The following is a 54,933-nucleotide window of genomic DNA, read 5'->3' as shown; positions in this document are numbered from 1 at the left end:
CCTTGACTAAGGGTAGAAAAAAGACTCTTCTAATTATTCATGAAATTAGAAAAGTCTGATGAATAGCCTTTAATTGAGAACTTATGATAAGTTTTCAAATTACGGTTGGCTAATTTAACGATGATGGAATTGGTGATGGTGTGTTGCTTGGAACGGATGGTTGGTTTTACTTTGTAGATTAAACCATACTCTGATTGTTTCTTCATTTTATAGACGTGGATCGAAACATTTTGATAATTGTTCCAGTTGAAAGGACCATCTTTTTTATCGATTGCTAGGCGAGCCATTTTGACGAATTGCTTTTTCTGATAGTCATTTAATTTATGTGTATCTTTGTTTTCCAAAGTTATTTGCATGCCAGATGAATTGCAGTAGGGTGCAGCGTGGTAGTTGCGATACATTTGAGGAATGGCGAAGATTCCCAATAAGATTAAAATGCAGACAATCCAGATAGCTCGGGTCGTGTGCTTTTTTACTTTTTCCTCAGACATATTTTTCCCCCATAGTTAATAATGTACATTTAATTATTATACTAAGTTTTTTGAGTTAATAAAAATTTTATTAGAAAAATATGAGCTATATAGAACTTTTAACGTAATCTTTTGGTACAAGGCAGTTAATTGATATATTTTAACTGTTCCAAACAGATTTTATGGTTAGAAAGATATTTTTTTGCTAATATAAAGACAAAAATAAGTATTACTACAAGGCAGGTAGAGAAATGGCAAATAAATTACGTTTTCTATCAATTAATATTGAAGGGTATCCTTTATTTGAGCAGAATCTAAATTTTTCGTTATTGACAGACAGTAGAGTTTCACAGGATTATACAGAATCTTTGATGCATCTTTTTGGTTCTAATTACACGAATAACGTCACTGCTATCGTTGGAAAAAATGCGACGGGTAAGACTATGATTTTGAAACTGACGATTGGAATTTTATCGTTGATACTTAATGATAAGTCGATCTCGGAAACATGGTTGAAAAATGCGTTCTTTGATGAATCAGACGTTGCTTTTACCACCTATTTGTACAGTGAAGATGGTTTTATTTATAAAGATGAATTAGTAATTGCCAATAATAATGAAACAAATGGACTAATAATCAAGGAAGAAAAGATTTATCGTAAGAAAGCTTTGACCAGTGACAGTAAGAAGAGATTATTGGACTTTTCAAAATCCAAGTTAATTATGGATCGAAATAATTTAAAACCTGACGTTGCTGCTATTTTGGCACCCGATGATTCGATTTTTAGGACGATAATTAAAATGAATAATTATCTTGTGCCTCAGATTACCGATAATACGGTTTTTACAAATATAAATCTTTTTATTTCCAATTTAGGAGACGTACCAAGTGAGATTTTACATTATTTAGATCCTAGTATTGAATATTTGCGAATCGAACGTGCGGATACTAAGGGTAGGCAAACGTTCTACAGATTGAAATTTAAAAATGACGACAAGGAAATTACTGATCAAAATTTTGCGACCATTGAATATTATTTATCTTCGGGTACTGCAAAGGGAATTTCACTGTACACCCAAATTTTGAGTGTATTAAAAAATGGCGGAATCATTTTTGTTGATGAAATTGAAAATCATTTTAACCATGCAATAGCACGTACATTTATTAATTATTTTAAGGACCCATCAATTAATCTCAATAATGCCAAGCTAGTTTTTACAAGTCATTACTCAGAATTCTTGGATGATTTGGATAGAAACGATCAAATATATATCGCTCGAAGGTTAGATAAGATTTCACTGACAAGATATTCTAGCACCAAGATGAGAACCGATATTATGAGATCCGACGTTTTTATGTCCGATAGCATTCATGGAACCGCACCTGAATATAGTGCTTACTTAGCGCTAAAAAAAGCAACAATAAAAAAGATTTCCGATTCCAATAAACGAGAGGGATAGTCTAGTGGTTGAGTATATTGCTGTAATTATTGAGGGCGGTGCGGAAAAAGCAATTATAAGAGTACTGTTGGATAAGGATTTATTGAAATTCCAAAGGTCTAACATGCTTGAGGAAGATGTGATTCAAGATAGAAGCGGAAAATCATTTGCCCATGAGCATTTATCGTACGGATTTGAAGATAATCAAATTTCAATTTTAAGAATTCACGATTCTCGAAGGGAAAAGTTTATTTTGCCTCGAGCATATACTCGAATGATTTCGAAAATTACTGATATATACACAACACCTGAAATAGAAATACTTTTTATTATAAATAATGCCGATTTTGATAAGTTTAAAAATCGCAAACCAAATAAAAATGTTAAAAAAATGTCGGCTCATGAATGGTGTCGATATTATTACAAAATGGATAATGTTAAATCACCGAAATTTGTCTATGATTTTTGGATAAACCAATCTGAAAGGCTAGTAGAAGTGATTAAAATATATTCTAGTAAATCGAAGGATCCATTTGAAAACACTTTAGCTAGTATATTAAGTAATGATTAAACTAGATTATTCAAAAAAAGACTAGGATATCTTAGCCAGTTACTTGGTATGAGACATTCTAGTCTTTTTCATTACACTCATTGAGAGTTAAACAAATACAAGCAGACTTTCTAAAAATTATTAAGTATTATACTAAGTCCTAGTAAGCGATTAAAATACATTTGAAAAATATGGAGCCTAATGAGAAATGAAAAATAAATTTGATAATATTGAAATTCGTCAATGGCTATTACCAATCGGATTTTTATTGATTGCTTGTGTGCTCGTCATGGGTTCATCGCCACTCTACGTCACTAACCCCTGGGTTGATAGTAATGCTATGTTCACCATGGGACGGGCATTTTTGCATGGATATGTGCCCTTTAAAGATATTATTGATCAACGAGGGCCAATGCTATATCTGCTTTTTTCGGTAGGAGCAATCATTCGAGAAAATAATTTTTTCGGAATTTTTCTAATTCAAGTTGTAAATATGCTGGTGGTTTACGTTTTAACTTGGAAATTAGCTAATACTTTTAAAATGAAAATTATTGATACTAAATGGTTGGCATTATTAGGACCGACAGTTTTACTAGCTACCAATGCTTACAGTATGGGAGGTTCGCCCGAAGAATTCGCCTTTACGTCTATTTTGTATCTATTATTAGTTATCAATCGTGCCAAGCAAAATGTGGATAATATTCCATTGAAAGAGTTTTTCTTATTAGGGTTAAATTTAAGTTGGCTGTTTTGGGTCAAATATTCGACGGCGGGAGCTTTTGTGACTTTCTTTATTGTGGTGGCCTTGTATCTGCTGTTCAAAAGACAGTTTCGAAAATTACTCCGAGTTATAGGGATGTCATTATTAGGATTCTCGATTATTACTATCTTAGTTTTGATTTATTTTAGTCTTAATCATGCGGTTAACGATTTATTCAACATCTATTTCGTTCAAAATATAACGGCTTATGGTCAAACCAACCAAACGGTAATAGTAAAATTGATGAGTTTATTATTCCTAATGGGTCAAGAAATTGGCGCATATCGAATTGTCGCTTTGTTAATAGTCGGCGGTTGGATCAAAGCCTTATATGATAAAGAAAATATCACGTTGGAATTAATTATTTTCCTTGGAACAATTCTGTTTGTAGCAATGCAGCATCGACTTATCCAATACTACAATTTAGTTTGGATTACTTTTTTAGTGGTGGCATTGTTGAGATTGATCAATATTAAATTAGCCAATTTTGAAAATCAACAACCAATTAAACTACTGATTGTGTCGGCTTTGATGTTATTGCCGTTCGTTAATAATCAAGATTTGTATCATCTCGTAATTAGAGGAGCAGGGGTGTCAGTTGGCGAATATCGGTATAATGCGCAACCTAGTTTTGCCAAGATTATGCATCAGAAAGAAAAGAATCCATCACTGCTGTTGATTAATGATTTGGATAACGGATTCTACCTATCGTCTCAAACTTTACCAACGACTAAATATTGGCAAAAGCTGAATATGAATTATCAACAATTGCCACAAATGTATGAAGCTTTTAATACTTATATGCGTCATAAACAAGTCGATTTCGTGATTATCAAGGTCGATGTGCCATTGGCTCCAGATAGACAGGGACAGTATCGTCAAATTCCCGATTTCATTGATAGCCATTTGAGCTATGAACTATTAAAGAATTATCGTATTGAATCAGCAGTCAGCAATAAGGCTGATGATAATTATATTTTGATGTATAAAAAATAATAATAGAAAAAGACGTCCAATTACTGAAAAGGTTCAGTAACAGGGCGTCTTTCTACTATATTAATTAATTTATAATTATCTAATCTTTGCATCAGAAGGTTGGATTGTATCACGACCATCAGCACGAGCATTCTTAATTGCACGGATGATATCATTGTCACTCCAAGCCCCAACTGTCTTAACCCCTTGGTCAGTCAATTGTTGTCTGGCTTTAGCAATATCAGCGTCAGTGATTTCTTTACCTTGACCTTTACGTGATTCGATATCGAAGTCACCCTTAGCAGCAGGATTGTTGCTTTGGTCATCTGAATTGGCATCTGTCTTGTTGTCTGATGAATTATCAGTCGTGTCAGTATCAGTCTTAGTTTCATCAGTTGCGTTCACTGCTGCAGCAGGTAATGTGTCTAACAAAGTCTTAGCTTGTGTATAAAGGTCTGAGTAGTACTTGCCTTTAACACCCTTGAAGTTAGTAACTTGTTCGAGCAATGAGCGAGCTTGGTCATTTGAACCAGCCTTGATCATTGCTTTAGCGTTTTTGATATCAAGTTTAAAGTTATTGCGATTCTTTTGGATCTTGGCAACTTGTGTCAACATTGACTTAGCTTTAGAAGTCATCTTCTTGTTACCATTTTCTTGTTCTTTAGCAGTAGTTAAAGCATCTTTAGCATCAGAAAATTGACGTTGGTTCATCAACTTCTTAGCTTTAACCAAATTACGAGCTTGTTTTTCGGAAGCAGACGCTTTGTCTGTTTTCTTAGCTTTCACAGCTGACTCAAAGTGACCCTCAGCTTTTGAGTAATTTTCGTCATTAACGGCGTCATTTCCCTTAGTCATTTCTGTCTTGTATGCAGAACTGTTGTCGCTAGACTTGCTTGATGATGCAGAATTGCTGCAGCCGGCTAGGATAAGTGCCAAACCTGTTGTTGCGAGTAATAATGCTTTTTTCATTTTTAAATTCCTCCATTGAATACTGCCAAGATTATAACATGTTAGAGAAACTATGAAAATTGTCATGTGAAATGCCNTGCCAAGATTATAACATGTTAGAGAAACTATGAAAATTGTCATGTGAAATGCCGCCGGAGATTGCCAGCAACTAAGCCTGCTGTGCGGACCGAGCCGAGCCAGGGTCTCGTCTCTCGGTTTGAAGCCTCGCAAAAAACGCGAGTCTCCAAACACGCCCGGTGGTGTAAGAGCTAAAGCTCTAACGCCACTTTCACTGCAGGCTTAGTTGCTGGCAATCTCCGGCTAGAGTATTAGTTCTTAGGAATATGCCTTTATATATGGACGTTGAAGTTTTTATAGTTGTTGGTTAAGTTAATCGAAATTAATATAATAGGATTTCACCAACTTGATACCTAATTCCTCTATATAGGAGGGTATTTGTTTTGAATTGATCTGACTAAACAATATAACTGCATATATTAATACCAATCATCTTCTACCTATAATGAAGAACGGGAATGCTTTAAATCTTTAAATCAACTAGCCTCCGGGTTCGTGAAATGAAGTCAGCAGTGCAGGTGGAGTTAGAGCTTTAGCTCTTACTCCACGGAACGAGTTTTGAGACTTGCGTGGTTTATGCAAGGCTCAAAATCGAGGCGCGAGACCTTGGCTCGCACCGGTTCCCACAGCGACTTCATTTCACGAATCCGGAGGCGGCAAATATATTTAAAATTTTTTCAAAAAGCTTTTCCGTTTTGAAGACCCCCAAACGTTACTATCTATGTAAGTTACTTAACGGCCGTTAGTTCTTACAAAATAATAAGAAAAAAGAAGGTCAGGAAAATGAGCTGGAAGAAAACTGCTATCAACATCACCATGGGAAACGACAGATATCCAAAGGGAATTAAAGTTATCCGCTTCAACAACATCGTGGAAGATCCAACTGCGGAACAAATTCAAACATTTGCTGAAGGATTAGTCCTTTTATCAGATGGTGATTCTTATCTTGGTTCCGAAATCGTTAAACACACCCAACAAAGTGCAAAGTAGAGGAGAATAACTGATGAAAAAATTACAATTGCGTTTTAAGACTGCTGAAGGTCACAAGAAGAATTTGGTTCTGAATTATGTCAAAGCTGATCTCACACCCGAGGAAGTTAAAGCGGGGATGGCAAAAATCAGTACCAGTAACATTTTTGAACAAAATACTGTCCAACTTTATAAAGAAGTACTTGGTGCCAGCTATATTGAACGCATTGAAACCAAAGCTTTATAAAATAATGCAGTATTTAGATAAAATTATTAAAATATTTAAGGTATAAACCTTGAGCCTACGACTTATTTCGACTAGAATAAGAGTAGGCTCTTTTGGATGAACTAGAAGTTCTAAGCAAAGCGTTGGAATAACGGCTGTAATAAATTTGTAATTTTAAGGTTGACTTTGGTCAAAAAAGAGCAAATTCATCATAGTTTTCTGCATAAACATTACAGAATTGTGATATTTAATACAGAAATGTTACAAAAACGTGGAGATTTGAATTTAGAGTTGATTCATAAGCCAGAGTTTCATATAATGGTTGTCAGTGGGATAGCCCCACGACAATTAAAATAATAAATTCTTGTAGTCCAGGGGAGGATTAACATTGAAAAAATCTATTAAATACGCAGGAATCGCTGCTGCAACACTTCTAGCTGTTGCCCCAGTTGCTGCTCCTGTACTTTCTACTACTGCACAAGCTGCCGTAAACGATGATGTTAACACACCATCTAGTGAATTCACAACTGCTAAAAACAAATTTGCCGGTCAATTTACTGCTAAAGACGCTGACAAAACTGCTGATTATAGCACATTGACACTTGGTCAAAACAATGCCGTTGCTACATCAACATTTAATACAACAAATGCTGCTGTTATCGGTAGTCCATTGAGTACAGCTGATGCTACAAAGTATCTTGCAACATTAGACGGTAAGAACGTTACTGCCTATATGACTGCTACTGATGCAAAGGGTAATGTTTACGATGGTACTACAAACCATACTGCTAAACAATTGGATGCTGCAATTAAGGCTGACGATTCAATGTTACCTGTAACATTTACTGTTTATACTAAGGATACTGATATTAACGGTAACGGTACTGACTTCAAACAAGTTGCTCAATTCAAGTTGAACAAATCTGATGAAGGTACAGAACTTAAGTCAATTAATGCTAAGTTCACAACACCTATCACAGTTGCTAAGAAATCAAAGACTGCTTTAACACAATTGGTTTCATCAACTAACGTTGCATTGACAGATCAAGATGGTGAAGCTGTTTCTACAACAGGTACAACTATTGGTAAAGGTTTCTATAAGACATATAAAGCTGCTATGGATGCTGCTGCATCAACAGATGCTACTGCTGATGGTACTCTTGGAGACGACATTAAAGATGGCGAATTCAAGAATGCTGGTACATACTATCAATTAGTTAACTTTACTGCCGGTTCAGATACAGAACTTGCTAAGTTCATTGCTAACTATAACGATGATCCTTCATCATATACTGTATATGTAAATGGTAAGAAAGCTTCATCAGGTTACGACTTCACTACAACAGATGCTACAATTTCATTTGTACGTGCAATCAATGTTTCTGACTCAGAAGCTGATTGGACAACAGAAGATACTACAGGTGTTGTTACAACTAAGAGTGATTCAGCTTTCTATACATTGAAAGATGATAACAATAACACAGTTTCAAACCGTGCTCTTGCAAAGAACACTGCTTGGAAGACAAACGCCGTACGTACAGACCAAGATGGTAACAAACAATACCGTGTTGGTGCTAGCGAATGGATTAATGCTAACGATGTAACATTCTCAGACAAAGCTACTGATAATAATGGCGAAGGTGCATACACTGACGTTAAGGCTTTGAATGGTAAAGTTACAACTGCCGGCCCAGAAGGTTTCTACTACCCTCTATATGACGACAATGGCAAAATGGTAACAAACCGTGGAGTTGCTGGTCTATCAGCATGGTACACAGATAAGTCAGCTGTTAATGCTAACGGCGACACTGTATATCACGTTGCTACAGGCGAATGGCTACAAGGTAACAATGTTACTTACACAGCATACTAGAAATTAGTTGTTGAATAAGTTTTAAAAAGACTCACTGTGGTGGGTCTTTTTTTTTGCTCTGATTGTACGATATCAAATAGTAATCTTATTATCCAATGACATCTGTATTATATAATCGAAGACGCAAAAATAGAAATACCCAATAAATTCAAAAATAAAGATGTCCTTAATATAAGTTTAAAAGGGAGTGAATTTTTGAAAACGACTTTCTTTATGATAATTAATTCGTATCTAGTACGTAGAGCGGGTATTTTGGTGGCTTATGCATTGACCTTTAATTCCAATTTTATTTTTATAAGATGTATTTCCTGGTTGATACTTATTATTGCCATTGGAGAATTTATTAAATTTACCAATACAACATATGGGAAGACAGTAAAAATTTTTAATCAAATAAATATGGGTAAATATTATGATTTCCAAATTTCAAGAGAGAAAAAAGTTTGGTATAAAAAATTATTACATGGTTTGAAAATTATTATTTTAGGAGGGGAAAGTGATGAGAGACCGGAGATAGTAAAATTAAGAAAATATGTGAGTGGACCAATATCTGGTTATTTATTCTATACTTATTTTCTAACATTAGAAATTACATTTCTTTTAATGCCGTTGAATAATGGTTGTATTATGATGATAATGATAATTTTACAAATATTAATTGTAATGAGCCTGTTTTTGTTTCTAACATATTTGTATTTACCTGGGTTAGTCATGCTGGCACTGCCAATATTTGGAATATTAGCAGGAAATTTAATTCTTACATCAAATTCGAAACGGATATTATTAAATAGTTACGATAAGTCGTTATACATGTTTTTATTTATGATGATGACCTCTATAATATTTGCTTGGATAATTAGTGAAATTAGTCCCATGTATTTATTGCAACGTGTATCTGGTATTTCGGGTGTTTTACAAATATTGTTTGTTAGTCTGATAGGTACTCTTATTATGAAATATGGACTTCCGGCTCTTTTCTTCCATACGTTCCCAGCTATGTCCCCTAATAACGTTTCAAATGAATTGATGAGAGCTGGTAAGAAACTTAACTTTTCAGGCAATGATGATATCAAAAATTTGTTTATTGAATTATTAGAAGATCATCTATTGAAGCGTAATAATGATAAGTTTCAGCAAATAGGAAGTTATTTTTCTGACTATCTAATGATTGCGAGTGCCGACTTTACTATTAGTACAATGGTGATGAAACATAAACAAAAGAAAGCACTAATATTAATTAGAGAAACTCCCATTAATTGCATGTCTTACGATGAACTGAAAGAATTGATGGTTATTGGTGGCGATAGTGTAGAAATGTCTGTTTGGAATGATTCTAATGCTAGAAAATTAATTTTGAAGAATGTAGAAGATTCTAAGTGATATTAAATTTCCCTACTTAGATTTAAGGTGCTTTTTTACTATTAGTAAATAATTTTTCGTTATTGTGTAGGGCTTTCATAAAATGTAGAAAAATGGCGATTGAATCTCGAAGAACGGGTTTAATCAGATTAACTTAGATGGATTGGCTTGTTAGTCAACAATGGTATAATTCAATTATTAGAATATGAATTTTTTCGGGGTGTTGTAATTGGATATTAAGCATGTGTTTGACAAAATTGATTTTTCAAATGACGTAAAGTTGGAAAAGGTAGAGATATTAAAGAAGTGGCAGAAAGAACTTAGTGCAAATCCTGAAATATTTAATCTTTTATTAGAAATATGCTCACAAATCGAATATTATTCTGCAAAAAAAACAGCAGATCAATTTAAAACTTTTTTTAGAAATGAATTAGAAAGTTTAGATAAGCTGAATAATCCTGGAGTATATATTGTTCCATACGTGTCTAAAGAATACATAGAATCTGCAAGTACTTTATATATATTATTGAAAGAGGTACTTTCAATAAATAAAGCCTTTACGAAGCACTCAACAGAAAATACGCAAGAATTCTTTGAAAATATGCAAAGGGCAAGGCAAAAAGCCAAAAACTATCTCTCCGAACAAGATGATTTCAATTTTTCTTCAAAGCTTAGTGATGATGAGCTTTTTTTTGCCTCTATTCAAGAAATATATATAGTAGATGACTTTTTAGGTACAGGGAAATCATTGTTGAAATTTTTTAGTCCAAAGAATGAGAAATTATTTAGAGAACTAGATAATTTAGGAGTTAAAGTAAACATGGTTTGCCTGGCGGCATCGATTTGTGGCAAAAATAAGGTTCAAGCTTTTTTTAATAAGTTCTCTAATTTGAATATTATTAATTTGAACACTCTAGATAATTATTACTCTAAAAATAGTATCCTGAAGAAAGAAGATAGTGCTTTTTTAAAAAATTATTTAGATGACTGGAATAAAAAAGAGGTGAATAAAAATACTCTTAGATTTAACATGGATTTGACAGCATGCAGTTATATCAATGTTCCGAATAATGATATCCCATTTTTATGGTACGGTGGAAACAATAATCATGTGCCACTCTTAGTGAGGAAAATAAAAAAAAGAGTTAAACCCCAAGATTATAATCAACTCTTAAACGATCAGTTCAGAGAATTAAGAAAAAAGAGAGGATAATCAAATTATTATGGTAGATATTAAATCTGCACTTATAAAGTCAAAACCATTTAAGCTCAGTTTATTACTTTTGATTGTAAAGCAAGTAGATTTTGGTAGCCTTATTGGAATGATTTGTAATTATTTAAAAGTAATGCCATTTCAAACAATTGTTTTATTGAATGATGCTACTGATCAAGGATTCATTGTATTTGATACTGAGGCCGTTGAGTATATGTTGACAGCTAAAGGAAGTGCATGGCTTGAAAATAATGGGTTGAATGAATTTGAATTAGGAGTACCGAATATAAATTTTATTGATGAGAATCTTTATAATAGCTTAAAGGATTCTTGAATGTTATCAACAATTGTGGGAGGATATAATGAGGGTAGTTAGCAATCTATAGCAATGTGCTATAGTAGGTAGTTTCTATCTTAATCAGTGATGTCATCAAACTGAAAGCGAGTTTGATGACGGCTCTGTTTAAGAAGGACGCTTAAACAGACCGTAACTACCCTTTTTGTGAACATGAATTTTACTAATACAAAACAAATTAAGTCGGTTTTTAAAATATCACAGGATATGACAGTTGAAAAATTCGTTTCAAAAAATATTAATCAATACTATTTTATAAAAAAGAAATCAAAAAATCCAAGACAAATTTACATCCCTAGCATACAACTTAAAACAATACAGAAATGGATATTAAAAAAAATTCTTACTAAGGAATTTTCGTCATCTGAGGTAGCACATGGATTCATAAGTGGTAGGTCGATTGTTACTAATGCTAGAGAACATTTATATAAAGAACCAAGTTGGATTCTAACAATGGATATAACTAACTTTTTTGATTCTATTCGTTTTGATTCAATAGAGCACCTTTTTCGTCAACATGGCTACACTAAAGAAGTTAGTCGTACGTTTGCAACACTCTGTACATATAGGGGTAAATTAGTTCAGGGATTTCCTACAAGCCCTTTTCTAGCAAATCTTTACTTAAAGAGCTTTGACGTTTATTTAAAATCAAACTTGCAGAAATATAATGTTAAATATACAAGATATGCAGATGACTTAACGTTTTCTGGTAATATTGAAAAAAATTATGAATCATTTATTTTAGAATCAGAACGAATGGTTGAAAAAGGCCTAACTAAATTACAGCTCCGAGTTAATTCAAAAAAAACTAATATTCAGACAAAAGAAAGGAAGATAGTAACAGGAATTTGGCTTTATAAGAATAAATTATCAGTGTCTAATAATTATTTAAAAAAATTCAGACGAGAAATATATTATTGTAAAAAATATGGTGTTATTGATCACCTTATACATACTAATAAAGTGGAAATAAGTAATTTCCATGGATATATGTATGGAAAAGCATACTTTGTAAAAATGGTAGACGAGAATCTTGGTATGAAACTATTAAAAGAATTGAATGATTTAAATTGGCCAATGTGAAATAGATTTAATCAATTAATCCGTCATTTACAAAACGCAATAACAATAATTGTCTTTTTGTTATATACTTATTGCAATAAAGCAGTAGGTGCCTAATAATCGATTGTATAAAAAATACACATTTCAGTTAATTTTGGGATGTGTTTTTTTATAATCCGATGATATTTTTTAATATATAATCTTTTTAATAATTGCTAAGTATCTGGCATTAAGTATCTGAATGTCCTATGATAAAGAAGTGTACTTAATAAAAACAAGGGAGCTTTTTTATGTCACGTAAGTTAAGAAAGATTGGTATTATTATTGCGACCGTTCTTTTGATTTTGGGAACATTACCATTTGTTGGCCTTGGTACAGCTCAAGCAGCTGATACTACAAGTACTGGTAAATCAGGTAATGATAAGATTACAATTGGTACTGTCAAGAATACTGCCGCTATACCTGCATTAATGGCTGATGCTGCTGGAGACTTTACTAGTCAAAATATTTCAGCTGAAGTTAAAACATTTGATTCTAATAGTCAACTAGATGCAGCTATCAAAGATGGTACAGTTAACGCAGCTGTTACTGATTTAGTTAGCTATGCTGGTTTGGTTAACGAAAAGTCTAATGCTAGCTGGAAGGTAGTTGGTACTTTACCTGGATACAATGGTTTAGTTGCTAACAAGAAGTACAAGAGTGTTAAGAGTCTTAAAGGTAAGACCATTGCACTTGATAAGAAAGATGCTTCAAAGCAATATCTATTGAGTGTCTTGAAGAAGAACAAGATGAAGTCTTCAAGTGTTAAGATTAAGCAAGTTGACGGTCAACAAGATCGTGTTAATGCTTTGAAAGATGGTTCAGTTGACGCTGCTATTTTGGAAGATCCATTGATGAGTAGTGCTAAAGCTAATGGCGGTAAGATTTTGAATCGTCAAAAGATGAGTGCTGATAATGGTAATGTTCTTATCGTTAACAACAAGTTTGCTAAGAGTAACGTTTCTTCAACACAAATCTTAGTTGATACTTTGAACAAAGAAATCAAGCAACTTAATAAGACTGACAGCTATGGTATGGCTGGTACTGCACTTAATAAGTTGAACTATGATCAAAAAGGTGCTGAAGTTTTAACTAAGTTGGACCTTACATTTAAGAAGGTTCACAAGGTTAAGAAATCAGACTTTAACAAATCCTTTAAATATGCTAAATCACACAAACTTTACAAGGGTAAGGTTAGTTATAAAGCCCGTACTTTGAAAGTTAAGGGTGTTAAATAAAGCTTGAGAAATATCGTCGAAAGACGGTATTTTTTTATTGGATAAGGCAAAAGTAATGAAGTGGCAAACTTTTCTGAAAAAATTTAAATTTCTAAATTTTTTTGTTTCATTAATTTTGAACATATGATAATCTATGTCTTGTAAATTATTGTCCGTAATTTTTACAAGGAAAAGGCCATCCAGTTTCTGGGTGACCTTTTTAAATGCATTAATAACTATTTTGGGTTATAGAATTTATAGATTATGAATAATTGAAATAACAAGGACAATATTCATCGGATTATATCCCCATATGTTATGTGTTTGCCATTATGGATGAATGATTTTAATACGCAAAAAAATTAAATATAGCTTGAACGGCATAACTATATTCATCCAAAGCTTATTTAAGAATAATTTTAGGGTACTGTAACAAGTTATTTTCTAGCTATGGAATTTGGTAGATAAATTTAAGATAAAAAAGGCGGCTGCATTCATTTGAAATGTGATCCGCTCTTTTTGTATTGATATAGCAATTATTTATTTTTTAATACTTCAGCAATGTTAACTGTTGGCATGTTGTATCCCGGAAATTCATTAGATGTTGTGGTTAATGTTGCTATAATTGCCCGTGCATAAGGGTAGAGAATAGCTACGGAATTATTATGTACAAAGGAATCCACGCCAATGTTATTTACATCCTCTTCATCATTATATTCAAAAGTTCCTTGTATTGAACAACTCACTTCAAATGGAATGAACTCATCATCAAGAGAACCTGCTTTCACGTGTAAATTAACGATTATTTTATTGTTTTCTATATTGTTTTGGACATCAAAAGTGGGGGTTAAATTTATTCTATTTTTTTTATTGGGTTTAAATTTAGGGTTTCTTGTATAATTCATTTCTTTTACGATATATCCATTAAAGTTTAAAATAGCCATTACGATGCATCTCCTAAGTCATATTTGTAAGAGTATGTGGAAACATAGTGATTTTCTTCATCAGTTAAGAATAAGTTGGGATTAAAAAAATCTTCACTTTCAAGTTCTTTGTTTGGTTCATCCGAAATACAACCAGTATAATTGAATTTTTCCTTAGTTAATTTAAATATTCTATCCTGATATTTTGTTTGAACTCTTTGGTTATTTTCAATTTTGGAAATATTTCCATATCCAATTCCAGTCCAATCTCCAAACTCTCGAACTGTCATTTTGATATTTTCTCTGAGTTCTTTTAACTCCCAAGGCTGCATAAAACCAACTCGATTCCGGTAGGTATTAAAGTCACTTCGAACGTTCTCCATAGGGTCATCGAAATTATTCCAAAGTTCACCATCAGAATCTTTCCAGTAATAGTGAATGACTATGAGATTATCTATGTTTTTTACTTTAGCTAATTCTATAACGGTTTCTTTTTCATATATTTCTGTTAATTCTTTCTCGGGATTGTAAAATTCTCTTTTTTCTACGGTCATTTTTTACCTCTCAAAGATTGATAATTATTTCAATGTAAATAAGGGAAGACTAGAGGGTGCTCCTGTTCATGAATTGAGATCCACATAATAATACCAGTAGGCTTGTCCTGGAACTTCAAGTAACAATTTATGTAATTTATCATAAGACCAAAAATCCAAATATTCCCTTTTACAGGTGGAATATGGTTGTCCGATAATGGTCTAGATGAGTAGTTATGTAATGATATGTTTTTGTAAATTTTGTCAAAGATATCATCTTCATTCATGTTTAAAGTTGATAAAGTTTTATAGTTTTTAGGACGAGGACTAAGATGCCACATGTTTCTATTATTTTTAATTTTATTAATAAGTTCTTGAATCTCAAGCTTATCGGCAATTTTATCGGTCAATGTTGTCACACATACGTCTTATATATTGTCTAGTAGCAATAGTATATTATCATTATCTGTTGCTCATGAGCAACAAAACTATCTTGGAGAATTGAAATAAATACTATAAGTAACTAGATAATTAAAAGTACGAAAAAAGGTTTCCAATTAAGGAAACCTTTTTCGTATTTTACTATTCTTTTGACTTATTTTCAGAATCGACACTAGAATCAGTAGTTGATTCAGTTGATTCAGTTGATTCAGTTGATTCAGTTGATTCAGTTGATTCAGTTGATTCAGTTGATTCAGTTGATTCATCAGCTTCTTTTGGTTCCTCTGATTCAGTCTTTGCTGTCTCTTGTTTTGGTTTGATCTTGGCATATAGTTTCTTGAAATCGTCCAACTTAACGTTGAACAAGCTTAAAATCGTACCGATAACAATGACCACCAATGACCAGAATGAGAAGTGGCGAGCGGTCTTTTGGACGTGTGTTTCGTAGTAATCTACGACTACTTGTCCTTTACCACTGACTGTTACTTCACCTAAACCGTTGTTTTTCTTATTCATTGTCAATTTAGAAACATTACCTGTAGATTCCTTGGATTGAAACCCATAGTAGGCGATGACTGGTAAGGAGATAACGGTCTTTTTGGCGTTCTTGAAATTAAATGTCATTCTAGTATCGGAACGATTGAAGTTGGTGATTTGAGCTTTTTTACCAGCTTTAATCGTTGGCATTTGTGGCTCGGCTTCCAGTGGAACGACGTCGGCACCGGCTGGTAAGTATTCTTGACCACCACCGATACTGAATGGTGAAGCTTTATCGTATTCTGAATATGGAACTAAAGCTGTGGAAAGGTTGTTGACCATCCGATAACTGGCTGAGATTGCTAGTAATGTGACAAATGCAATCAAGGCTGCTTTGACAAAATTACCCTTTAATAAATGCAATGGATCAGCTGCTACGAAAATTGCTAACAAGATAGTTGCCATCATATCGAAACGCCATGGATATTGAATCATCTTGAATGGTGTTTTGCTGAGGAGGACCCATGGAAAAATTTTACTTCCACAGACGAACATCACAGCACCGATAATGGCGAAATGTTTGACTGCTTTGTTCTCAACTTTACCAATTCCCACAACAGCCGCAACGGCTGCGATTAGCAGAATGAATCCGATGTTTGGCTTGTTGATAACATTGTTAACACTCCAGTTGAAGTAGTCCAACAAGTTGTCAGCTCCGGCAGTTAAGATACTTTTACTTTCGGTCAATCGTAAAGTTGTGTGCTTCAATTGTTCCAGCATTGGTAGGAAGTAACCGATACTCAACAGTCCGGAACAAATTGAAGCCCAAAGTAATGACAAAAGTCTTTTTGGATGAACTCGTAATTCGGGCAATTGGCACAGCATCACCACCACAATTGTGATTGCCACTAAAATGGGTGAGATAGCGTGTGAATAAATAATTCCTGTCATACCAAAAGTTAAGAATAACCAGTTGCGCTTTCTTTCGCCGTAAAAAATTTCGTATATCCCTAAAATGGCGATTGGAAGGAAGACGAATGCTCCGACTTCTCCGAGGTCATGACGGAACAACATATCGTGCAGACGGTAATTAGCTAGCGTATAGACGAAACTAAAGACTAGGGCGTTCCAATATTTTCGTTGAACCTTGTAGAAACAAAGGAACGAAACACTGAATGTTAAAAAGTTCATTAATAAGTAAAATCTGACAATTGTTTGTGCTGGTGTGAATCCCATCAAACGCATGATGGCGGCAGGATAAATCAAGAAATCTGAGTAGAAGATGTTCGAAATGTATCCTAAGCCTTCCATAAAGGACATGTTGACGAGTGGAAAATAATTGTGATGCAAGATTGATTGATATAAGCCTTCAATTCGCATCATGTGGAACCGATTATCACTTGGTCCTAAGAAGGTCCAAATGGAATGGCGATAAAATTCAGTTTGGTAAAGTGCAATGTAACTGACTGCGGCGAAGAGGGCGATGGTTATGAGGGTAACTATCGGGATCCGCAGGTACTTGTTTTTCCAAGAAATAGATTTCATAAATTAATACCTTTCCCCTAAATATCGCATTGCGCTAGTTAAATATGCCGCCTCCAGGAACAAGAAATTTAGGTCGCTATGGGGACCGATTCGAGCCAAAGAGCGGTCTCGAAGCTCGATTTTGAACCTCGCAAAATACGCGAGGTTCAAAATTCGTCCCGTGGTGTATGGACTAAAGTCCTAACGCCACATGCACAGCGACCTAAATTCTTGTTCCTTCCGGCTAGTTTAATCGTTGTTTTATATTCTGAATTATTAGATTAACAAGACTTATAAGATATTTCACGATTATGGAGACAGTGTAACTAGCACAAACGCGTTAAATATATATAACATTGTTATTATACTAGTTGTTTCGTTAGTAATCATAGATTTATTTAAACATGTTGGTTAAATGTGCACCTGGGGGCTGAGGGATTGAACTTATTGAAGTAATAATCATAAAAATTGCAAAAAATACTTCAATTAAGATAAAATGAAGCAAATGATTGGATTGCTACTATATTTACTTCAAAAAAATCATTGTAGGAAATTGAGGTGAAAAAAATGATTAAAAAGAATACAAACCTTCAATCCAAGTCGGAATTTTTGAAGAATCTTGATACAAATGTAGAAAAGCCCAGAGGTGTCGTTAATTATCTTAATTTTCAAATTAAAACATTGGATAATATCCGATATTATTTTGAAAATGAAGCAATACTTAAGGTAAGAAGTATTACTGATATTGATAATAATAAAATTGTAAAAGAAATGATTAATTCTGGTGACCTTGAGTATATTGGAAGAGGAATTCTAATTGATACGTCTTGGGCTCAAAATGATTTTTTAATTCGGCAACTAGTTTTAAAGACCGGAATATATTCTGGATCAACGGCACTGTACCTATGGGGCTTGAGTGACGAATATCCATATCAATCATATATGACCTTTAAAAGAGGCTACAAATTGCCTAATAGATTAAAAGAATGGACGGACGGAGTCGTTGTACGTCAGAGTAATCCTGACATTTTGAATAGTTTTGTTGAGAAAAAAAGTGTTGAAGGAACTAAGTATCAGATTGAATTATATAGTAAGGAAAGAGCGTTAGTAGACGTACTAAAAGAAGGAATAAGTTCAGATGTTATAAATACGGCATATCGACGTTATCTAAAGAGCGATAAGGCTGGTGTCAACAAATTATTGTTGACCGCAAAGAAACTTGGAAGTTTTGAAAAAGTTCGTAATAGACTGGAAATAATGATATGAAATCAAAAAAAGTCTAGAACAGAGTGTTAAGGATAAATTAAAAATTAAACGTGCTGAAACTAAAGTTCCGTTTGATATTTTAAAGAAAAAGTATCTTATAGATTGCTTTTTGAAACTACTTTCTAAATCAGAGTATTCAGAAAATTTCATTTGGAAGGGAGGATTTGTACTATCAGCAATTACTGGGATTGAAAAAGAACAACCGTTGATTTGGATACTTTAATTCAAGGAATGCCCGTGACCATTAAAAGTCTTAGAAATATAATTGAAAAAATTATTAGTTTAAGTGGAGATAATGATCCTGATTTTCAATTAGTCGATATTGAGAAGATTCAAGAAGAGAAAGCATATCAGGGATTGAGAATTAGATTGAATTCTCAGTTAGGGCAGATGAAGGACTCATTTCATTTGGACGTTGTGACTGGTGAAACTCTGGAACAAAAAGCAATCAGATGGAAGTACCAACCGTTGTTGGAAGATGAAAAAATCCCTATATATATTTACCATCCTGAACAAATTTTAGCTGAGAAAATGCAAACTATTTTACAACGGGGATTAGCAAATACGCGAATGAAGGATTTTTATGATGTTTATGTTACTCCGATTACAACTGATATAGATTTCGAAACTTTTAGTAAAGACTTCAAATTAGTTATGGAGGAGCGTAAAACTGTAGAACTTTGGGAATTTCGTAAAGAAATACTGAATATGATTATTTCAGATGAAAAGATGAATAACGAATGGTTACAGTATGCAAAGACACATGGGTTTGTAGGCGATATTTCATTTGAAAATGTGACAAACTCTATTACGCAACTATTTAATAAAATAATTATTTAATATAAAAATGTTCATATCGATTTTTATAATTTCAATTTATTAGTGCTTTTTACCATTAGGCTAGAAATGTTGTATTTATAACAGTTAGTATATATACTAAAACTGAAATGAAATTACCTTTCCGATGAGTAACGGGATGTTCAGTGGAACGTAGAATATTACTCGACTGAATGGATTGTTTTCCGATGAGTGACGGGTTGTTCGTTAGAACGTAGAATATTACTCGATTGAATGGATTATTTTTCCGATGAGTGACGGGGCGTTTAGTAAAACGTAGAATATTATTCGATGAAGTTTTTTTGTATCGTGAAGAGGTAACGAGAAGGTTGAACTTTAAATAGTTCAGCCTTTTTGTGTATAGAAAAAGCCAGACAATCCCGATATTTTCAAGATAGTCTGGCTTAGAATATACGCCTTAATGATTGATAGTATAATTATTGTTGTTATTAGAAGAAAAGCGGCTGTCAGGGGCGATGTAATTTTTCATCACTAGAGTGTTGTAAGATCCTTCATCGGCTGGTTCGAAACCGGCATTGATTAGATCGGCTGTGTAGAGTTTGTTATAGAAAAAGGCAAAAACCATATTGAACAAGACTGTACCTGAACCCATGTTCCAAGCACCTAAGGCTAAGTTGGCTATCAAAATAATTATTAACCATTTCCAATCACCCCTAAAAAGTGCGGGCCAAAAGCCCCAGAAGAATTCGGTCCATGAAAATCCGACTTTGACATCTTTACGTTCATTGGTGCGGCGATTAATTAAAATTGCGTGCATAATTTCCTCCCTATCACTGATTTTCCTTAGTATAACAAGGACTTGGAAATTTAGATGTAGGTGATGACGGCTATTTCATGAATTGGTTGGAAGATAAATTGTATAGTTCATGATGGTAGTGGTAGTAAGGTTTTACAAGGTATCGAAAGCTGGTTAAAGAAGTGTTTTCAAAAAATAAAAAATATCGGTTGTGACAAAAATTTTGGCATAATAAAAAAGCAGCCACCTTTAAAGTAGCTACCGTGTAATTTATAAGCCTAAAATTTGTTTCTTTTTGATATCATATTCTTCCTGGGTTATGGCACCTTGATCAAGCAAATCTTTCAATTTGTCGAGTTGGTCCAATTGTGGATCACTTGTGTAGTAGTTGTTATTAGTAAACTTGCGGCCAGGAGCGATGTATCCTTTGGCAAGTAGGGCATTGTAAGATGTATCGTCTGCTGGTTCGAAGCCATTATTTAACAAATCATTAGCGTAAAATTTATTGTAGAAGAATGCAAAAATCAAGTTGAAAAAGAGGGAACCGCCACCCCAAGAAAAGACACCTAGTCCGACATCAACTAGTAGGATGATGATAAGCCATTTCCAATCGGCACGGAAAAGTGCGGGCCAAAAGCCCCAGAAAAATTCCGTCCATGAAAATCCGACTTTGACATCTTTGCGTTCATTAGTATTACGATTAATTAAAGTTGCGTGCATAATATTGCCTCCCTGAAAATTGTGCTGTAACAATCATTCCTAAGTATAGCAAAAATATTTGTCTTAACCTTCAATTATGGAAGTTTTTAACAAATTGATTGATAGATGAATTATAATTTTATCATGTAAACTCAAGATATGTTTTAAGTATTTCATTATGAAAGGGTGTTGAGTCATCACAGAATTGTTTTCAAAAATTAAGAAATGTCGTTGGTCAATTGCTATTTTGACAATCGTCTTCTTTATTATGTTGTTGCTCAACTGGAAGACGTTGTATGTGGCAGACGACTACGTTTATCGGTTTGTTTATCAATCGCCATCTCCTACAGCAATCCCACATCAACAACGAATCAGTACATGGCTGATTCCATTTTCGATGTGGAATCACTATCAATTGTGGAATGGTCGGTTTGTGGCGCATTCAATCGTCCAATATTTTATGCAATTTAATTCAAAAATTCCGTTTGATATTTGTAGCAGTTTAATTTACGTTTTGTTACTGTTATTGATGAATAAATTAGCTGTGAAATTATCGGATAAAAAGCATAACGCCTTTATTTTGCCATTAATTTTTGGCTTCACTTGGTTTTATATACCTTACTTTGGTCAGTCAGTCTTGTGGCTGTCTGGATCAGGTAATTACTTGTGGATGAGTATTATTTATTTAGGATTCATCATCTACAATTTGAAAAATCGGGCTGTTAATGTAACGAATATCTTAGGTGCTATTGTACTGGGTTTTCTAGCCGGAGCGTCAAATGAAAATTCCGGACCAGCTGCCGTGTTGATTGTCTTATTGTTCATGGTAAAACGTCTGATTCAAGAACATAAAATCAGTTTAGTTTCGACGATTAGTGTGATTTTTAGTGGCTTGGGATTCATCACGATGATGATGTCGCCAGGATCACAAAGCCGTGGCAATATTCATCGAACATGGGCTTTGATTCAAAAAAACTTTGCGGGGATTTATAACTTAACGTTTGATAAATGGGTCTGGATTTATACTTTGATGGCAGTGCTACTAGTAGCTGGTATCTTTTTGAAAAAAATCAACACTGATACAATTTGGGCCACTGTCTTTTTCTTAATTGGACACGTTGCGGCCGTTTATGCGATGGCCTTTTCACCAGAATATCCTGAACGGACTTTTTTTGGTGGTGTGATTTTCTTAGGTATTGCGTTATTTATTCTGGTTTATGCCGTATTGGGAGATCTAACGTGGTCAATGGTAGCTTTGTCAGCCGTTATGACGGTGATATTTGCTATTAGCTTTGTTCCAGCTTATCAAGATATTAACTTGAGTTATCACCAAATGCGGACACAATATCAACTGATTTATCAGGCCGAGGGCACAAAAGAGAAATCAGCTCGTGTTCCGTTGATGACTATGCAAAAGAGCAAGTATAACGCTAATTATGGCGTCATTGCCTTAGATACACCGCCTACTGCTTTAATGAATCAATGGGAAGCTAAGTTCTTTGATTTAAACCAAATCAGCGGATATCGAGTTAAATAGGTAATATGTTAAGATAGATTTTATTTAGTATGTTAAAAAACGAATAAATTTAAGACATTAGTCGGAGAGAGTGAGGGATATTTGGTCAGCAGTGAGGGTGGTGTTAGGACATTTTGTCCTTACAGCACGGATCTGTCCCACAGCAGACTAAATATCCCTTGCTCCCGGAGACGGCATATTCGGGGGACAATTTGAAAAGAAAAAGAATTATATACATCGATGTAATCCGTGTGGTTGCGATGATGTTGGTAGTTTTAGCCCACTCATTAGCAGCCAGATTAGCAACACGTGATAACTCGTTAAATTGGGATATTTCCAATATGTTAGTAGTAATCACAGAAATCGCCGTACCATTATTTTTCATGATTAGTGGAGCAACCATCTTAAACAGTCGCAAAACAAAGGATGTCGGTTATTTATTTAGCCATCGTTTGCCACGAGTATTGGTACCATTTATCATTTGGTCAATCATCAGTGCGTTTGTTTCCAGAAAAATTGATGGAGTTTTCACGTATCATGACTTTTTCCACAGCGTGTTATTGATGTACCACCAACCAGTTTTGATTGCATATTGGTTCATTTATCCACTCGTATCGTTGTACCTCTTGTCGCCACTGTTGAAAGCAATGGTTGAGGGGATGGATGAAAAGTTGCTCAATTATTTGTTGGCATTATGGTTGGTCATCAGTATGTTCTTGCCAGCATTAGTCGCCGTATTACCAAAAAATTTCAGCATGTACTTTGATGGCTACACCGTCGGAAAAGTAATTTTCTCAACTAGTTTAGGTTACTTTATCCTCGGTTATAAATTGACCCAACACGAACATGAAAAAGCTAATCCATTACAATTACTAGTTGTCGCTGTCGTGTTGATGGCAATCAATGTCGTAATTGCTTTTGTCAGTTTAAAGAGCAGTTTCCAATATCTCAGCGTAATTTCAGTCATCAATATTCCATTCATTGCTGCTCTGATATTTAAAGTTTTGAAATCATATGAAGGACGCTACCACAAATGGTTTATCCGTTTAACTGAGATCATTGCTCCATTAACGTATGGCGTGTATCTAGTTCACGGGTTAAGCATTGGTGTTGTTCAAAAGATGGCAGGAGTAAATCATTATCTAATCACATTCTTCTTCGCAACGTTGTTGTCGCTGGTAATTATCTTTGTTGTAAGTAAGATACCAGTTCTGAAAAAATGGATGATGTAAAAATCTTATTAAATACAAGTAAAGCCACTAGATCAAGCTTGGTCTAGTGGCTTTTATACTTGTTTACAGCTTATTCAAAATTGAGCCTTGCGGGGTCTCACATCATTCTATATTCTTCTTGTAATCGGAAGCGGCACTGAACAATACAATAAGTATTGCGATAAACCGGAAACAAGAGCAAAATTACTTTATTATGAAAAATAAAATTACGAACGAACTCAACAATCCGTTACATAAAATTCTAACGTCGTTGATGTTTGTGATTTCATTTATGTATTTTGGGGTATTTAGATATTTTGTTATTCCGTCGGGGGACGACTATTTCTGGTGGGGACCACAAGGATCTTATTTACTCCATCATATGTTTTATGGACCACAAGCAATTTATGGTGGTAGTAGTAATGGCCGTTATTTAGGCAATACATTAGAGATACTTACGATGCATTCATTACCAGTGGCAATGTTAACGTATGCTGTCTTTTGGACCTTGTTACTGTGGGGACTGTGGCGCTTATCGGGCAAATCATTTTTATCATTAATCTTGTCATTTTTATTCGTATTTACTTTACAAGATGCATTCCTCAATAATATTTTGGTGTGGAATGCCGGCTTTGTAAATTATGTGCCACCGATAGCTTTAGCTTTGGTCTACATTTGGCTAGTTGATATTGGACGGGCCAAGCAATTTAATCAATTTTTAGCTTTAGGGACACTTATTCTTTCTTATGTTGGTGGGTTGTTTACTGAAACAATGACTGTGGCTCAAATTGCCTTGGGAATTTTCGTTATTTTGTACTTCAACAAGAAGACGAAAACTTATCATGTTACTTATTTACTCGGGGCCATCGTCGCAGCTATCACCATGTTCACTCATCGTGGTTATCGTGGTAAAAGTACTTATCGCAATACGACCTTTGATTTAAATAAAATCTGGGTCAATTATGCCAAGATTACCCATTTCTGGTTGATAACCTTTAATGTTGCTATGCTAGTGGCTCTCTTAGTAGCAATTGCTATCTTAATTATTCGAGCTGATTTTTCACTGCTAAAAAAATCAATTTTAACTGTTATAACGATAGTGTTCTTAGGCTATTACATTGCGATAAATGTTTACTTGAGAAGCCTGCAGCTTAACGATATGTACGGTTATAATACGATAAACGACAAGCTTTCTAACATGGAAGGAATAGTCAGTCTATTACTGGTGGCGTTTATTGGCTATTGTATCTTCTTGTTCTTTAAAGCCGATGCCAAAATGTGGCTCTATTTTTTGATGACTGGTGTTATCATGGGACAATTGTTGTTTGTTTCGGCTCCAATTAATTGTCGAGGCAATTTCTTAACGTATGTATTCACATATTTGATTACCATGCGTTTTGTCTTAGCAGCAACCGATAGTTTTAAGTGGAGGAATTGGTTAACTGGAGTTTTATTGATAGTCTTGGTAGTTGTGGGTGCTAGATACTTAGATATTATTGCAATCAATCATCAAGCCAATTTAAATCGAGTTAATAATGCTGACTACTACAATGGCAAAGTTGAATTAACAACACACGTTCCATATCGGAAATTTGTTTGGTTCAATGACTTGATGAATCAGCAAGTTCCAGCGTATTGGAAGGTGTATTTTAACAAATAGATAATATTTCGGGTGCTTGCCATGCAGGTGCCTTTTTTTGAACCATTTAATGTATAATAAAGTCAGTATTAACTTAAAAGGTGGTATTACAATGCTTGAAAATGTACATGGTCTTGTTAAGGTCAACCAAGACAGCCGTTATGTCGTCTTTTTGTTTGACTCTTATGAAGTGAACCGTAAGATGTTACAAGATAAATATGTTAAAGGTGAATCAGCCTGGTATACAGATGCCATGGGTACGGGTGACGATGGCAAGAAATTCTATCGTATCGCTCAAGATGGCGAATGGATCGAAGCTGAATACGTTACATTCATCGAAACTACTGATTAATGGCTTAGTCATTAATCTTTTTTTGTGGCGTGCCGCTTTCGGTTGTGAGCAATTAAGCCTGCTGTGAGGACCGACTGGAGCCAAGGTCTCCAGTCTCGATTTTGAGCTTCGCAAAGACCGCAAATCTCAAAATACGTCCTGTGCTGTAAGAACGACAAAATCGGTCGTCCTAACACCACTGCCACTGCTGGCTTAATTGCTCACAACCGAAAGCTAGTTTATTTTTGCGTGGGCAGTGTTGTTTGGATTTTGTTTGGTATTAACGATTTGAACCTCGTATTATTTGTTCTTAGTTTAGGTAACTTTAAGTTTAAAGTGATTAAGTTATCATAGTACTTAATTCAAAATCACTAAATCACAGATATATTTATGCCAACTAATATACTAGCCGGAGGGAGAGAGGAAAACATAACCAGCAGTGAAAATTCTGTTAGGACTTTAGTCCTTACAGAATGGACGTATTTTAAGACTTGCTGATTTGTGCAAGGCTTAAAATCGAGCCTTCCTCGGCTCAAGGCGGTCCCACAGCAGGTTATGTTTCTCTCTCTCACGGAGGCGGAAGTAGAATATTACAAAACAATTAAATTTACTCTAAATTGTTTAAAAATTGTTAGATTTCTTAAGGTTTTATTGAAGGCAATTCATTTATATATTAGTCTACTGGTAGTTAGCTTTTTATAGTTGGAGGGAGACTACTACTATGAACAAAAAATGGGTTGCCTCTACTGCTCTAGCAAGTTTTCTAGCAGCGGTTGGTGTATCTTCAAATGCTTCTCCAGTAAAGGCCGCACTTGCGACTGATGATGGAAATCAAGACGATGATCAAGATCAAAAAACTACCAATACAAAGGACCCTAATGTTGCCAGTGTTATGGACGAACAAGGGGCTCCTATTAGTGAAGGTGCTGCTGATGCCATTGAGGCAAATGAAGGTAGCAATGAAACAAATAGTGTTTTACCTGCTAATGCTGTGAAATCCATTACACAGGCATCTGCTACTAGTGGGGTAACTAAGGAACAACAAGACGCTTTTATAAAAACAATTGGACCAATTGCTCAACAAGCTGCTTCGAAATACAATGTTTATGCATCAGTTATGATGGCACAAGCTATTGTTGAGAGTGCTTGGGGAACATCGACTTTGTCATCACAATCCAATAATTATTTTGGTGTCAAAGGTGATTACAATGGTGCCTATGTCAGCATGCCAACGAGTGAATGGAGTGCTGATAAAGGTTATTACACTATCTATGCCAATTTTAGAAAGTATCCTAGTCCTTACGAATCTTTTGCAGATAATGGAGCTTTATTAAGAAATGGAATTTCCGGTGCACCACAGTTTTATAATGGTACTTGGAAAGAAAATACTTCTTCATACAAAGATGCAACGGCTTGGTTACAAGGCAGATACGCTACCAGCCCAATTTATGCATCAACTTTAAATAGAATAATCGAGACTTATAATTTGACACAATATGATAGCGAAGCCAGTACCGGTGGTACTAGTGATAATTCAGTAAGTGGTACGCAAACTGCAATGGACGATACCGCTACAGTAACTAATAAAGATTTAGCTAAAATTTATATCAATGCCAATCCTAATCAGATTGCTGCCAATCGTGCGTTAGCTTATAACACTGAATGGCACATCTCTTCTAAAGTTGTCGCTGCTGATGGAACTGTTTATTATCAAGTAGCTTCAAACGAATATGTGAAGGCAACTGATGTTCAGTTAGCGTCCGAAAAATCGAACCCACAAGTTAAGATTGCCGATACTGCAATTATTGTTAATAACAATGGCTCGACAGTTTATAGTGCTGCTAACAAAAAAGCTGCCACAGATCGAGTTTTGCCATATCAATCAGCTTGGATCACAACAGCTTATGTCGTTGATGATGATGGTAATACATTCTACTTTGTTGGAAATAATGCCTATGTTTTAGCCGATGATGTGAGTTTGAAATCACAACTTGCCAACGATGAATATAAAGACGATGACATCGTTTCATATCCAGATATCGTGCATGTGACAGCCACACCAAGTGCTAGAGCTTATGATGATAAACATAACGTTCTAGCAGTCAGCTTGGCTAATGGAACAGATTGGAAAATTGATAAGAGATCAATCCATTCTGACGGTTCAACATGGTACCGAGTTGCGAATAATCAGTGGGTCAATGCCAATGACGTTCAAGTCAAAGGTTCAAATTACGTAACTTCAGTTTCAGGAATGGTTAAGATTAACTATATTCCAGGATATGGAGTTAACGTTTATAATAGCCCAGCAGCCAACAACAAGTTCACCGGTGCAAGATTGGCCGATGGAACAACATGGCGTGTTACATCAAAACAAATCGTTGATGGTCAAACTTGGTATAAAGTAAATGCAGGTTGGGTTAATGGAACTTATTGTATTTTTAGTGCAAATTAGTTAGAGGGCGAAGACAGGGCGGTCAGCTCCCGAGCATTTTCGTATCTTTGTGAATTGCACGCTGGTTTTGCGTGTGATTTACAAAGATATGAAAAGCGGAAGGAGTTGCCCTGTCGTAGCCCGTTTCAATAGAGAGTGGAGCAGGCCTGGTAATCCCCGAGCATTTGCATGACTTCACGAATTATCCGCGTATTTTGCGGATGATTCGTGAAGTTAGGCAAAGCGGAAGGGATTGGCCTGCGGAACTCGTTTCAGAGCCACTGCCTACCCAGCCGAACTAAAATACAACTGACTATTAAAAAAATAATAAAACCAAAAAAATCGTTAGTAATCAAAACCTCCCCTAAAAAAGGAGTCCAGATAACCAACGATTTTTTAATATCCCAAAAACCACCAAATAAACATTACGAAACATCTTTGTAAAAAATAGGTAAATAAAATAAAATCTCATATCTAGGAATCTTAAAAAATGTTATATTCTGACCATACCCAAGCACACAGGGTAAATAAATCATATGAGGTGTTCGATATATGGATTTATATCAATTCAAAAAAGGAACGATTTCCAAGAAATTTCTTTTAACGGATGGATATGACAAATTATATGGGGTCGATAATTTACAAGTTGATAATAAGCTTGTGTTTATTATGGATGTTTCTGAATATAACTTTCCTTTGGGAAAGACTATTGTGTACCATTTGGAATTGGGTGCAATTATTGATCCACGAACAACGAGACAACTTAGTAACGCTTTTTGCGATATAAATCAGGTCGGCTATGCCTTAACGAAGGTATTAGCTGGCCTTTTTAAGTTAAAATGTTATTTACCTTATGTTCATGGTTATATAGCTTATATGCCACTGACTGGGGCAACACGCAATAACGCTAATTGGATAGCATTGCACTTAATTAAGGAGGCCAAACAAGTGGGTAAAAAAATTGAATTAACCACGATCAATGGTGAAAAATTTGAAATGGATTTTCCCAAAGGAGAATTCAATCAACGAGTTCACGATGTGGCTTTGATTACGCAAGGTTCCTTCTTATTCATGAAAGCTTTTGTTAATGCAGGAATGTGTGAATTACAACCACCTGAGGAAATCGGGCTGTTAGCGAAGTATGAGGATTGCAACTGTCCTGATCATCAAGAGATGCGGATTAAAGTTACTGACTTGCGATATATGTTTATTAATATAAAAGCAGTATTTTTAATGAAGTTGGGTATCGATATTATCGAACGTGACGATATGATTAAATATTACGGCCAAAATTTATCACGATTTAAACGAAATTACTAAAATAAACTAAAAAGCGCCTAACAAAGCGCTTTTTTATTTTGCCTAAATTTTTGATGGCGATAATTTCAAGGTTTCTAAGCAGTTTTGGTGACTAATATTACAAAGCAAAATCCGTTATATTAATTCCACACAAGCGCTTGTGAGTAAATTAGGAGAACTCACAATTATGACTGACTTGGAATTAGGCTTTCAACATGCGTTACAAAATCAAAAATTAATTCATGGTGTCTTAAAACGAATCCATATATTTGTCACACGTTCGGACTATGATGATTACTTTCAAGAGGCAACGATTTTGTATGCCCAAGCTTATGTTAAATACTGTCAAAATGAAGACGATTTGTCTAAATTTAACCGTTACGTTTTTCAAAAATTGAAGTGGCGTTTGACCGATATGTTACGCCAAGAAAAACGATATCATGACATACACAGCTTGGAAGAATTCGATTTTCAACGAGTTCCAGAAGAGTTGATTTTGGCAGATTTGGAGTTTGTGAATATTGCCGAATTGTCGGAAATGGAAAAAATAATATTGCAAGAGCATTTCATCGAGGAACAATCTCTGGTAATATTGGCGGAGCGTTATAACCATACTTCAAGAGGGCTGAGGTACTGTCGTAATAGGCTTTTACAAAAGTTGCGACATATGAGCGTTCGTTGAATTTTACTATTTGATTACAGGCTCGTTACTTTTATCATATTAGTGAAGAAACTTGTTATAATTTATAACGTTAAGGAAATTAACGGCGGGAAGGAAATATCTATTATGGCATCTAAGAAAATTATTACTACTGTAGCAACTTCAGTTGCTTTAGCAAGTATCGGATTTACAACAATTGGACAAGTGGCTCCTCAATTTGGCGCACACGTTCAAACAGCTCAAGCTGTAACATCATCAATTAATGATTATATTAATAATAACAATATCAAACCAGTTTCAATTACTAACCAAGAAGGTACATTCGATGTATGGCAAGGTTATGAAAATGGTGTTGGTAAGCCAGAAGGTGTTGTTATCCATGAAACAGCTACACCAGGGGCTACTGCTCAAAATGAAGCAACTTACTTCAATCGTGAGTGGAAAAATATTTATACATACGTTCATGCTTTTGTTGACAACAACCAAATCTTGAACATTAAGAATACGGACTACACTACTTGGGGTGCCGGTCCTACAGCTAATGCTAAATTTATCAACGTTGAATTATGTCAAGTTTCAACAACCGATGCATTTGCACGTTCAGTTGCTAACCAAGCATATTACACAGCTTCAAAATTAGTTCAATATAACTTACCATTCACACCAGGCGTTACAGTTATGTCACATAACGATGCTCGTATCAAATGGGGTGAAACATCACATACTGACCCAGTTGGCTACTTTGCTAAATGGGGTTACAGCATGGATCAATTTTATGATCTAGTTGGTAAGTACTACAACCAATTGAAGGGTAATACTAACTCTGGTAATAACAATAACAACGTTAATAACGGTGGCGCTGAAACAGGTAACTCAAGTAACATCCGTGTTAACAACTCTAAGGGAAGTTTCGTACCACTAGTTGCTTTCCAAAACGATGGTAGTGTTAAGAATATTTCTGATCGTGCTTTAGCTAATGACTCACTATGGTATACAGACCAAGTTAAGGAATACAACGGCCTACAATATCGTCGTGTTGCTACAAACGAATGGGTCGACAACGGCTACGTTACAGGAAACAAATAAAATTTATAATAAATTAGTTCGGTTTTGATAACGGATTATTCGAAAAGATGCGCTGTAAAGCGGGTCTTTTTTTGATATCATTATTCAATAATGCCGTCTCCGGAGATGAAAGTATTAGCCTGCTATGCGGACCGGCCTGAGCCAAGGTCTCAGCCCTCGGTTTGAAGCCTCGCAAAATCAGCGAGTCTCCAAACACGCCCGGTGGTGTAAGAGCTAAAGCTCTAACGCCACTTTCACAGCTGGTTAATACTTTCATCTCCTCCGACTAGTTGGCTGGTGGAGTTGGGGTGTTCTTGTTGAAAATTAATTTAATAATATAGGTAGTTTAAGGCTAAAATGGTTATGTAAAGATTAGTTGAGTTTAGATATGGCGGTGCTTTATAGAGGTTGTGAATGAAAAGCTGATCCTCACAGCATTTTACTCACAACGTATACAAAAGAAGGGCTTAAAAAGATGGGAAAAAAATTTTATGTTGTTTTAAGTATGTTTTGCCTTTTTGCCGTACTTTTAGTAGGTTGTAAACCGAAAGAAACGGATAAAATTGTTACATCGAGTAAAACTTGGTATTTATATCAAGACCAAGGTGAAAATGATACTGTTTCAATTAAATTTTTGAAAAATCAAAAAGCAGAAATCAAAGATATTACGACGATTGACGGAAAAGTTGGAATTAATCGTTTCAACAGTCAATTCAATAATCCTGCATATACTTTGAATCGTGATGGTAAGACGATTACTTTCAAAACGGCTAAACAAAATTTAGTTTTGAAGATTATCAAGGAATATCACGAAAATGTTTATGGCAAGCATATGAAGGGTTACTATGTCGAATCGGGCAATCAGACGTATAAATTTGCCTATATTACGAAACGTGATAAGAAGTCGAATATTAGTAAGTCGAATAAAGCTAAATCACAAACGATTGCTTACGACCAGTTGCCTGATCATATTATTGATGTCAACGCTAATACCAAGCCTTTGACGGCTAACAATGCATTGATTGGGAATTATGATTTCTCAACGATTATTGATTATCGCCGAACCGATGGTAATTTGACTATCAATCAAAATGGGACGTATCAAATGACTTTGACTGAACACTCAGCTCAGAAACTGTCTGATACGACCGATAGCAAGGTGGTCATGTTGACGGAGGTCGAGACGGGAAACGTTCAAAGTTTATATGGCAAGATTTATTTGACGCCGAAAAATCTTTTGACAATCAATTATTATTATCATGGTCAAAATCAAGATCGATTGTTACCGAAGAGTGTTAATTTAAAAGTCAATTCGAAGGTAACTGGTAATCAAATCAATCGTGCCAAGATTCGTATGGAAGCTAATGATAATCAACTTTATCTCTATTCCAGCGACTACACGGTCCGTCCTAAAGATGGTCAAAAGAATACCAAAGCTAATTTATTAACGAAGTCAAATACAGATCAAACGAGCTTAAGAGATGCTATAACGCAGACGAAAGATTATTATGATAAATATGAAGCTGCACCGTTATCCTCAAACGCAGATTTAATGCAGCTAGTCGGAGCTATTTCCGATAATCATGGTAAGAAAGTCGGCAGTATTGGTGTCAATTTTGGAGATTTGTATGGGACAAATATCCAACCAAGTGATTACCAAGGTGTCAGTGTCAATGGCAGTAAACAACCGTTGATGCAGTATATCTTTTTAGTTTCACCATCAGCTTATTCAGAAAATGGACCTGCTGTGACGACAACCAAGGGAAAGTTGTTGATCTACGGTTCATTGGATAATAAGTTGTTCTTGTTGCGGCAACCGGATAAAGATTCGACAACTGTAACTTGGACAATGGTGAAGAATTTTCCGTTAACTGTTCCCAAATTAAAGTTCAGTTTGAATTAAGTCGGAGGGGAATATGAATTTTTTATTGATGGTCATTGTTACGATCATTGAAGTACTTGTGATTTATCGCATCAGATTCGTGTATAGTCGGCAGCCGGTGGGGGCCATTGTCTTATCCAGCACAATCATTGCAGCGTTCTACTTGTTGGCTAAATTTACTATCAATAGATATGTCCGCGCGTTTTCGTTTAGTTTGGCAACGATTGATCTAATTTTTTTAGTGATAATGTTGTTTTATATGTGGCAAATGAATCGTAATTTAAAGCAGCTGCAAAAAATTCAACAGACTGATTTTTTATTGGTCTTGGGTAATAAATGTACGAGTTCACGGATACCACCGATTTTGGCTGAGCGACTTGATAAGGCAATTGAACTGTATAAGAGTTTTCCAGTTAAGCCCAAAATTATTGTCAGCGGTGGTCGCCTCAAACCGAATGTCGCTGCTGAAGCCGAACTAATGCAACAATACTTAATCGATGCTGGGATTCCAGCTGAAATGATTTTGTCAGAAACGCAGTCACGTACTACTGTTCAAAACTTAGGATTTTCCGCAATAAAAATTCGTAATATTTGGCATAAAGATAGTCGTCCACGCGTTATCATAGTAACAAGCGATTATCATCTGCCAAGAACTAAGTTTTATGTTAAAAAGTTGGGTCTAAAGGTGAATTTTGCGGCAGCCAAGACGGTCAAAATGTTAATGTGGCCTGAAATGTTTCGCGAATTTACAGCTATTTTGTGGTATTACCGATATTCACTTTTTACGATTCTTGGAATGGATATCTTATTTTCGTTAAGTATGTGTATGTGAGGAGCGTTATATGAGTATGTACGATAAGTTTGTTGAAAATAAACGCTTGAGAAGATTCGTCTTGCTACTGATTGTCATTGCTTTGTTTTACTTATTCCGTAGCATGATGAGTCTTTTCTTATTGACGTTTACGTTTACCTTTTTGTCAGTTCAGTTAGTCCGAGCTGTCCAAAAGCATTTTCCACGGGTCAAACCGATTTGGGTGATTGCACCAGTGTATTTGATAATTATCGGCTTGTTGATTTTTGTCATTGCCAATTACGTGCCACAATTGATCAGTCAAACGGTCAAGATGTTCAGTTCGTTACAGAAGTTTTATGAGAGTAAAGAAGTTCGTTCGAATCCTTATTTGAACGTGATGTATAACTACTTGCAACAAATTAATTTGGATAATCAAATTAAAGTCGCTATCACCCAAGTGGTCAATTATATCAGTAGTGTCGGAGCAGTCGGCTTTAACATCGTCATCTCATTCTTGTTGAGTTTCTTCTATACTAGTCAAGTTGAACAGATGAATGCGTTCGGTCGTCAATTCTTAGATAGTAAATATAGTTGGTTATTCTCTGATTTGTTCTACTATGGCAAGAAATTCGTTAATACTTTCGGAGTAGTTTTAGAAGCTCAATTGATGATTGCCGTGGTCAATACAGCTTTAACAACAATTACTTTGTTATTTATGAAGATGCCAGGCATTATCGCTTTAGCCGTAATGGTCTTCATTTTGTCATTGATTCCAGTGGCGGGGGTAATTATTTCCTTGATACCATTGAGTTTCGTGGCATATTCAGTCGGTGGAATCCGTTACGTGCTTTACATTGTGATTATGATTGTCGTGATTCACTTGATTGAAACATATTTCTTGAATCCACAATTCATGTCCAGCATGACACATTTACCAATTTTCTTTACATTTGTTGTATTGATAGTTTCCGAAGAATTAATTGGAACATGGGGACTAATCATTGGTATTCCAATCTTTGTCTTCTTCCTTGATATCCTAGGCGTACATTCAATTGGTAATAATGTTAAAAAACGTCGGATAAAATTAAAGAAATCGTTATAATTGGAATTAAAATTTAGTTGTCATATATAATGTAATTAAATGTTGAAAGTTGGGGGATGCCGCCAGCGGTCGTGGAAAATTTGGCCTGCTGTGTGGACCGGTTCGAGCCAAGGTCTCGAACCTCGCTTTGAAGCCTTGCAAGTTCGGCAAGTCTCCAAAGACGTCCGTGCTGTAAGGACTAAAGTCCTAACACCACCTTCACGGCTGGCCAAATTTTCCACGACCACTGGCTAGGTTGGTTGGTGGTTAGATTGATATTAGTAAGATTTGGTCCATCGTCGTATTGCGTTGATGGCATTTGTTTAACTTTTAACTAGTATTCTAGGGTTTAGAAAGCTGTAGTGATTAATTTTTCGAGTGTCTTTGAGTATTTTGGCTTGAATTACCAAGTGTTAGTAACTTTAAAGACACTAGCCGGAGGGTGAAAGGGAAACGTAACCAGCAGTGAAAATTATGTTAGGACTTTAGTCCTTACATAATGGACGTATTTTGAGATTTGCGAACTGTGCAAAGCTCAAAATCGAGCCTTGAGACCTTGGCTCAAGGCGGTCCCACAGCAGGTTACGTTTTCCTTTCACCCGGAGGAAAATTATTTAATAACCTTCAACCCTTGAGTAAATAATTCATTACAATGTAGTCAACTGACGTAGATGGGAGATTAAAGTATGTCATTCTTCGATAGAAAAAAGAAAGAAAATGATGATAATTATTCTGATCTAAACAATTCTTCATATCAAAATGCTCAACCAGATCAAAATAGTTTTGATCAGGCGCAAGGTCAATATAACGATGCCCCAGCGGGGATGGGAACTCAGTTCACACCAAACGACCAGAATTTTAATAATGCCAATAATAATGGTAATGGAAACGATTATTTCTTTGGCCAAGACCAACCACAATATTCGCAACCTGATCCACAAGCACAACCTTTTGATCAACAACAGCCACAACAAGCTCCAATGGATAATGGAACTGAACAATGGCAATATACTGAACAAAACTTGCAAAATACTTTGGATCAAAGTGCTGATTTGAAGTCACAACTTCGCAGTCAATTGTTGGCTGACAGAAGTTATTGCAACCATGTTTTGCGTAACACTAACAGTGACCAAGTCGATGACCGTCAACAAGCAACTGATCGAATCAATGAAATTAATAAGTCATTGAAAGAATGGTTTGGCACTGATGAGATGGCAAACGAGATTTATATGGACGAAAATCGTGATTATTACATTTTCACAGATGATCTTGCAGCTAACCCTGATGATGACACTAGCAAAATGTGGCAACAATTAACCATGACTTTAGCGGCCAAAGGTTTGCTAGCCAACGCTATTTCTGTTACGTACAATGACCAAGTTGATCAAACATGGATGAATTATCAAAACGCTGGTTTCGTTGATGGTAATGCGTTCTTATTGAATATGTACAATGAATTGCAAGGTCGTAATTTAAATACACCTGTTACGCCAGCTGAAATTCCATTCGATGCTGATTATCGAGTTCAACATGTCAGCGATAAAGTCGATAAAATTTTGGATGCAAACGATAAACTTGTGATGGAAGTTTCCAGAAGTGCTAACCATCAATTACAAATTATTCGTCACTACAAGGACAATAGTTTGTTGAGTCGTGATATTTTTGATGTCAATGGCGTTATCTCAGCAACCCAATTTTATGACCACAGAAATGCGAATAAAGTCGTCCGTGAGAACTTCTATCGTCAAGATGGAACATTGGTCTTGATTAAGAGTTACACGTCTAACGAGCCTTATATTCAACTATTCAGTGAAGGAAATGTCTTGATCAGTACCTTCGATAGCGATGAAGAATTAATCGTTTGGTGGTTGAAGAACCAAGCATTGAAACAAACAGAAGCAACAATTTTTGTTTCAGTTAACTCTGAATACTACAAGAGACTATTGAGCCTTAGAGACAGTGGCTTTGAAGTCATTCCAATCGTAATGAAGCAGAGTGAAAATGCTGATATCATTTCTGATTTGATTGACGGAACTGATAAAGTTAACGCAGTGTTGGCAGGTTCAGATCAAGTTAATACTTATTTGAATAAGAGTTCAAAGAATAAGTTGGATATTACAACGTTGAAAGAAATCGACGCACCGGTTTATAAACAGTAGAGAGCGAAAATGGGGCGGTTAGCTCCCGAGCATTTTCATAACAAGATAAATTGCACGCTGTACTTTGCGGGCAGTTTATCTTGTTATGAAAAGCGGAAGGAGTTGCCCCATCGTAGCTCGTTTTAGAGCCACTGCATGCCCAACTTAAGTTTCTTAAAATTAAAAAAACACAAAACAATAGCCACGACAATTCATAATTGATTGTTGTGGCTATTTAATTTGGAAATAATTAGTTTGAAAGAAATCAGTTCAAATTTTTAATGTACCGATATTTCAAATAAAAGTAGTCCAAAACTAACAGATATATTAGCCGGAGGGTGCGAGTCGATGAAGCCAGCAGTGGCGGTGGTGTTAGGACGGCTGATTTTGCCGTTCTTACAGCACAGGACGTATTTTGAAATTCGCGTACTTTGCGAAGTTCAAAATTGAGGTGCGAGACCTTGGCTCGAACCGGTCCTCACAGCAGGCTTCATCGACTCGCACCCGGAGGCGGACCCAACATTTACACTAATTTAATGCAAATTGAGACTCCCTCTCTTTTTTTTATTGTTGAAATCGTGTAAAATACATATTGTTAAAGAAATGAAAAGAGGATCATATAAATGGCAAAATTAGTTTTCATTCGTCACGGACAAAGTGAATGGAATTTATCAAACCAATTCACTGGTTGGGTTGATGTTGACCTTAGTGAAGAAGGCGTAAAGCAAGCTCAAAACGCTGGTAAACTTCTTAAAGAAGAAGGTATCCAATTTGACCAAGCTTACACATCAGTATTGACACGTGCTATCAAGACATTGCACTATGCTCTTGAAGGCTGTGACCAACTATGGATTCCTGAAACAAAGACATGGAGACTTAACGAACGTCACTATGGCGCACTTCAAGGTCTAAACAAAGCTGAAACAGCTGAAAAATATGGTGACGAACAAGTTCACATCTGGAGACGTTCATACGATACATTGCCTCCACTATTGAAAGCTACTGACGAAGGTTCAGCAGCACAAGATCGTCGTTACGCTAACTTGGACCCAAGAATTATTCCTGGTGGCGAAAACCTTAAAGTTACTTTGGAACGTGTAATTCCATTCTGGGAAGATGAAATCGCTCCTAAATTGCTAGATGGCAAGAACGTTATCATCGCTGCCCACGGTAACTCATTACGTGCTCTTACTAAGTACATTGAAAACATCTCTGATGCTGACATCATGGACGTTGAAATGGCTACTGGTGAACCAGTTGTTTATGACTTGGATGATAAGTTGAACGTTGTAAGTAAGAAGAAGCTTAACTAATTTTAGAAATACTTAGTGACTTTGTCACTTAGTATTTCTTATGGGGTCGTCTCGGACGACCGTATTCCTTTATTAGTTGAATATAAATACGACTGCACAGTGTGTGTTGGTCGTATTTTTTTGTTATTTAATTTAGTTAAGCTGATATAATAGTATCCGTTAAAACTATTTACGGAGCTGAAAACAGGTTTGTAGAGCTGAATAAAGCTTTACGGAGCTGAAGACAGTTTTTGTAGAGCTGAATAAAGCTTTACGGAGCTGAAGACAGTTTTTGTAGAGCTGAATAAAGCTTTACGGAGCTGAAGACAGTTTTTGTAGAGCTGAATAAAGCTTTACGGAGCTGAAGACAGTTTTTGTAGAGCTGAATAAAGCTTTACGGAGCTGATAACAGTTTTGTAGAGCTGAATAAAGATTCACGAAGCTGAAGACAGTTTTGTAGAGCTGAATAAATTTTTACGGAGCTAACGACAGTTTTTTAGAGTTAAGAATAATTATAAAAATTTGAGGTGATAGATTGAATACTCCTAGATATGAGAAAAAAGACTTATTAAGTATTCCTGAGGGTAAAACCTTTGATCGAAAGAGCGCTTCATATGATTTGAATAAACTTGCTAATATTTTGATAGCATTTGCTAATGCCGATGGTGGAACGGTTGCATTGGGAATAAAAGATAAGAAATATGAAGGAGTCAACTTACTGTCATCTCAAAAGAAGAATGATATTCTTCAGCTTGGTTCACAACGAGTAGTACCAACACTAGAGATAGAAAAGAATGTAAAACATATACTCAATAATCAAGGATTACCTGATGAAGTATGGTTGCTAACAGTGAAGCCAACTGATAATAAATTATATATGAACAAAAAGGATGAAGTATATCTTAGAATAGGCGATGAAACTCATCATACTACGTTTGAAGAACGTAAGAATTTGGAATTTGATAAGGGCATCAGGGCATTTGAAAGCCAGGCTATAGACGAAGCAATTTTAGATGATTTGGACGAAGAAACTGTTGATAAGTATAAAGAAATGTACGGATTCGATGGAGACAATCTATGGGATTTACTTTTCCCTAAAGGATTAGCTAAACGTATTAGAGATAAAAATGATCAAATTTATTATCGATTGACTGTAGCTGGAGTATTGTTACTTTCTAAATATCCCACTGCCTTTATTCCAGGTGCAAGAATTAGGTTTATTCGATATGAAGGTAAAGAAGCAAAAACTGGTTCTGATATGAATATTGTTAAACAAATTAGAATTGAAGGTCCGTTAGATAAGATGTTACAACAGTCCAGTGATATTTTAGAATCACAACTTCGTACATTCTCTAGTTTGGATACTAAGTCGGGTAAATTCGTTGATGTTCCAGAATACCCTAAGGGAGCATGGCTTGAAGGAATCGTTAATGCAGTTGTACACCGTGGTTATAATTACACTGGCGATGATATTAGAGTATTGATGTTTGATGACCGTTTGGAAATCCATAGTCCTGGTAGTTTGCCTGCAGTAGTTACTACTGAGAATATCAGACGAACACATTATTCAAGAAATCCATATATTGCAAGAGCGTTAACCGATTTTGGCTGGGTACGTGAATTTGGTGAAGGTGTTGACCGTATTTATAAAGATATGAATGAGTTCTTTTTGGATAATCCTATTTATGAAGTGGACGCCAATAGTGTTAATTTAGTTTTAAAAAATAACATTATTATGAGATCATTTAGGAAAAATGATGACTTAGAATCAAAGATTGGAAAGGATTGGCAACAGCTTAATTTCATTGAACACACTGCGATAGGATTAGCTTATGAACATGGTAGTGTTCGTACACGTGAATTATATGAAGGTATTAATGGCTATAGTATGAGTTCTGCTAGAAATGCATTAAATCATCTGACTAAAATGGGAATTTTTGAAAGAGTCGCATCAGCCCCGACATCTCCAAATCAATATTATAAATTGATAAAGTAGTTTGAATTGTAATTCCATTCTGGGAAGATGAAATTGCTCCTAAGCTATTAGATGGCAAGAACGTTATCATCGCTGCCCACGGTAACTCATTACGTGCTCTTACTAAGTACATTGAAAACATCTCTGATGCTGACATCATGGACGTTGAAATGGCTACTGGTGAACCAGTTGTTTATGACTTGGATGACAAGTTGAACGTTGTAAGTAAGAAGAAGCTTAACTAATTCTTGATTAGTTGAATATAAAATACGACTGCACAGTGTGTGTTGGTCGTATTTTTTTTGCCAAGGTTGTGAAAAGAATGTATAAGTTCCACAATTATCTGTGGTGGAGACTAATTACATTTTTTAATGGGAACTTACGTTTGCTAGGTCGTGGTATAAGATGTATTATTTAAGTTAATTGAAGACTAATTGTCTGAATATTACTGAGGTTGGAGGAAATGCATGTAATGAGAAAAGCTATTTTTTTTATGTGTGATCAATATGCAGATTGGGAGGGGGCTTATTTGTCCAGTCAGCTTAATCAGAAGGATGATTGGCAGGTTATTACAGCTTCTGTGACGCCCATAGTTACGTCAATTGGTGGGTTTAAGACACAGGTTGATGAGACACTCAATGAGCTTTCACAAAATGCCGATCTCTTAATCTTGATTGGTGGTGATTCTTGGAAGCAAGATTATCCAAAATTAACAGCGACAATTCGAGCTTATTTGAAGCAAGGAAAAGCAGTTGGTGCAATTTGCGGTGCTGTTGATTATTTGGCCCGTAATGGTTTATTAACTGGTTATCAGCATACAGGTAACGCTCAGTTCCTTTGGAACGGTGACAGGCAGTATACGAATCCACAAGATTTTCAAGAAAAACAAGTTGTTCGAGATCGTAATCTTATCACAGCTAACGGAACAGCAACTTTGGACTTCACAGATTCGATTCTATCGAGTTTGTTTACTAAGCAATCGTCAACTCACAGGGAGATGGAACTACAGCGTTTAGGATTTTATCGTTATGTTGAATTGTATGGTAATCCCTATCAATAGGACCGTAAAAGTGATGAACAGTTTCTAAAATATACATAAGTAAGAATGTAATGTTAGGATTTTCTCTTGTCAATAAGATGACCAGGGTATAATATCGTAAACTTTGGTATTGATGACCTTATATAACTTTTTACTATCAGTAGCGGGATGTTTTTAAAACTTCATATGATAATGTAAATATCAATAATAGTAAAATTTAGTTAACATAGTTATAGGGCAATTAAATGATGCTTAGAAGAATGCGAACTTAATGATTCTTCGAGGTAACAGGGATTGGGGGTGTAAAAATAAGATGAGTAAAAAAGCTAAGTTTGAATGTGCATATGTGAAAACATATGGACAATTGATAGAAGCATCGAAGCTTATTCAAATGAAAAGTGGATCTATTGATGATGAGGGAATTGACTTAGACAATGATATCTTTTGTCCAGAATGCAAAAAGACACATTTAGTAATCGTTAATAAAATCAGTGGCGATGATTATATTAGGAGAAGTACACAAAAGGAGAATCCAGAACATGACCCGAAGTGTACTTATGAGTTTGAGGTTGCAGGAAAAAAGGAAAGCAAAGCCTATTTCCAGAAAAAGAATCCTAGTGAGATACAACATGATCTTACACAATTATTAAAAGAAGATATTGCCGTACGTGAACGAGATCCTAATGCACCTAAAATTATGAGAAAAGTAAACAGTGAAATGGTTTTTTTTACGAATAAAGCCAATAATCATGTTAGAAAACGAGTTCCACAGCAGAAGCTTACTGAAGCATTTGCAAAAAATCTAAAAAGTGAGCATGCAGGGGATGGTTTTGCTAAGTATTATTATGGTCGTGTAAAAGTTCTGAAAAGGGAAAGCAAGAAGAAATTTGAAAATTATCAAATCTTGTCATCAAATGGATTAGTTTTCTTTAGTTTAGGAGTTCTTAACAACCTTAAAGATTTAACTGAAACTCTATCTAAGGCGAGCAATTTAAAAGTGCCTATAAATTTGGCCATTTATGGTGAAATAAAGTTTAATAGGATTTATCGTGATTTAGTAGTCTTCAATGAAAATTGTTGTGTGATTAGAGAGTAGATTTCTCAATTAGTATCTTTTCACCAAGGGAATCGGTGACGGATATTAAAATAAGCATTGGCTTGATAGATTTATGCGGTTTAGTATGTCTATTGATGTGCCATTCTGGGAAGATGAAATCGTTCCTAAATTGCTAGATGGCAAGAACGTTATCATCGCTACTCACGCGGTAACTCACTACGTGCTCTCACTAAGTACATTGAAAACATCTCTGATGCTGACATCATGGATGTTGAAGTGGCTACTGGTGAACCAGTTGTTTATGCTTGGATGACAAGTTACAAGTTGTAAGTAAAAAGAAGCTTAACCAATTAGTAATTCAAGATGGGATCAGACTTTATTGTGTGGTCTTATTTTTTTTTTGCTAAAAAAAAAGGCTCTCCCGGGTACTAACTTTCAACAAAATATAAAAAAAGGATTTAAAAATGTACGTGAAGAAAGTAGGGGATTTGTCTATTCGCATTAAGAACACACATAACTGAATAGTTTTATGCTTTTTTGATATAATAAGCAGTGTTTACATATGGATTTCTTAATTTGATTGAAATTATTCAAATAGAAAAGGGTTATAAAATGGGGAGTAATTTATTTGATAGTGAAATTAAAAATTTAGAAGCTTTGACTAAATCAGGTGCCTTTGGTAGTGAGTCACAGAATCTTTTAAAAAAAAGAGGAGAAATCTCTACACAAGAATTTATTTACTTATCATTTTGTTCCATTTATGATGATCCCAATTTTGACTATGAAACTCTTCCATACATAATAGATTTCATGGACTTATTTAGAGAGGGGCAATCTACTAACCCACAAGCAATGGTAGATATTATTACAGCATCTATGGTTGGTGATAAAAACAATCTGCAGTTAGAGACAATGAGTTCATATACTCGCTTTTTGACAGAGCATCAAATTTTAAAAAATAATTTGTCCGAGATGTCCAAGGAGCGTAGTGTAGATCCATTGAAACGAATTGAATTGGCAAATGCAATATTGCACGATTACTCAAATGGTTTTGAATATTGTATGAAATTATTTACTTTTATTATAGCCATTGCACGTGTAGTCAATGGTAAAGAGTACGATCTTCAGATAATTGATAAACAGCCATCATCTAATAAACTAAATTTGTTTAGACAGATTGATGGTGGGAAACATAACCTACTAGTAGATGGATGGGATGATCGTATTAGAAATGCGGATAGTCATGCTAGTATTGTATATAATCCTCAAACATGTTTATTTGAGGGGAAAAATAATCATTATCAAAAAACTGATACTGGTAAGATTAGAAGAGTTGAAGAATTTACTATTACACCAGTTGAACTTTTGACAAAAGTAATACCTCGAGTAGGCCGGTTTATACACGGGTATTTAGGCGCATCGTATCTATTGTATCTAGTAAATGCGGATAGAGAATATTATGACAAGGCTGTAGTTATTTTGAAAGAATTAAGCAAATAGGTTTAGTTTACTTAATAATTATGGAGCTTTTATTTTGTTAAGTTATACGTACATGAATAGGTCACTGATTTTTAAGAAATGAATGATACAGGTGACATACTGTTGTGCATTCTAAGAAAATGAAATTCCCCCTAAGCTATTTGATAGCAAGAACGTAATCATACGGTAACTCATTATGTAATCTAACTAAACAAAAACATTAGTGGCTCTGGCATCATGGATGTTGAAATTGCTATGCCATTTAGAATTACTTATAGTTACTTATGAGGTCGCTAAAGGAGACCATATGATCTCTATAATGTAGGATCACACTTTATTGTGTGGTCTTTTTTTGTGTAGTTTTGTAATATAATTAATTTAGCTTGTACAGACGTATATTGACTAAAAAGATAAAGGGTGTTGGTACAAAATAATGACTGAATCGGTTAGTTTGTCTAATTTAACGGCAAGACCAATTATTGACTTATTAATAGAAGGTGAATACTTACCACGGTTAACAGGAAGTGAAATAGTAAATTTAGGTACTATTTTTAATATTAATGTTGAAAATGAATGGAAATCTAGATGGCTAATGATGGAACAAGTATTATCTGGTTGCCATTCACTTAACAAATCAGGTGAATTGTTAGCCTACATGACTAATATAGATCATCTAAAAACACAAATTGAATTTCTAAGAAAAGGAAATAAGTCCATTGAAAATGTTCATATTTTAGATGAAAATGGAGATTATTTATCAAGTAGGGACATTCAGAGACAAATAATTACTGAATGGAAAAAGGCTGTAAACAGACAATTGGAGTACTCTGATTTAAAACTGGTATATATTAATGGCGATTTTGATATTATTCCCTTGAATGTCACTCCTGAAATTACGGCATCTAAGCAAAGAATTGATGACGAGTTATTAAAAGGTATTATATCCAAAGCAGAGAATGATTTAAAAGATGGTGATTATGATAGTGTAGTTACCAAATCCAGAACTATACTTGAAGGTACATTCATGCAGATTTTAGATGATAATGGAATTATATACAAAGAAAATGGGGATTTAGGTGAATATAGAGGATTAGTTGTGAGGACGCTTGGGATGAAAATTGAATCATCATGGAATCCAAGAGTAAAAAAATTGGTATCAGGTATTAATAAAGTCGTGGATGCCATTAATGAGATGAGAAATGATGATAGTGATGCACACGTAAGTAATGATAGAGTCGCAATCGGATTTGCAGAAGCTCAGCTATTGATAAATAGTTCAGTTGCGATAGCAACATATTATCTCATGATTTTTGATAGGCAAAAGTAGGTAATATTAATAACTACGTCGTTTTTTCATTACATAGTAATGATTGAATCTGATGGAAATAGCTATGCTTACCACATTTTTCAGGAATAACTATTCGCAAATTGAACTTACATATTGGTATTTAATTGAATGAAGGGATGGTGAATAATACCTTCCATCTTTTTTATTTTCTTTAGGCACTACGAACTCTGTTTGGATGTTAAATTATTTATATAAGAGTAGGTTAATAAGTCTCATGGGTCTGAAGAAAATATATTATTAATTTGAAGAGGTTGTGACACAACTCCCTATTAAAATAGTTTCAGTGTAAAAGTAATTTATACGTTCTGATTCTTTTTAGGAACTTTGGTAACGGCGATGTTTTAGTTGAGTAGTAGACAACGATATTAAGTAATATAATCAAATTAATAGTTCGTCTAAGGGGGGAAGTATTCAATGGAACAAGCTAATGAGGTTAAATCATTGATAATTCTTGGAAATGGGTTTGATTTGAAGTGTGGTTTATCTTCAAGCTTTCAACAATTTTTTGAAAATTTAAAAAGAAATTTTCCAAGCAATGATTTAAAAGTATTAAAAGAACTATTTAAGGAGGAATTTATTGATTTTCCAATAGAATCAAAAGATTCTCCGCGAGGTTATGAAGAAGCTGGTTTTGATGAATATATTGAAGTTAAACTTAATAAGAATGATTTTAGGAACACTCAATGGTTAGAACTTCTTCAGAAATTTTCAAATTTGATTTCTCCAGAACTAAAAAAAATGGGATTTTGGACAAGCTGTTTTATTATTTTTTGTACTGATTCAAAATATTGGTATAACATTGAGGGATTTATCAGCGATTTTTTTACAGAAGAATCATATGAAATAGGAAAAAAGTCGCCATTAACTAGAATTAACACTATCGCAGAAACAAGGTTTTCTGCTGTTGGTGAGTATATTAAAGACTTGAGTAGGGAAGATGAATCAAGTATAGCCGATGCGCGCCGATTTGATTTGATAACTAAAAAAATAGCTTTCTTATTGGTGAACATATTTGAATATAATATCAACATAGATTTGAGCGAGTTTCTACTCAATCAGTTAAAGATATTTGAGAATTTACTTGATAATTATCTAATTGGCCAATCGGAAAGTGATAGCTACTATAAATCGGAGACAAAGAATATTTTAGAAAAGCTGTCTGAGAGGGAATCGTATAATCAATTGAACTTTAATTACACAATAGCGGAGTCTAAAAGTATTAATATTAGAAGAAATATTCATAGCACCTTGAGACATAAACCTATTATTGGAATTGATGCTGATAAAGTATTTGCAGATAATAGGATTTATAAGTTCACAAAGACCTATAGGATAATGAGGTTAGCAATGAACTCAGATGATTCTGAATTAGTTCCTAAATCGATTGCTAAGATTATTTTCTACGGTCATTCCTTAGCTCAGGCAGATTATTCTTATTTTCAATCAATTTTTGATAAATGTGATATTTATCATAATAGTGTCATCTTAGAATTTTATTATTCAACATATGAGGGTTGCAATGAGGAACAAGCTACAAGAACCATGTTCGATAGAGTCAGTCAATTGTTGGACAATTATGGAAAGACAATACCTAACCATGGTAAAAATTTTATGGTAAAAATTTATTATCAAAAATGTTACTGGAAAATAGAATTAGAATTAAAGAATTATAGTATCTAATGAGATTTAGTTAGATAAGTTTGTCAATAATCGGACACTATGAAAATGTAAAATAATCTTTGGAAGGTAGTAGTATCAACAGATACAGAAATAATTTTACATACCATTCTGGGAAGATGAAATCGCTCCTAAGCTATTAGATGGCAAGAACGTTGTCATCGTTGCCCACGGTAACTCATTACGTGCTTTTACTAAGTAAATTGAANAAGCTATTAGATGGCAAGAACGTTGTCATCGTTGCCCACGGTAACTCATTACGTGCTTTTACTAAGTAAATTGAAGCTGACATCATGGACGTTGAAATGACTACTGGTGAATCATTTTTTTTGCAATTATTCGTAATATAAAATAAGAGCAATCATACAAAAGTATGAGCTCTTGTACAAAGATATATATTATTTTGGAATTTTGTGTTATTTTAAAACGGAAATGGTATACGTGAGGAGGTCAATAATGAAATTAAAAGAAGTATTCTCTATAGAATTTATCGACAAGTTGAATCGAATAAATGATGGAGCAAATCTTGATCCTGATCTCGAAGTAAATGGATTTATTGATATCAAAGATATACTTAAGGCTTTAAATTTTGAAGTTGAATTTGAAGATAACATGATGGGGAGTGGAAAAATTAACGGAAACCGCATTATTATTGATAGTTCTGAGAATAGTGCTCGTCAAAGGTTTTCCATGGCTCACGAATTAGGACATGCCGTTCAAAATGATCGAAATGCTAATCGGAATGATGATTCTGAAGATTACTCTTCGGAAGATCGTAGAAAAGAAGTATTTGCAAATACTTTTGCGGCACAGTTTTTAATGCCCAAAGTTTTGGTAAAAGAGGCAATAAACGAATCTATTACTCAAAATGGCTTTGATAGATTAAAATTGACTCCCAACAATATAGATACAATAGTCTCTGAAGTATCAGCTAAATTAGGTGTATCGAAAATTGCAATGAAGTATCGTATTGAAAATCTTAATATTTTTATTCCGGCTAAGGAACAATAATGGAATTCGACAATTATCAAAAGCTAAAGGAAAAATATTCCGAAAAAAAATTATTCGATACTTATTACATAGATTTAGAAATGGTGGAAACATCCTTTGATGATAACTGGGTTTATCTATTACAAAGGGTTGACCTTGATTCCGAAAATCATGATATTGAAATTCTTTCAAGTGTTAAAAATTCTTTAGATGAGAGACTGAAGAATTTAGATGTGAGCCAAAAATATAGTAAAGATCATTCATCTTGGTCGGTATTTTATACGTTAAAGGAAATTATCGATCAAATTGAAGAGTGTCTTCCAGAAGAATACAAAACATATTATCGAGGACAATCTGGGGGATGGGAATTACAACCTACTTTGTTTAGAGTTGGGGAAAATGGGTATTCGGATGATTTTAGAAATAATTATGATCATATTTACAAAAAGATTTCTAAAAAATTTCCAGAGGATGTTGGTTATTTTCCACGAACTGAAAGTAGTATGGATGAGAGAGCTACTAATTTAGCTGAATTACAACACTATGGATTAGGGACGCCTTTGATTGATATTAGCGAAAATCCATTTATTTCGATGTTGTTCATGGTAGATGGATATTCAGGTCAAGGTCTTGAACCACAATTGGATGTCTTTTTCGTTCGAGATGATGGAAATAATTCTCTATTTCAAGAAGTCGTAAAGAAAAAACAAAATAAAAGAATTTCAGTTCAAAAAGGAGCTTTTTTAAATTTTGATAGGTTGACGCAAGAAAATCTATCAGGTGTAAATAAGATTCCTAGAATATGTATTAGGCTGAAATATCTTGAGAATGAATTTGATGCCCAAGAAATCAGTGATCTTCCTGATGGAGGTGCTGGATTGTATGTGGATACCGAAAGTAAAAAAAATCGTGTTCTACAAACAGCTGTTAGTGATATTAAGAACAAGCTAACATCATATCATTATCGAACAGAAGACCTTTTTCCAGATTTTTATATGTATCTGAGTGTATTGAAATCCAAATATTCTGATATAGGTAATACAAAAAAAGAAAAATGGTACCAGGTCAGTGATTAGCTAACGGGCTCTGATTGGTTATAAATTGGAAGTATAGCAAACAAAGTACGATTAATCATTCTGACGAGTAGGAGAATTAAAAGCCACGAATGTACCCGAAGCCAAACAATCGGCTATGATTTTTGAAATTTCAGCAACAGGAGTGGTAGGACTAACTTCAAACCACCACTTGATAACTTGCATCGCTGAAGCAGCAAATAATCGAGCCTGTAATTCTTGATATGGTGTATTGTTTTCACCGGGGTTGGTTGTATGTAAAGATTCCAAGAATTTTTGCACGAAAATATTTTCCATTTGTTCAAAAACATTACTCTCAAGTTTAGGTGACCACAATGTCATGAAGACTTTACGTTGTTTAAATAGGGGAAGTAAGGCAGTTGGTAACTTTTGTTCGTAGTTTTGAATTTTGGAAGGTGTCAATTTTAAGTAGGAAACATCAATCGAATTTGAAAATGATTCTAAAGCTGAATCAATTAACTTTGACCGTAAGTCATATTTGTCCTCGTAATAATTGTAAAAAGTTGATTTGTTAATTTGCATTTCCTTGGTGATTTCAGCAATGGTTAATTTTGAAAAATATTGCTTGTCGATACATGCTAGAAAGCCACGTTTAATGGTTTCTTTAGTCTTAACGACACGTAAATCAGTTGTCATGTCTTTTCCCCTTTTTTGTAATTAATTATAACGAAATTTTAAATAAAGCTGACATTAAATCATATTGAAAAGTTGCTTATCCGACTGAAAGACCATTAAAGTTGGATAAGCAACTTTTTGTTTTGATCTGCTGGTATTAAAAATTTTGAGCACATGATATAAATAAGATGTTGAAAGATAGAAAGCAGGAAAATTAAATATGAAGGCATTAAGAATTTATACATTAAAAAATCAAGCGATGGCGGATCTTTACTTTAACGTTCATTGGCAAAGGCATCTAATCAGTCTGCCCAAATATCATATTCAAGTTGACAATGTGCAATTGGAACAAGTTAAACGGGAAGATGAATCTTGTCGGGTATTTGCATTAGTTCATACTGAAGACGGTGATGACATGGAAACATTAAATGCAAAATATATGCAAAGCGATGACTTTAAAGCTGACATGGCTGGTTATGATATGACAGCAATTTTAAACGTTGAAGAAGTTAAATTGAAATCATCATTGGAATTATAGTAGGTTTGCCAAAGAAATTATGGTGACTAGTGAGATCGATTTTATAATATAAAGCTGAAAAGGCCCATTCAAACTGAATTTATTTCAATTTGAACGGGCCTTCTCGATACTCATATATTTTAATGATTTAAATTGCTGATATATAATAATATAATGCTAAGAGTCTTAGGAGTACGCAATAATTTCTGATATTTCAGAAGCGCAAAAGGAAAGGTGAATAAAATGAAACTGAATTTTTCTGATTCAGCTCAAAAGAAGTTGAAAGAATATTTAGATAGTAAAAAGATTTTGCTTGATTATGATGATGGCGTTGGACCTTTTTCAGAAGAAGGAGATTTTCCAAACGGACGTCATTTTCATCTAGTTTTTGTTGATAAAGATGCAAAGCTGCTAGATTTTGATCAAACGATTGACTCAAATATTGGCTTGGTGTGGATTAAAGGAGAAGCATCTGATCAACTGGATGAGAAAATGGAAATTAGATTGAATGAGAAAAGGAATACTTTTTCTTTGGTTGGTTCAACTAGTGTACTGGATACGGCTCTTGAAATTATTAATGACGATAAAGAATAATTTTAAATGGTCGAAAATGAGAATCATGTTACTGCCAAATAAATAGAATTGATTTGAGAAGAGATGGTTGCGGCCGTCGCTTCTTTTTTTCTAATACCTAAAGATTCAAAATATATTTTAAGCCTTAAACTCAAGCAATCATCAAGCCAATGATCGGCAATTGATCCAGTAAACGACCACAATCAATGGCAATGTCAAACCCATAACTGGGTAGAGCCATGACCAAGGGAGAATAGCAGTAATGAGTCCTGCTAGCATCGGCCCGCCAGACATACCAAGGTCGATACCAATGTAGAAGGTACTGTTGGCTAAGCCACGATCCGATATTGGCACAAGAGATAGTGCTTTGGCTTGGCAAATTGAAAACATCAAGCCATAACCAGCCGCAAATCCAAATGCTCCTAAGAACAACATAAACCAATTGTTTAAATCTGTTAAACCGATTATACCTAGCAGATTAAAGCCTAAGCATAGCCAGAAGAATTTCTTGAATGGTACGTGATCAAACGCATCACGTAACGCCATCCGCATCACCAATAAAATAATAGCGTAAGTGGGAAAGAAGACGCCAGCTGGCACGGAAAAATGTCGGTGAGCAATGTAACTCACGATGTAGTTTTCGGTGGCAAAATATGGTAACGAGAATAACAGTAAAATAACTGCCAAGGGAACGACTTTAGGTTGGATTAACTGAATTTTTTTGACAGATTTCGTAATTGTTTTATGCGAGGCAACGGGAAGTCCATGATTGCCTACGAATTGAATAATAATCAGCATGAGAATACTGAATAGGGCTGCGACCCAAAAAACGCTTTGATAACTAAAGTGTTGGTATAAATAGACACTCATTGCTGGTCCCACAGCCATTCCTAGGGCACTGGCCAATCCATAAATTCCCATCCCTGAACCAATTCGGTCGGGTGGTAAGAGGTCGGCCATCCAGGTAGCCATACAGACGGAACATAACGTATAGCCAACACCGCTAATCACTCGAGAAATCAGAATTAACGCGACGTTGGTTGCTAACATATAGCCTAGGCTCGCTAATAAAAGTAAGATTCCACCGATTAAAGTGAGTGTGTATTTAGAAACACGATCAGTTAAATTTCCAGCTAATGGCCGCAAGAATAATGCGGTCAAGTTCATTGCGCCGGCAATGACACCAGCTAAAATGCTGCTAGCACCGATATTAGTCGAAAATCCGGCAATGATTGGATTGATCAACATTGGCCCCATTAAATAAAAGAAACTGGCTATTAAAACTAAGGTAACATCTTTGGTATATAGGCGTGTGTGCACGCAAAATCATTTCCTTTCTAAATTGGCGTTAGCTCGTCGGGCTAATGCTAGAAATTGTTGTTGTTCTTCCGGTGTAAAACCAGCGAAGATTTCGTCACTGGTTTTTAATCCATGTTTATCAAGTTGATCATATTTGGCTAACCCAATCGAAGTCACCAGAACTAGTTTCGATCGGCCGTCGTCAGGATTGGGCACTAGTGTAACAATTCCTGCAGTTACCATGCGGTGGACAATTACCCGGGCAGTTTGGTGGGTAATCCCTTGATAATCCTTAAATCCTGCGACTGTTTGATGGGGATGTTCTACAAAATATGTTAGAGCGTCCCCTTGTTCAGTAGTTAAATTCAAATCTTTAATATGAAAATTTCGTCGTTGTTTAATTCTACGGGCCAATTGTAATAGCTGCCGTGAAATCATGTCATCTTTACTCATGTGAGCACCTCATGGACGTATTGTACAGTAGACTGTATAATTTAACAAGGCAACTTTATTTTTAAAAGTGATGGTGCTACGGTTTGCTGTTGGACGAAAAAATTCCACAGTGTGTGCTAGTTATATCTTTTGCTTATGATGTGAAAACGTCTTTATGTTCATCTATTATGCTATTGCCAACATTTTCACGTAATCTATAGTAGATGGGTAAAGTAATTACTTGTAATTACTCAATCCACTTCGTATACTACAATTAAAGTATTAGAAAAGATGGTGAATAATATGAAGGAAGTACTTGGAACATTTAAAACTAGAAAAAACGGAAATAGTATTAGTATAACTGTGCCAAAGTCCGCTGGAATATCAGAAAATGAGTTATTTAGCCTTCAAAAAGAAAATGGTAATCTAGTTTATAAGCCAATCAGAGAACAAAGTAATCCATGGAAAAATGGAAAATTTAAGAATCATGATTTTAGAAAAGATATGCAAGAATTAGAATTTGATATTGGAAATGAAAAATCGGTTGGAAAGGAAAGACTATTCTAATGGATTATCCAATTCAAGGAGATATTATTTTTATTGATGCGGAACCACATGCTGGACACGAATTAGGTGGTCATTCCGTTAAAGCTGATAATATAAAACGTCCGATGATAGTACTATCTGATTCTGATTATAATAAATCCACGGGATTAGTATCTGGAATGCCCATTACCTCACATGAATTTTTGGGAGATTCCGATGATGGATCATATGTTCCAATTATAGATATGAATAGTGGGGTACGAGGAAATGTGGTGACTTACTATTTACCCAGTTATGACTTTGTGGCTAGGCATGGGGAAATAGTGGGACATGTTTCTGATAAAATTCTAAAAGAACTTTTAGGTGATGTTAAGAATATTTTCAATCTTTAAAATCGATTGTTAGAAATTTTTCCTATTTAGAAAGTTTGCGACTATAAAAAAATACGACTTTAGCATACATTGTGCGGTCGTATTTTTTTTGTTATTTCAAAGGAGTATTTTTTGGAAAATGGGGAAGACTTGATATTAAAGACTTCTCACGAGTATGTATTTTTCATGGAAAATAAGATTTATATTACTAATTGCAAATTTTCCATTAGTTAAGATTCGTAATATAGTTTAACTGAGCCAGCTTAATTACTATGTGATCTCAATAAAGAAAAATTCAATTTATTGAAAAATACTTACTGATTTAGTAAGATAAATTTCGACAAGCCACGGGGCAACATCTTGTCGAATTGAAGTATAAAAATTATTAGAATAGAGGAGGTTTCAAAACATTATGCGTAAAATAAGTAATGAAAATTTGATAGCATTTCATCCAGGATATTATATAAAAAAATATCTTGATGATCAGAATATGAATCAACGTGAATTAGCAGATCGTTTAAATACTAATGAAAAAACTGTTAGTCAGTTAATCAATGGAAAAATTGATTTAGATAACAGATTGATTACCGGCTTAGCTTTAGTTTTAGGGACCTCCGAATCTGTATGGAAGAATCTTAACGATAAATATCTAGCGACAAAGAATCAGATTGAAGAGCAAAACCAGCTAGAAGAAGAGAAAACAGTTCAACGACAATTGGACTATAAATATTGGACTAATTTGGGAGTAGTACAACCTACAAATAATGCGGATAAAAAGGTTTTTGAATTAAGAAAGTTTTTCCATATTTCTAATTTAAAAGTATTAGAAAACAAAGACTTTTTAGTTCAATATAAGATGGCTGTTTCGGAGATAACGGATAAAAATGTAATAAACTCTAATGCGTGGGTTCAGACGGCACTTAATATGGGAGAACTCGAAGATGCTGCACCAATCAATTTGGAATCTTTAAAAAAATCACTGCCTGAAATACGTAAAATGGCTCTTGATGCACCAACGGTATTCTTACCTAAATTGAAACAAATTTTAGGAGAATCTGGGGTGGCATTTGTCGTTATCCCTAATTTGAGAAGCTGTGGAATCAATGGAGCTGTTAAATGGTTGGGTAAGGATAAAGTTTTACTGGCCATGAATGATTGTAGCAAGTATACAGATATTTTCTGGTTCACGTTTTTCCATGAAATAAGGCATGTTTTTCAACAAAAAAAAGGGCATATAATCTTATCCACTGAGAAAAATATTGGCCTTAATAGTGCACTAGATTTAGAGGCACTAGAAAAAGACGCTGATGAATTTGCTAAAAGTTACCTCATTGGTAAGATTCAATACAATGAATTTGTAGCTAAAGGTGATTTTTCGAAAAGGGCAATTGAAGAATTTTCCAAGGAAAATCAAATTAGCTCAGGTATTGCAGTCGGCCAATTGCAACGTGACAAATATATTCCGGTCAATAGGTTGAATAATTTACGACAGAAATACAGTTTTGCTGCTGATAAGTCCCGATAAGTTGGAATAAGTTTTAGGAAAAGGTATAAGTGATAGGGACAGAAATAAGATGGGATAAGTTCCAGCC

Annotated in this window: 48 protein-coding genes and 4 pseudogenes; 42 read left to right on the top strand and 10 right to left on the bottom strand. The window is 34.8% G+C overall.

Going from position 1 to position 54,933, the window contains the following annotated elements:
- Positions 1–29 precede the first annotated feature (29 nt).
- A complete protein-coding gene (locus tag FD31_RS10010) occupies positions 30–491 on the bottom strand; it encodes a hypothetical protein (RefSeq protein ID WP_057892639.1) in 462 nt (153 codons plus the stop codon).
- Positions 492–721: 230 nt separating this feature from the next.
- Here FD31_RS10010 and FD31_RS10005 point away from each other — a divergent pair, with 230 nt between their 5' ends.
- From FD31_RS10005 to FD31_RS09995, 3 genes are all read left to right on the top strand, one after another.
- Positions 722–1,930 (top strand): AAA family ATPase, encoded by a 1,209-nt coding sequence (locus FD31_RS10005; protein WP_057892638.1) that lies wholly within the window; start codon positions 722–724, stop codon positions 1,928–1,930.
- Positions 1,931–1,934: 4 nt separating this feature from the next.
- On the top strand, positions 1,935–2,480 hold the full coding sequence (locus FD31_RS10000) for a hypothetical protein (protein ID WP_057892637.1): 546 nt from the start codon (positions 1,935–1,937) through the stop codon (positions 2,478–2,480).
- Positions 2,481–2,667: 187 nt separating this feature from the next.
- A complete protein-coding gene (locus tag FD31_RS09995; protein WP_057892636.1) occupies positions 2,668–4,215 on the top strand; it encodes a hypothetical protein in 1,548 nt (515 codons plus the stop codon).
- Between the two features lie 75 nt (positions 4,216–4,290).
- Here the strand turns inward: FD31_RS09995 and FD31_RS09990 are convergent, their stop codons facing one another.
- On the bottom strand, positions 4,291–5,163 hold the full coding sequence (locus FD31_RS09990; protein ID WP_057892635.1) for a hypothetical protein: 873 nt from the start codon (positions 5,161–5,163) through the stop codon (positions 4,291–4,293).
- A gap of 840 nt (positions 5,164–6,003) precedes the next feature.
- Between FD31_RS09990 and FD31_RS09985 the strand changes: the two genes are divergently transcribed.
- The 8 genes from FD31_RS09985 to FD31_RS09950 all read left to right on the top strand — a co-directional run bounded on the left by FD31_RS09985 (position 6,004) and on the right by FD31_RS09950 (position 13,554).
- Positions 6,004–6,210 carry a DUF1659 domain-containing protein gene (locus FD31_RS09985; protein WP_057892634.1) on the top strand — a complete coding sequence of 69 codons (207 nt, stop codon included), beginning with the start codon at positions 6,004–6,006 and terminating at the stop codon, positions 6,208–6,210.
- A 13-nt stretch (positions 6,211–6,223) separates the two neighbouring features.
- Positions 6,224–6,436, top strand: a complete 213-nt coding sequence (locus FD31_RS09980) for a DUF2922 domain-containing protein (protein ID WP_057892633.1) — start codon at positions 6,224–6,226, stop codon at positions 6,434–6,436.
- Between the two features lie 367 nt (positions 6,437–6,803).
- Entirely contained in the window at positions 6,804–8,288 is a 1,485-nt protein-coding gene (locus FD31_RS09975; RefSeq protein WP_057892632.1) for a hypothetical protein, read from the top strand.
- Between the two features lie 195 nt (positions 8,289–8,483).
- Positions 8,484–9,668, top strand: coding sequence for a hypothetical protein (locus tag FD31_RS09970; protein ID WP_057892631.1), 1,185 nt, complete (start codon positions 8,484–8,486; stop codon positions 9,666–9,668).
- Positions 9,669–9,876: 208 nt separating this feature from the next.
- A complete protein-coding gene (locus tag FD31_RS09965) occupies positions 9,877–10,860 on the top strand; it encodes a phosphoribosyltransferase-like protein (protein WP_057892630.1) in 984 nt (327 codons plus the stop codon).
- Between the two features lie 10 nt (positions 10,861–10,870).
- Positions 10,871–11,194, top strand: a complete 324-nt coding sequence (locus tag FD31_RS09960; protein ID WP_057892629.1) for a hypothetical protein — start codon at positions 10,871–10,873, stop codon at positions 11,192–11,194.
- Between the two features lie 228 nt (positions 11,195–11,422).
- Positions 11,423–12,298 (top strand): reverse transcriptase family protein, encoded by an 876-nt coding sequence (locus FD31_RS09955; protein WP_162258550.1) that lies wholly within the window; start codon positions 11,423–11,425, stop codon positions 12,296–12,298.
- Between the two features lie 269 nt (positions 12,299–12,567).
- On the top strand, positions 12,568–13,554 hold the full coding sequence (locus FD31_RS09950) for an ABC transporter substrate-binding protein (protein WP_057892627.1): 987 nt from the start codon (positions 12,568–12,570) through the stop codon (positions 13,552–13,554).
- Between the two features lie 515 nt (positions 13,555–14,069).
- Here the strand turns inward: FD31_RS09950 and FD31_RS09945 are convergent.
- The 3 genes from FD31_RS09945 to FD31_RS09930 form a co-directional block, all read right to left on the bottom strand.
- Complete coding sequence (locus tag FD31_RS09945) at positions 14,070–14,477, bottom strand: protein-export chaperone SecB (protein WP_057892626.1); 408 nt, start codon at positions 14,475–14,477, stop codon at positions 14,070–14,072.
- The gene (locus FD31_RS09940; protein WP_057892625.1) at positions 14,477–15,010 is read right to left on the bottom strand and encodes a helix-turn-helix domain-containing protein; all 534 of its coding nucleotides are present in this window, start codon (positions 15,008–15,010) and stop codon (positions 14,477–14,479) included. The genes FD31_RS09945 and FD31_RS09940 overlap by 1 nt, the downstream gene beginning before the upstream one ends.
- A gap of 561 nt (positions 15,011–15,571) precedes the next feature.
- Entirely contained in the window at positions 15,572–17,452 is a 1,881-nt protein-coding gene (locus tag FD31_RS09930) for a 6-pyruvoyl-tetrahydropterin synthase-related protein (protein WP_057892623.1), read from the bottom strand.
- Between the two features lie 546 nt (positions 17,453–17,998).
- Here FD31_RS09930 and FD31_RS09925 point away from each other — a divergent pair.
- Complete coding sequence (locus tag FD31_RS09925) at positions 17,999–18,697, top strand: type IV toxin-antitoxin system AbiEi family antitoxin domain-containing protein (protein WP_057892622.1); 699 nt, start codon at positions 17,999–18,001, stop codon at positions 18,695–18,697.
- A gap of 207 nt (positions 18,698–18,904) precedes the next feature.
- Positions 18,905–19,537, top strand: a pseudogene (locus tag FD31_RS09920) (nucleotidyl transferase AbiEii/AbiGii toxin family protein); the annotation flags it as partial.
- A 415-nt stretch (positions 19,538–19,952) separates the two neighbouring features.
- On the opposite strand, the gene FD31_RS09915 reads toward FD31_RS09920, so the two are convergent.
- Both FD31_RS09915 and FD31_RS14305 read right to left on the bottom strand, forming a co-directional pair.
- Positions 19,953–20,312, bottom strand: a complete 360-nt coding sequence (locus FD31_RS09915; RefSeq protein ID WP_057892620.1) for a hypothetical protein — start codon at positions 20,310–20,312, stop codon at positions 19,953–19,955.
- 249 nt (positions 20,313–20,561) lie between these two features.
- Positions 20,562–21,011 (bottom strand): SHOCT domain-containing protein, encoded by a 450-nt coding sequence (locus FD31_RS14305; RefSeq protein WP_162258549.1) that lies wholly within the window; start codon positions 21,009–21,011, stop codon positions 20,562–20,564.
- A gap of 184 nt (positions 21,012–21,195) precedes the next feature.
- Between FD31_RS14305 and FD31_RS09905 the strand changes: the two genes are divergently transcribed.
- From FD31_RS09905 to FD31_RS09795, 24 genes and pseudogenes are all read left to right on the top strand, one after another.
- Positions 21,196–22,527, top strand: a complete 1,332-nt coding sequence (locus FD31_RS09905; protein ID WP_057892619.1) for a DUF3329 domain-containing protein — start codon at positions 21,196–21,198, stop codon at positions 22,525–22,527.
- A gap of 191 nt (positions 22,528–22,718) precedes the next feature.
- Positions 22,719–23,738: an acyltransferase gene (locus FD31_RS09900; protein ID WP_057892618.1), complete on the top strand. Its 1,020-nt coding sequence runs from the start codon at positions 22,719–22,721 to the stop codon at positions 23,736–23,738.
- 193 nt (positions 23,739–23,931) lie between these two features.
- Positions 23,932–25,377: a hypothetical protein gene (locus tag FD31_RS09895; protein ID WP_147007361.1), complete on the top strand. Its 1,446-nt coding sequence runs from the start codon at positions 23,932–23,934 to the stop codon at positions 25,375–25,377.
- 91 nt (positions 25,378–25,468) lie between these two features.
- Entirely contained in the window at positions 25,469–25,708 is a 240-nt protein-coding gene (locus tag FD31_RS09890; protein ID WP_057892642.1) for a hypothetical protein, read from the top strand.
- A 700-nt stretch (positions 25,709–26,408) separates the two neighbouring features.
- The gene (locus FD31_RS09885) at positions 26,409–28,139 is read left to right on the top strand and encodes a glycoside hydrolase family 73 protein (protein ID WP_057892616.1); all 1,731 of its coding nucleotides are present in this window, start codon (positions 26,409–26,411) and stop codon (positions 28,137–28,139) included.
- 531 nt (positions 28,140–28,670) lie between these two features.
- Positions 28,671–29,438: a hypothetical protein gene (locus tag FD31_RS09880; protein WP_057892615.1), complete on the top strand. Its 768-nt coding sequence runs from the start codon at positions 28,671–28,673 to the stop codon at positions 29,436–29,438.
- Positions 29,439–29,604: 166 nt separating this feature from the next.
- Positions 29,605–30,099, top strand: a complete 495-nt coding sequence (locus tag FD31_RS09875) for a sigma-70 RNA polymerase sigma factor region 4 domain-containing protein (protein ID WP_057892614.1) — start codon at positions 29,605–29,607, stop codon at positions 30,097–30,099.
- Between the two features lie 105 nt (positions 30,100–30,204).
- Positions 30,205–31,164, top strand: a complete 960-nt coding sequence (locus FD31_RS09870; RefSeq protein ID WP_235805351.1) for a peptidoglycan recognition protein family protein — start codon at positions 30,205–30,207, stop codon at positions 31,162–31,164.
- Between the two features lie 454 nt (positions 31,165–31,618).
- Positions 31,619–33,046 carry a hypothetical protein gene (locus tag FD31_RS09860; RefSeq protein ID WP_057892612.1) on the top strand — a complete coding sequence of 476 codons (1,428 nt, stop codon included), beginning with the start codon at positions 31,619–31,621 and terminating at the stop codon, positions 33,044–33,046.
- Positions 33,047–33,059: 13 nt separating this feature from the next.
- Positions 33,060–33,857 carry a YdcF family protein gene (locus tag FD31_RS09855; RefSeq protein ID WP_057892611.1) on the top strand — a complete coding sequence of 266 codons (798 nt, stop codon included), beginning with the start codon at positions 33,060–33,062 and terminating at the stop codon, positions 33,855–33,857.
- Positions 33,858–33,867: 10 nt separating this feature from the next.
- A complete protein-coding gene (locus FD31_RS09850) occupies positions 33,868–34,920 on the top strand; it encodes an AI-2E family transporter (RefSeq protein WP_057892610.1) in 1,053 nt (350 codons plus the stop codon).
- A 665-nt stretch (positions 34,921–35,585) separates the two neighbouring features.
- Positions 35,586–37,058 carry a hypothetical protein gene (locus FD31_RS09845; protein WP_057892609.1) on the top strand — a complete coding sequence of 491 codons (1,473 nt, stop codon included), beginning with the start codon at positions 35,586–35,588 and terminating at the stop codon, positions 37,056–37,058.
- Between the two features lie 602 nt (positions 37,059–37,660).
- The gene (locus tag FD31_RS09840; RefSeq protein WP_057892608.1) at positions 37,661–38,350 is read left to right on the top strand and encodes a 2,3-diphosphoglycerate-dependent phosphoglycerate mutase; all 690 of its coding nucleotides are present in this window, start codon (positions 37,661–37,663) and stop codon (positions 38,348–38,350) included.
- 514 nt (positions 38,351–38,864) lie between these two features.
- A complete protein-coding gene (locus FD31_RS09835; protein WP_235805350.1) occupies positions 38,865–40,325 on the top strand; it encodes an ATP-binding protein in 1,461 nt (486 codons plus the stop codon).
- Positions 40,326–40,333: 8 nt separating this feature from the next.
- Positions 40,334–40,549 (top strand): annotated as a pseudogene (locus FD31_RS13970) (2,3-bisphosphoglycerate-dependent phosphoglycerate mutase); the annotation flags it as partial.
- A gap of 227 nt (positions 40,550–40,776) precedes the next feature.
- On the top strand, positions 40,777–41,364 hold the full coding sequence (locus tag FD31_RS09830; protein WP_057892607.1) for a type 1 glutamine amidotransferase family protein: 588 nt from the start codon (positions 40,777–40,779) through the stop codon (positions 41,362–41,364).
- Between the two features lie 292 nt (positions 41,365–41,656).
- The gene (locus tag FD31_RS09825; protein ID WP_057892606.1) at positions 41,657–42,439 is read left to right on the top strand and encodes a hypothetical protein; all 783 of its coding nucleotides are present in this window, start codon (positions 41,657–41,659) and stop codon (positions 42,437–42,439) included.
- A gap of 97 nt (positions 42,440–42,536) precedes the next feature.
- Positions 42,537–42,807 (top strand): annotated as a pseudogene (locus FD31_RS13965) (2,3-bisphosphoglycerate-dependent phosphoglycerate mutase); the annotation flags it as partial.
- 169 nt (positions 42,808–42,976) lie between these two features.
- Positions 42,977–43,900, top strand: coding sequence for a hypothetical protein (locus FD31_RS09815; protein ID WP_147007326.1), 924 nt, complete (start codon positions 42,977–42,979; stop codon positions 43,898–43,900).
- Between the two features lie 412 nt (positions 43,901–44,312).
- On the top strand, positions 44,313–45,206 hold the full coding sequence (locus tag FD31_RS09810) for an abortive infection family protein (RefSeq protein WP_057892603.1): 894 nt from the start codon (positions 44,313–44,315) through the stop codon (positions 45,204–45,206).
- A 435-nt stretch (positions 45,207–45,641) separates the two neighbouring features.
- Entirely contained in the window at positions 45,642–46,907 is a 1,266-nt protein-coding gene (locus tag FD31_RS09805) for an AbiH family protein (RefSeq protein ID WP_057892602.1), read from the top strand.
- Between the two features lie 100 nt (positions 46,908–47,007).
- Positions 47,008–47,103 (top strand): annotated as a pseudogene (gene gpmA, locus FD31_RS13960) (2,3-diphosphoglycerate-dependent phosphoglycerate mutase); the annotation flags it as partial.
- A 257-nt stretch (positions 47,104–47,360) separates the two neighbouring features.
- Complete coding sequence (locus tag FD31_RS09800; RefSeq protein ID WP_057892601.1) at positions 47,361–47,915, top strand: ImmA/IrrE family metallo-endopeptidase; 555 nt, start codon at positions 47,361–47,363, stop codon at positions 47,913–47,915.
- Positions 47,915–48,970, top strand: coding sequence for an FRG domain-containing protein (locus FD31_RS09795; RefSeq protein ID WP_057892600.1), 1,056 nt, complete (start codon positions 47,915–47,917; stop codon positions 48,968–48,970). The genes FD31_RS09800 and FD31_RS09795 overlap by 1 nt, the downstream gene beginning before the upstream one ends.
- Positions 48,971–49,021: 51 nt before the next feature.
- On the opposite strand, the gene FD31_RS09790 is transcribed toward FD31_RS09795, so the two are convergent.
- Positions 49,022–49,624: a TetR/AcrR family transcriptional regulator gene (locus FD31_RS09790; protein ID WP_057892599.1), complete on the bottom strand. Its 603-nt coding sequence runs from the start codon at positions 49,622–49,624 to the stop codon at positions 49,022–49,024.
- A gap of 199 nt (positions 49,625–49,823) precedes the next feature.
- Between FD31_RS09790 and FD31_RS09785 the strand changes: the two genes are divergently transcribed.
- Both FD31_RS09785 and FD31_RS09780 read left to right on the top strand, forming a co-directional pair.
- On the top strand, positions 49,824–50,141 hold the full coding sequence (locus FD31_RS09785) for a hypothetical protein (protein WP_057892598.1): 318 nt from the start codon (positions 49,824–49,826) through the stop codon (positions 50,139–50,141).
- A 222-nt stretch (positions 50,142–50,363) separates the two neighbouring features.
- The gene (locus FD31_RS09780) at positions 50,364–50,714 is read left to right on the top strand and encodes an iron-sulfur cluster biosynthesis family protein (RefSeq protein ID WP_057892597.1); all 351 of its coding nucleotides are present in this window, start codon (positions 50,364–50,366) and stop codon (positions 50,712–50,714) included.
- A 141-nt stretch (positions 50,715–50,855) separates the two neighbouring features.
- Here FD31_RS09780 and FD31_RS09775 read toward each other — a convergent pair whose 3' ends face one another.
- Positions 50,856–52,013 (bottom strand): MFS transporter, encoded by a 1,158-nt coding sequence (locus tag FD31_RS09775; protein WP_057892596.1) that lies wholly within the window; start codon positions 52,011–52,013, stop codon positions 50,856–50,858.
- Between the two features lie 6 nt (positions 52,014–52,019).
- Positions 52,020–52,445 (bottom strand): MarR family winged helix-turn-helix transcriptional regulator, encoded by a 426-nt coding sequence (locus FD31_RS09770; RefSeq protein ID WP_057892595.1) that lies wholly within the window; start codon positions 52,443–52,445, stop codon positions 52,020–52,022.
- Positions 52,446–52,727: 282 nt separating this feature from the next.
- Here FD31_RS09770 and FD31_RS09765 point away from each other — a divergent pair, with 282 nt between their 5' ends.
- The 3 genes from FD31_RS09765 (at position 52,728) to FD31_RS09755 (ending at position 54,866) form a co-directional block, all read left to right on the top strand.
- Positions 52,728–52,991, top strand: coding sequence for an AbrB/MazE/SpoVT family DNA-binding domain-containing protein (locus FD31_RS09765; protein WP_057892594.1), 264 nt, complete (start codon positions 52,728–52,730; stop codon positions 52,989–52,991).
- Positions 52,991–53,362 carry a type II toxin-antitoxin system PemK/MazF family toxin gene (locus FD31_RS09760; RefSeq protein ID WP_057892593.1) on the top strand — a complete coding sequence of 124 codons (372 nt, stop codon included), beginning with the start codon at positions 52,991–52,993 and terminating at the stop codon, positions 53,360–53,362. The genes FD31_RS09765 and FD31_RS09760 overlap by 1 nt, the downstream gene beginning before the upstream one ends.
- Positions 53,363–53,753: 391 nt before the next feature.
- On the top strand, positions 53,754–54,866 hold the full coding sequence (locus FD31_RS09755; RefSeq protein ID WP_057892592.1) for a helix-turn-helix domain-containing protein: 1,113 nt from the start codon (positions 53,754–53,756) through the stop codon (positions 54,864–54,866).
- The last annotated feature ends 67 nt before the right edge of the window (positions 54,867–54,933 follow it).

The sequence above is a fragment of the Companilactobacillus nantensis DSM 16982 genome (assembly GCF_001435815.1).
GTDB classification, from domain to species: domain Bacteria; phylum Bacillota; class Bacilli; order Lactobacillales; family Lactobacillaceae; genus Companilactobacillus; species Companilactobacillus nantensis.
This window is presented reverse-complemented; position numbering and strand designations above follow the sequence as displayed.

Coding starts and splice junctions, on each gene's coding strand:
- FD31_RS10010 (WP_057892639.1), bottom strand. CDS start 491: ATGTCTGAGGAAAAAGTAAAAAAGCACACGACCCGAGCTATCTGGATT.
- FD31_RS10005 (WP_057892638.1), top strand. CDS start 722: ATGGCAAATAAATTACGTTTTCTATCAATTAATATTGAAGGGTATCCT.
- FD31_RS09995 (WP_057892636.1), top strand. CDS start 2,668: ATGAAAAATAAATTTGATAATATTGAAATTCGTCAATGGCTATTACCA.
- FD31_RS09990 (WP_057892635.1), bottom strand. CDS start 5,163: ATGAAAAAAGCATTATTACTCGCAACAACAGGTTTGGCACTTATCCTA.
- FD31_RS09985 (WP_057892634.1), top strand. CDS start 6,004: ATGAGCTGGAAGAAAACTGCTATCAACATCACCATGGGAAACGACAGA.
- FD31_RS09980 (WP_057892633.1), top strand. CDS start 6,224: ATGAAAAAATTACAATTGCGTTTTAAGACTGCTGAAGGTCACAAGAAG.
- FD31_RS09960 (WP_057892629.1), top strand. CDS start 10,871: ATGGTAGATATTAAATCTGCACTTATAAAGTCAAAACCATTTAAGCTC.
- FD31_RS09955 (WP_162258550.1), top strand. CDS start 11,423: ATGACAGTTGAAAAATTCGTTTCAAAAAATATTAATCAATACTATTTT.
- FD31_RS09950 (WP_057892627.1), top strand. CDS start 12,568: ATGTCACGTAAGTTAAGAAAGATTGGTATTATTATTGCGACCGTTCTT.
- FD31_RS09945 (WP_057892626.1), bottom strand. CDS start 14,477: ATGGCTATTTTAAACTTTAATGGATATATCGTAAAAGAAATGAATTAT.
- FD31_RS09940 (WP_057892625.1), bottom strand. CDS start 15,010: ATGACCGTAGAAAAAAGAGAATTTTACAATCCCGAGAAAGAATTAACA.
- FD31_RS09930 (WP_057892623.1), bottom strand. CDS start 17,452: ATGAAATCTATTTCTTGGAAAAACAAGTACCTGCGGATCCCGATAGTT.
- FD31_RS09925 (WP_057892622.1), top strand. CDS start 17,999: ATGATTAAAAAGAATACAAACCTTCAATCCAAGTCGGAATTTTTGAAG.
- FD31_RS09915 (WP_057892620.1), bottom strand. CDS start 20,312: ATGCACGCAATTTTAATTAATCGCCGCACCAATGAACGTAAAGATGTC.
- FD31_RS14305 (WP_162258549.1), bottom strand. CDS start 21,011: ATGCACGCAACTTTAATTAATCGTAATACTAATGAACGCAAAGATGTC.
- FD31_RS09895 (WP_147007361.1), top strand. CDS start 23,932: ATGAAAAATAAAATTACGAACGAACTCAACAATCCGTTACATAAAATT.
- FD31_RS09890 (WP_057892642.1), top strand. CDS start 25,469: ATGCTTGAAAATGTACATGGTCTTGTTAAGGTCAACCAAGACAGCCGT.
- FD31_RS09885 (WP_057892616.1), top strand. CDS start 26,409: ATGAACAAAAAATGGGTTGCCTCTACTGCTCTAGCAAGTTTTCTAGCA.
- FD31_RS09880 (WP_057892615.1), top strand. CDS start 28,671: ATGGATTTATATCAATTCAAAAAAGGAACGATTTCCAAGAAATTTCTT.
- FD31_RS09875 (WP_057892614.1), top strand. CDS start 29,605: ATGACTGACTTGGAATTAGGCTTTCAACATGCGTTACAAAATCAAAAA.
- FD31_RS09870 (WP_235805351.1), top strand. CDS start 30,205: ATGGCATCTAAGAAAATTATTACTACTGTAGCAACTTCAGTTGCTTTA.
- FD31_RS09860 (WP_057892612.1), top strand. CDS start 31,619: ATGGGAAAAAAATTTTATGTTGTTTTAAGTATGTTTTGCCTTTTTGCC.
- FD31_RS09855 (WP_057892611.1), top strand. CDS start 33,060: ATGAATTTTTTATTGATGGTCATTGTTACGATCATTGAAGTACTTGTG.
- FD31_RS09850 (WP_057892610.1), top strand. CDS start 33,868: ATGAGTATGTACGATAAGTTTGTTGAAAATAAACGCTTGAGAAGATTC.
- FD31_RS09845 (WP_057892609.1), top strand. CDS start 35,586: ATGTCATTCTTCGATAGAAAAAAGAAAGAAAATGATGATAATTATTCT.
- FD31_RS09840 (WP_057892608.1), top strand. CDS start 37,661: ATGGCAAAATTAGTTTTCATTCGTCACGGACAAAGTGAATGGAATTTA.
- FD31_RS09830 (WP_057892607.1), top strand. CDS start 40,777: ATGAGAAAAGCTATTTTTTTTATGTGTGATCAATATGCAGATTGGGAG.
- FD31_RS09825 (WP_057892606.1), top strand. CDS start 41,657: ATGAGTAAAAAAGCTAAGTTTGAATGTGCATATGTGAAAACATATGGA.
- FD31_RS09810 (WP_057892603.1), top strand. CDS start 44,313: ATGACTGAATCGGTTAGTTTGTCTAATTTAACGGCAAGACCAATTATT.
- FD31_RS09805 (WP_057892602.1), top strand. CDS start 45,642: ATGGAACAAGCTAATGAGGTTAAATCATTGATAATTCTTGGAAATGGG.
- FD31_RS09800 (WP_057892601.1), top strand. CDS start 47,361: ATGAAATTAAAAGAAGTATTCTCTATAGAATTTATCGACAAGTTGAAT.
- FD31_RS09795 (WP_057892600.1), top strand. CDS start 47,915: ATGGAATTCGACAATTATCAAAAGCTAAAGGAAAAATATTCCGAAAAA.
- FD31_RS09790 (WP_057892599.1), bottom strand. CDS start 49,624: ATGACAACTGATTTACGTGTCGTTAAGACTAAAGAAACCATTAAACGT.
- FD31_RS09785 (WP_057892598.1), top strand. CDS start 49,824: ATGAAGGCATTAAGAATTTATACATTAAAAAATCAAGCGATGGCGGAT.
- FD31_RS09780 (WP_057892597.1), top strand. CDS start 50,364: ATGAAACTGAATTTTTCTGATTCAGCTCAAAAGAAGTTGAAAGAATAT.
- FD31_RS09770 (WP_057892595.1), bottom strand. CDS start 52,445: ATGAGTAAAGATGACATGATTTCACGGCAGCTATTACAATTGGCCCGT.
- FD31_RS09765 (WP_057892594.1), top strand. CDS start 52,728: ATGAAGGAAGTACTTGGAACATTTAAAACTAGAAAAAACGGAAATAGT.
- FD31_RS09760 (WP_057892593.1), top strand. CDS start 52,991: ATGGATTATCCAATTCAAGGAGATATTATTTTTATTGATGCGGAACCA.
- FD31_RS09755 (WP_057892592.1), top strand. CDS start 53,754: ATGCGTAAAATAAGTAATGAAAATTTGATAGCATTTCATCCAGGATAT.